Source organism: Streptomyces zagrosensis (assembly GCF_014203645.1).
In the GTDB taxonomy this organism is placed as follows: Bacteria; Actinomycetota; Actinomycetes; order Streptomycetales; family Streptomycetaceae; genus Streptomyces; species Streptomyces zagrosensis.
On sequence record NZ_JACHJL010000012.1, the window covers coordinates 1 to 57671 of the forward strand.

Consider the following 57671-nt stretch of genomic DNA (forward strand, 5'->3'; position numbering starts at 1 on the left):
GGTTACATTTCGAACCCGGAAGCTAAGCCTTTCAGCGCCGATGGTACTGCAGGGGGGACCCTGTGGGAGAGTAGGACGCCGCCGAACAATCTTTGTAAAGAGCCTTGTTGGGACTTCGGTCTCAGCAAGGCTCTTTTGCGTTGTGCCCCAGGTCACTCGGCGTTCACGTTCTCTGGGCACCATCTCAGTCATGGGGACACCAGCGGATGAGCTGCGATACGAGCTGGCACGGGCGGGCGTACGAGCCGGCGACGAGGTGATCGTGCCCTCGTACGACGTGTGCGAGACGGCCCACGTGGCGCTGTCGATGGGCGCTGAACCAGTGTTCACCGATATAGATCCGGCGACCTTTTGCGTCGCCCCGGCCGCTGTGGACGCCGCGGTGAGCGAGCGCACCGCCGCGATCGTGGCCGTGCACACCTTCGGTCATCCTGCGGACATGGCGATGCTGGCCGCACTGGGACAGCGGCATGACGTGCCAGTCGTCGGGCACGGGATGCACGCGGAGCCGACCGCCGCCATCGCGCGGCGGCAGGCGCACGCCCGCTACCTCAGCGCCCGACTCAAAGGCGTGTGTGCGCCTCCCGTGCGGCAGGGGGCGGTGCACGGATTTCAGCAGTACGTGGTGCGGGTGCCGGGTAACGGCCGGCCGGACCGGGACGCGTTCGCGCGGATGCTGCGGGCTCGCGGCGTGCATTGCAGGGTGCCCGTGCAGACGCCGGTGCACCGCAGCGCGGCGTTCCGTCGCGAGCTGTGGCTCGCCGAGACGGAGCGGGCCTCTGACGAGTGTCTGGCACTGCCCGTCGCAGCCGATATGACGCGGCGGGACTTGCAGCGCGTCGTAGCCGTGTGCAATGGCCTCGGCGGGCTCCTTCAACCTGCTGCGTGACGCGCATGCCGGGTAGAGCAGCGTGGCCATGCGCCGGGCGTGGTCGGAAACGCGCGTGAGTTCGGGTAAGATCCTTTCTATTGCTGCGCCCCAATAGCTCAGTCGGTAGAGCGTCTCCATGGTAAGGAGAAGGTCTACGGTTCGATTCCGTATTGGGGCTCCATATATGTGAGGCCCTCGCCGGAAGGCGGGGGCCTCACTGCGTTGCAGGGCGTGGTTATCGCCCTATCAACTGTTCTGCGGTTCGAGCTGTGGCTCGGGGACGCGCATGGCGAGAATGGCCATGTCGTCCGAGGCGGGCTCCGCGGCGAACCGTTCCACCGCGCGCAGGACACGGGAGGCCACCGCGCCCGCGGTCAGGCCCGTACACGTGGTGAGGACGTCGATCAGACCGTCATCGCCGAGCATGCGGGTTCCCTCGCGGCGTTCGGTCACCCCATCAGTGACGCACAGCAGCACATCGCCGGGGGCGAGCGTCACTGTTTGCTCGTACAGTTCCAGGTCGTCCATGACGCCCAGCAGCGGTTGGGGTTCGGCAGCGGCTTCCACGGTGCCGTCTTGGCGCAACCGCAGGGGGAGCGGATGCCCAGCGCAGACGACCTTGAGTACGGCGCTGCCATCGGGCTGGGGCCACAACTCGCCGTACAGGAGGGTCAGGAAGCGACTGCGGGCCCCCTCGTCGAGGATGGCGGCATTCAGACGCTCCAGGACGGCGGGGCCGCTGAAGCCCTCGCGGGCGAGCAGGCGGAGCGCGTGCCGGGCAAGGCCGGTGACGGCGGCAGCCTCCGGGCCCGTACCGCACACATCACCGATCGCGAAGCCGTAGGCGCCGTCGCGGATGGGGAACAGGTCGTAGAAGTCGCCGCCGACCTCGTTGCCCTCACCCGCGGCGCGGTAGATGACCTCGACCTCGACGCCGGGCACCTCGGGCAGCTCCGGTGGCAGCAGGCTGCGCTGAAGAGACTGGCTGATGGCGGTGCGCTCGGAGTAGAGACGGGCGTTGTCCAGGGCGAGGGCTGCCCGGCGGGAGAGGTCTTCGGCAAGTTCGAGGATCTCCTGGCGGAAGTGTTCGTCGGTGGGCTTGCCGAGGGTCAGCATGCCGATGACGCGATTGCGGGCCACCAGCGGGAGCACTACCGTTTCTCCACCTACGGCAGCGGCTGTTGCCAGCGACGTACCCGGTCCGGTGGCCGGCCGTACCGAGTCCCCGAGGCCCAGGCTGCGAAGTGAGGTGCGCAGCGCGGCGGCGTGGGCCGCCTCCGAAGGCGCCGTCCACACCTGAGCTCCCGGCGTGGTCACCGGCTCCGGTGGCTCTACCTTCGACAGCAGCGCCTTGAGGCCGTCGATGCGGTCCTCGTCCTCGTGGAGCACGTAGGAGAGTTCGGGCTCGGCGGCCTGGTCGGCGATGGTGTACACCGCGCACCAGGTGGCCAGCGTGGGCACCGTCATTTGGGCCATCAGCGCGAGCGTCTGGTCCCGGTCCAAGGTTCCGGCGAGCAGGTCGGACGCCTCGACCAGGAAGGAGAGCGAGCCGCGACGCAGCCGCTCCAACTCGGTCAGCCGGGCGGACTCGACGGCCAGCGCGATCCGGTCGGCGGCGAACTGGAGCCGTAGCGCCTCCTCGTTGCTGTACCGGCCGGGCCCCTCTGCCGCGACGCCGAGAGAGCCGGTCAGCCGGCCTTCGACCTTGAGCGGCACCGTCACCACCGAGCGCATACCGGTGTTGCTGAGCAGCGGAACGGCGCCAGGGACGGCGCTGAGGTCTTCATGGACGGCGGGCATGCGGGCCGAGCCGTACCGTCCAGAGCCCGCCTCGACGGGCACTCGGGCGAATCGTTGCCGGGCCGATGGCAGCCCCGTGGATGCGCGTACCTCAAGCTCGGTCTCGTCGTCGGTGGCCAGCAGTAGATAGGCGCTGTCGCCGTCGAGCATGTCGCGGGCTCGTTCCACGGTGCGCTGTAGCAGGCCGTCCAGGTCGTCGGGGGCGGGGGAGCCGATGAATACCTCGAAGGCGTCGGCCGATGTGCCGCGTTCGGAGCTGCCCTGGCGGTCGGATGAGGGGACGCGCATCGGACTTTGCAGCACGGCGCGTTCATTCTCGCGTACGACCAGACAGACGGTGGAGGGCTCGCCTTGGGCGTCGCGGACGCGCAGGTGCGAGGCGTAGACGGGGATGACGCGGCCAGCGGCGTCGCGGATGCCGTACGAACCCTCCCAGCGCGAGAGTTGGAGGGCATCGACGATGCCGGTGCTGGTGCCGGGGGTGTGCGGCCAGGCGGCGAAGTCGGTGAGCTGTTCACCGATGGCTTGCTCGGGGCTGAAGCCGAACAACTCCTGGGCGTCCTCGTTCCAGGAGCTGATGCTGCCGAGGCGGTCGATTTGGATCACCGCGACCCGCACCCGGGCATCGGCTACGGGGAGTGCTTCGATGGGTAGCGCGGGGCCGGCGGAGCGGGTGCCGGCGGGGCGGTCGGGCAGGTCGAGCTGGAACCAGACCTGTTTGTGGGTCGCGGTGTACTCCACGCCCCAGCGGGAGGCGAGGGCTGCGCACAGCAGCAGACCACGCCCGCCCTCTCGGTCCGGGCTGCCGAACTGGACGCCGGCGCTTTGGAGCGGGACCTCGCGCTCCGGATAGCGGTCGCCGACCTCGATGCGTACGCCCGTATCGGTACGCAGGCACACCACGTCGGCGGCTGTTCCGGCATGAACCACCGCATTGGTGACAAGCTCGCTGGTCAGGACGACGGCGTCATCGACGACCTCGGTCAGGCCCCACCCCTGGAGTGTGTCCCGAACAAAAGCCCGGGCTGAGGCGACCGAGCGGCCCACGGGGTCGAAGGTGGCGGCTGCCCGCGCGGTGATCACAGGTCTCCTCATACGTGTCTCGGCGATCTGCTCACCCATGTCGCAGCGCCCCTCCGATGCCCTAGCTGAATGCCAGGTTACTTACCTTCGCCGTGCGCGCGGATGCTGGTCGCCAGTGATTCCACCCTGAGTGCGTCCCCGACTGTGTGCGATGCTGCCGAACTGTTATGGCCAGGCTGGGCCATGGTGAAACACTGGGAAGGCTCAAAAGAGAGCCTGACGAGGTCGGCGACCCTGCGGGAGGCACACGGTGGAGTCTGGCGCAGCCGCGCGGGGCACGAGCACGCGCGCAAAAAGCGGACGTACCCGTACGAACGGGACGATCGAGGTAGATACGGTGGCGCTGAATCGGCTACTGACGGCGCTGACCGCTATGCGGGACGGCAATTTCCGTAAACGCCTTACGGTCTCGGGCGAGGGCGTCATGTCCGAGATCGCCGCCGTTTTCAACGAGGTCGCGGATCGTAATTTGCACCTCACCGGCGAATTGGCGCGGGTGCGCCGCGTCGCCGGGCGTGAGGGAAAACTCACCGAGCGCCTTGAGGTCGGCGCTTGTGAGGGGGCTTGGGCGGCGGCGATCGATGCGTCCAATGCCTTGGTGGACGATCTCGTACGCCCCGCCTCCGAGGTCGGGCGGGTGCTGTCCGCGGTCGCCGAGGGCGACCTGGAGCAGCGGATGGATCTGCGCTCGCGGGGGGCGGATGGTTCCGCGCACCCGCTGCGCGGCGAATTCCTGAAGGTCGGGCGAACCGTCAATGGGCTCGTGGACCAGCTCTCGGTGTTCACCGACGAGGTGACGCGGGTAGCGAGCGAGGTCGGCACGGAGGGCAAGCTCGGTGGTCAGGCGCGGGTGCGTGGCATGTCGGGGTCCTGGAAGGACCTGACCGACTCGGTCAACACCATGGCGTCCCGGCTGACGGCACAGGTGCGTGACATCGCCCTGGTGACCACGGCGGTTGCCAAGGGCGACCTGTCGCGCAAGGTCACGGTGCATGTGGCCGGGGAGATGTTGGAGCTGAAGAACACCGTCAACACGATGGTGGATCAGCTCTCCTCATTCGCGTCCGAGGTGACCCGGGTTGCCCGTGAGGTCGGAACCGAGGGCGAGCTGGGCGGCCAGGCGCAGGTGCCGGGTGTGGCCGGGGTGTGGAAGGACCTGACTGACTCGGTCAACTTGATGGCCGGCAATTTGACCGCGCAGGTGCGTGGCATCGCGCAGGTGACCACGGCGGTCGCCAACGGTGACCTGTCGCAGAAGGTCACGGTGAGTGCGCGCGGCGAGGTCGCGCAGCTGGCGGACACGATCAACACCATGACCGAGACGCTACGTACGTTCGCGGACGAGGTCACCCGGGTGGCGAGCGAGGTCGGCGCGGAGGGAGTGCTGGGCGGTCAGGCGCAGGTGCCGGGCGCGGCGGGGACGTGGAAGGACCTCACGGACTCGGTTAACACCGCCTTTCGGAACGTGACCACGCAGGTGCGGGACATCGCGCAGGTCACGACGGCGGTGGCCAATGGCGACCTGGGGCAGAAGGTCACCGTCGATGTGTCCGGCGAAATGCTGGAGCTGAAGAACACCGTGAACACGATGGTGGACCAGCTCTCTTCGTTCGGCGCCGAGGTGACCCGGGTCGCGCGGGAGATCGGGGTCGAGGGCGAGCTGGGTGGTCAGGCGCAGGTGCCGGGCGCGGCGGGGACGTGGAAGGACCTCACGGACTCGGTCAATACCGCCTTCCGTAACCTCACCGGCCAGGTGCGTAACATCGCTCAGGTGACCACGGCGGTGGCCAACGGCGATCTGTCGCAGAAGGTCACCGTGGACGTCTCCGGCGAGATGCTCCAGCTGAAGAACACCGTGAACACCATGGTGGATCAGCTCTCCTCGTTTGCCGACCAGCTCACGCGGATGGCCCGGGACGTGGGCACCGAGGGGCGGCTCGGCGGCCAGGCCCGGGTGGACGGCGTCAGCGGCACCTGGAAGGAGTTGACGGACTCCGTCAACTTCATGGCCGGGAATTTGACGTCGCAGGTGCGGCAGATCGCTCAGGTGACCACGGCGGTGGCGCGCGGTGATCTGTCGCAGAAGATCGACGTGGACGCGCGCGGGGAGATCCTGGAGCTGAAGAACACCATCAACACGATGGTTGATCAGCTTTCGGCCTTCGCTGAGCAGGTCACCAGGGTGGCCCGCGAGGTGGGTACCGATGGCAGGCTGGGCGGTCAGGCGCAGGTGCCCGGTGTGGCCGGAGTGTGGCGTGACCTGACCGACTCGGTGAACGGAATGGCGGGGAATCTGACCGCTCAGGTACGTAAAATCGCGCAGGTCGCCACTGCGGTGGCGCGCGGAGATCTGTCGCAAAAGATTGACGTGGACGCGCGCGGCGAGATCTTGGAGTTGAAGAACACCCTCAACACGATGGTGGACCAGCTCTCTTCCTTTGCCGAGCAGGTCACGCGGGTAGCGCGCGAGGTGGGTACCGAGGGCATGCTCGGGGGGCAGGCCGAGGTGCAAGGCGTCTCGGGCACCTGGAAGGACCTCACGCAGTCGGTGAACTTCATGGCGAACAACCTGACCTCTCAGGTGCGTAACATCGCCGAGGTCACCACCGCAGTCGCCGAGGGCGACCTGTCGAAGAAGATCACGGTGGATGCCAAGGGCGAGATTTTGGCGCTGGTCACCACGGTCAACACGATGGTGGACCAGCTTTCGTCCTTCGCTGAGCAGGTCACCCGCGTCGCCCGCGAGGTGGGCACCGAGGGACAGCTCGGCGGGCAGGCGCGGGTGCCGGGCGTGACGGGCATCTGGAAGGACCTGAGCGACAACGTCAACCTGATGGCCAACAACCTGACGATCCAGGTCCGCAATATCTCGCAGGTCTCGGGCGCGGTCGCCAACGGCGATCTGACCAAGAAGGTCACCGTCGAGGCGCGTGGTGAGGTTGCGCAGCTCGCCGACACGGTGAACACCATGGTCACGACGCTGTCCTCGTTTGCGGACGAGGTGACGCGGGTGGCCCGCGAGGTGGGTACCGAGGGGCGGCTTGGCGGCCAGGCCCGCGTGCCGGGGGTCAGCGGCACCTGGAAGGAGTTGACGGACTCCGTCAACTTCATGGCCGGGAATTTGACGTCGCAGGTGCGGCAGATCGCTCAGGTGACCACGGCGGTGGCGCGCGGTGATCTGTCGCAGAAGATCGACGTGGACGCGCGGGGCGAGATCCTGGAGCTGAAGACGACGATCAACACGATGGTTGATCAGCTTTCGTCGTTCGCTGAGCAGGTCACCAGGGTGGCCCGTGAGGTGGGTACGGAGGGGCAACTCGGTGGGCAGGCCATGGTGCGGGATGTGGCCGGCACCTGGCAGGACCTGACCGTGTCGGTGAACGAGATGGCCGGCAACCTCACCCGCCAGGTGCGGGCCATCGCCGAGGTGGCCACCGCGGTGACCCGCGGTGATCTGAACCTCAAGATCGAAGCGGATGCGGCGGGCGAGATCCTGGAGCTTCAGGACAACGTCAACACGATGATCGCCAACCTGCGCGAGACCACCTTGGCCAACAAGGAGCAGGACTGGCTCAAGGGCAACCTGGCCCGGATCTCCGGCCTGATGCAGGGGCGCCGCGATCTGGAGGACGTGGCCCGACTGATCATGAGCGAACTGACGCCGGTGGTCACTGCCCAACACGGTGCGTTCTTCCTGGCCACGCCGACCAGTGACGCGCTGGACGCGACCCAAGACACCGGCGACGGGTCCGCGGCCGGCGGGTATGAGCTGCGCATGATCGGTGGGTACGGCTACTCCAAGCGCGACATGCCCACCACCTTCACCCCCGGCGACGGGCTGATCGGAACGGCCGCCGAGGAGAAGCGCACGATCTTGATCGAGAACGTCCCGGCCGGCTACCTCAAGATCGGTTCCGGGCTGGGTGACGCGCCTCCGGCGCAGGTCATCGTGTTGCCGGTGCTCTTCGAGGGGCAGGTCCTCGGCGTGATCGAACTGGCCTCCTTCCAGCCGTTCACCCAGATCCAAAAGGACTTCCTCAACCAGATCGCCGAGATGATCGGCACCAGCGTCAACACCATCAGCGTCAACACCAAGACCGAGGTGCTGCTCAAACAGTCACAGGAGCTGACCGAGCAGTTGCGCGAGCGGTCGGCAGAGTTGGAGAACCGACAAAAGGCGCTCCAGGCCTCCAACGCGGAACTGGAGGAGAAGTCGAAGCGGCTGGCCCGGCAGAACCGCGACATCGAGGTCAAGAACACCGAGATCGAAGAGGCCAGGCAGGTGCTGGAGGAGCGCGCCGAGCAACTGGCCAACTCGATGCGCTACAAGTCGGAGTTCTTGGCCAACATGTCGCACGAGCTGCGCACGCCGCTCAACTCGCTGCTCATCTTGGCCAAGCTGCTGGCCGACAACGCGGAGGGCAACCTCTCTCCCAAGCAGGTGGAGTTCGCCGAGACCATCCACGGGGCCGGGTCCGACCTGCTCCAGCTCATCAACGACATCCTCGACCTGTCCAAGGTCGAGGCGGGCAAGATGGACGTCAGCCCGACCCGGATCGCGGTGGTCCAGCTCGTGGACTATGTGGAGGCCACATTCCGGCCGCTCACGACGGAGAAGGGCCTGGACTTCTCGGTACGGGTCTCGCCGGAACTGCCCGCAACACTGCACACCGACGAGCAGCGGCTGCTCCAGGTGCTGCGTAATCTGCTGTCCAACGCCGTGAAGTTCACCGACGCGGGTGCGGTGGAGTTGGTCATCAGGTCGGCCGGGGCGGATGTGCCGGACGCCATCAGGGAGCAACTCCTCGAACACGGCACGTTGCGCGACGCCGACTCCGACATGATCGCCTTCTCGGTCACCGATACCGGCATCGGCATCGCCGCCAGCAAGATGCGGGTCATTTTCGAGGCGTTCAAGCAGGCGGACGGCACGACCAGCCGTAAGTACGGCGGAACGGGCCTTGGCCTGTCCATCAGCCGGGAGATCGCCAGGTTGCTCGGTGGTGAGATCCACGCCGACAGCGAGCCGGGCCGTGGCTCCACGTTCACGCTCTACCTGCCGCTGCACCCGGGCGGTCTGCCCCCGCACGGCTACCCGGAGCTAGCCTCCGGCGGCCTCGCGGTGCTGGGCGTGCAGGCTGCGGCGCCGCTGGCCCTTGAGCCGCCGGCCAGCGAGGAGGCCGCAGACGAGGCGGCGGGCGACACGGCGCAGCGGCAGCAGACCGGCACGGAGCGGAGCGGCCAGGCAGGGGCAGCCCCGAGCGGCGCGAGCGCCCCACGAGCGGGCGGCCGGCGCCCGACCTTGCAGGAGCAGCGGCGGGCCCGTAGCGCGGTGGGCGCACAGCCGCCCGAGCCGTGGCTCCTGTCGGGGCAGGATCTCGTCGCCCAACCCAGCGGCAGCGCTGGATTCCAGGGCGAGAAGGTCCTCATTGTGGACGACGACATCCGCAATGTGTTCGCGCTGACGAGCGTGCTGGAGCAGCACGGGCTACAGGTGTTGTACGCGGAGAACGGGCGCGAGGGGATTGAAGTCCTGGAGCAGCATGACGATGTGGTGCTGGTGCTGATGGACATCATGATGCCCGAGATGGATGGTTACGCGACGACGGCGGCGATCCGCCGGATGCCGCAGTTCGCCGGGTTGCCCATCGTCGCGTTGACCGCGAAGGCGATGAAGGGGGACCGGGAAAAGACCATCGATGCGGGCGCATCCGACTACGTGACGAAGCCGGTGGACACTGATCACCTGCTGACGGTGATGAAGCACTGGATGCGCGGGGAGTGACGCACAGTACGCAGGACAAGCCGATGCCCCGTGGTCTGTTGACGGACTGTGGCCAAAGACGCGTGGAACGCGGCATTCGGGGAACCTTCTGGTCTCCCACCGCGTTTTCGCTACGTGCACAGTGACATCGTGGTGACAGGGTGTGGCGAGCCGCGGGGTACGGCTACCATGACCGGCACAAGGGCGGGCGGCGTAAGGGAGTCGCCCCCTGGGGCGGCGCCCGGTGCATCCCCCGGCACTTCGAGCTGGGGGGACCCCATGCCGGGGCGAGGAGGACGAGGCATGGTGCAGAAGGCCAAGATCCTCCTGGTCGATGACCGGCCGGAGAATCTGCTGGCGTTGGAGGCCATTCTCTCCGCGCTGGATCAGACACTGGTACGGGCATCGTCAGGGGAGGAAGCGCTCAAGGCGCTGTTGACGGATGACTTCGCGGTCATCCTGTTGGACGTTCAAATGCCCGGTATGGATGGCTTCGAGACGGCCGCGCACATCAAGCGCCGGGAGCGGACTCGGGACATTCCGATCATCTTCCTCACGGCGATCAACCATGGCCCGCACCACACGTTCCGTGGTTATGCGGCGGGCGCCGTGGATTACATCTCCAAGCCGTTCGATCCGTGGGTGCTCCGCGCGAAGGTGTCGGTCTTCGTCGAGCTATACATGAAGAACTGCCAACTGCGGGAGCAGGCGGGGCTGCTGCGGCTCCAACTGGAAAATGGCCAGCAGTCCGTCACGGAGAACAAAGAGCCGGCAGGTCTGCTCGCCGAACTGTCCGCCCGGCTCGCGGCCGTGGAAGAGCAGGCCGAGGCGCTGTCCAAGCAGCTCCATGAGTCGTCGGACGCGGCTGCCGTGGCCACCGCCGCACACCTGGAACGCAAGCTCACTGGGCTGCGCAGGGCCCTGGACGCGCTGGAACCTGGTACGGGCAATGGCGCCAGCGCGTTGCCATCGCCGAACTGACCGACCACGTACAGCCCGACCACGTACAGCCCAGCCGCACGCAGTGGAGCGGTACGCAGTCCGGCCTGTACGCAGCTACGCAGCTTCCTAGTGAGGGGCCGCGCTGACTGGCCCGAGGTTTTGACGGGCCCGCGTCGTGGTTGGGGGGTTTGGCCCGTCTCTACTGGCCCGCCAGATGTGTCTGAGGGGCAGCGGGGTCGTGCAGTCCCCCTGTGGGCGCGTACCGTTCGGCCGCCGAGACGTGCCGTCCGGATGCGGGTGACCGCCCCGGCCGTCAGCACGCCGCCTCGGCCGGCGGCCCAGCCTGCACTACGGGGCCCAACCAGCCGAGTTGCGGGTGCCGGCCGCTGTGCTGGCTCCTCGCTCGGTGTCTCGCCCTGGGGGTCGTTCGGCTGACCGCTGAGGCTTGGCGGCCTTGCGGCTGCGGGCCGCGGCCTCTGTTGCCGTGTCGGCGTTTCGCTGCGCGCCATGCCGGTGATCGGTGGCTGGCCGCTGATCAGTTCTCTTCTGCCGCACCGCTCCTGACGCCCGATCGCATTTGTCATGCCGGCGCGAAGCGCCCTCACGCGCCTTCGTGCCGTGTGTTCGCCCCCCCGCCCCCTGTCCCCCTTGCTCCCCTTGTTGCCTTCCCTTCCCTGCACATCCCTGGGCTTTCCTGCGCTCCCCTTCGTTACTCCCTGGATCTCCCTGGATCTCTCCCCTGTCTCCTCAGTTGCTTCTGCCGCAGCGGATACCGCGGCCGTGCGTGCCCCATACGGCTGACGCGGGTAATCTCGGCGCATGGCTTCTCGTACGTCCGGCAAGGGTTCCCAGAGCGCGGCGGGCACCTCGAAGCAGCCCGCCGGACGCGCCGGGGGAGCCGCTAAGAAGGCACCCGCAAAGCCCGTGAAGAAGGCGGCGGCCACGAAGGCGCCCGCCAAAAGGTCCGCCGCGCCCGCGAAGAAGGCCCCGGCGAAGAAGGCCGCGGTCAAACCGGCCGCATCGTCTCCCCATGGCGTGCTGCGTGTGCTGCGCGCGATCTGGCGGGGGCTCGCCTGCCCGGTCGGGGCGATGTTCCGGGGGGTGGGACGTGGTGCGCGCGGTCTCGACCCGGCGCACCGCAAGGACGGCCTGGCGCTGCTGCTGTTCGGGGTGGCGCTCGTGGTCGCCGCGGGCACCTGGTCAAACCTGGACGGCCCGGTCGGCGATCTCGTCGAGATGCTGGTGACCGGCACGTTCGGACGACTCGACTTGGTGGTGCCGATACTGTTCGCGGTCGTCGCCGCGCGGCTGTTTCGGCACCCGGAGAAGCCCGAAGCGAACGGGCGCATCGTCATCGGCCTGTCCGCGCTCGTCCTCGGCGTGCTGGGTCAGGTGCACATCGCCTGCGGCGCGCCGGGCCGGGACGAGGGCACCGAGGCCATGCAGGACGCTGGTGGGCTGATCGGCTGGGCCGCGTCGGAACCGCTGATCTTCACGGTGCGCGAGGCACTCGCCGTGGCACTGCTGGCTTTGGTGACGATCTTTGGCCTGCTCGTGGTCACCGCCACACCGGTCAACACCATTCCGCAGCGGCTACGTCAACTGCTGGTCAGGCTCGGGCTCATTGACGACACCGCGCGGCGCCAGCTGGACGCGGCCGACGCCCTTGCCGATGCCGATGCCGACGCCGATGGCTATGACGAGGACGATTACGCCGGGGAATGGCGGCAGAGCGCTGTCAGGCGCCCCCGGCGCGCGGCACTGGGGCGCGGCGGTGACGCCGGGGTGGGCCACGACCCGGGGCGTGCCGAAGAGGAGGCGCTCAACAAGCGACGTAAACCGCGCCGTGGCTCCGCCGCTTTGGACCCCGACGACGTGGCGCCGCCGCGGAGGGGGCCGATGGACGCGGTCGATGTGGCCGCCGCTGCCGCCGCCGCGCTGGACGGGGCGGTACTGCACGGTGTGCAGCCCTCGCCTCTGGTTGCCGGGCTCAGCAGCGGCATCTCCACGGAGCACGAGGCGGGCACACCCTCGGCGCGGGGCGCGGGGCGCGGGGCGGTGGCAGGTGGGGGCCGCTCGGCTGCCGCCGGGCAGCGGGTCGGCCAACTGGGCGACGCCGTGGAGCAGGTGCCCGATCTCACCCGGGCCACGCCCGAACCCCCGGCCCTGCCCGAGCACTCCGGGGGCCTTCAGCCGCGCGCCGAACAGTTGCAGCTCTCCGGTGACATCACCTACGCGCTGCCCTCGCTCGACCTACTGGAGCGCGGTGGCCCCGGTAAGACGCGCAGCGCGGCCAACGATGCCGTGGTGGCGTCGCTGACGACGGTGTTCACGGAGTTCAAGGTGGATGCCTCGGTCACCGGCTTTACCCGTGGCCCCACGGTCACGCGCTACGAAGTGGAGCTGGGCCCGGCCGTGAAGGTCGAGCGGATCACGGCGCTGGCCAAGAACATCGCGTACGCCGTCGCCAGCCCTGATGTCCGCATCATCAGCCCGATCCCCGGAAAGTCCGCGGTCGGCATTGAAATTCCCAACACGGACCGCGAGATGGTCAACGTCGGTGACGTGCTGCGGCTGGCCGATGCCGCCGGGGACGAGCATCCGATGCTGGTGGCGCTCGGCAAGGACGTCGAGGGTGGCTATGTGATGGCCAATCTGGCGAAGATGCCGCACGTGCTGGTCGCGGGGGCGACCGGGTCGGGTAAGTCCTCGTGCATCAACTGCCTGATCACCTCCGTCATGCTCCGGGCAACGCCAGAGGATGTGCGCATGGTGCTCGTGGACCCCAAGCGCGTCGAGCTCACCGCTTACGAGGGCATTCCGCACCTGATCACGCCCATCATCACCAACCCGAAGCGGGCCGCTGAGGCGTTGCAGTGGGTGGTACGCGAGATGGACCTGCGGTACGACGACCTGGCCGCGTACGGCTTCCGGCACATCGACGACTTCAACGCCGCGGTGCGCTCGGGCAAGGTCAGCCCGCCTGACGGGAGCGAGCGCGAGCTGTCCCCGTACCCGTATCTGCTGGTCATCGTGGACGAGCTGGCGGATCTGATGATGGTGGCGCCGCGCGATGTGGAGGACTCGATCGTGCGTATCACGCAGCTTGCGCGGGCCGCCGGCATCCATTTGGTGCTTGCCACGCAGCGGCCATCGGTCGATGTCGTCACCGGTTTGATCAAGGCGAATGTGCCGTCCCGGCTCGCGTTCGCGACCTCATCGCTCGCCGACAGCCGGGTCATTCTCGATCAGCCCGGAGCGGAAAAGCTCATTGGCAAGGGTGACGGTCTGTTCCTGCCGATGGGTGCGAACAAACCCGTCCGGATGCAGGGCGCCTTCGTCACCGAGGAGGAGGTGAGCGCCGTGGTCAAGCACTGCAAGGACCAGATGGCGCCGGTCTTCCGGGACGACGTGACGGTGGGGACGGCGAAGAAGAAGGAGATCGACGAGGACATCGGCGACGACCTCGACCTGCTGTGTCAGGCGGCCGAACTGGTGGTCTCCACCCAATTCGGTTCGACTTCGATGCTTCAGCGCAAGCTGCGTGTGGGCTTCGCGAAGGCGGGCAGGCTCATGGATCTGATGGAGTCGCGGAACATCGTCGGCCCCACCGAGGGGTCAAAGGCCCGCGACGTTCTCGTCAAACCGGACGAATTGGACGGGGTTATCGCCGTGATCCGCGGCGGAGAACAGTCGTAATCAACTTGCGGGCAACCGTTTCCTGCGCTGATACGTCAAGTTGAGGGAGAAACCGGATGCTGCCCACAGCCGTGTCCTACGTGGCCATTCCGATGGCGTACAAACTCCGGCCTCCCGCTTGCCCGACCCTTTCGTACCACCCCTAGACTGAACCTCCAGCAGGTGGCTACACGCTCGAAAGGCACCCTCGTGTCCATCGGCAACTCCCCCGCAGACGACGACCGTCCTTCCATTGGCCGGGTCCTTCAGCAGGCCCGTATCGGCGCACGGCTGACCGTAGACGAGGTCAGCACCGCCACCCGGGTGCGCATCCCCATCGTGCACGGCATCGAACAGGATGACTTCTCTCGCTGCGGCGGCGACGTCTACGCCAGGGGGCACATTCGTTCGCTCGCGCGCGCTGTCGGGGTGGACCCCGGGCCGCTCATCACCCAGTACGACGAGGAACACGGCGGCCGGCCCGAGCCCACCGCTGCCGCGCCGCTCTTCGAAGCCGAGCGCATCCGTTCCGAACCGCGCCGCCCGAACTGGACCGCCGCGATGGTTGCCGCGATCGTGGCCGTCGTCGGATTCGTCGGGTTCACACTGGTCAGCGGCGGTGGCGACGGTGAGGGCAGCACGGTGGCCGAGGGCACCGAGTCCGCCAAGCCGACCGCGTCGAACGGCAAGCCCACCCCGACCAAGCCCGCCGACCCCAAGCCTGATCCGTCCGACAGCGCCATCGCCGGAGTGCCCGCCAACAAGGTGATGGTCAAGCTGACCGCGGCCAACCGGCAGGCCTGGATCTCCGCGAAGGACCACAACGGGCGGCTGCTCCACGTCGGAGTGCTCCAGCAGGGCGTCTCCAAGACCTTCACCGACCCCAAGCGCATTGATCTGGTGCTCGGTGACGCCGGTGCCGTACAGCTCTTCGTCAACGGCAAGGAAGTCAAGAACGTCGGTGAAGACGGGCAGGTCCAGCGCCTGACCTACACCAAGGGAGACCCCGAGGCGGGCTGATCGAGCCGGGCTCGCGCGGGGCGCCGGGCGGTACCAGTAGTGCTGCCCCCAAGAACACCGGGTGGGTGCTCGGTGTGCCCTTGGAGATGGGACAGGTGCCGGAACAAAGTAGTCTGAGCGTATGCCCGAACGCCGTACCGTCGCCCTTGTCACTCTTGGCTGCGCCCGTAACGAGGTGGACTCGGAGGAGCTTGCAGGCCGCTTGGCAGCGGATGGCTGGGAGCTCGTCGAGGAAGCCGGCGAAGCTGATGTCGCCGTCGTCAACACCTGCGGATTCGTCGAGGCCGCAAAGAAAGACTCGGTCGATGCCCTGCTGGAAGCGAACGACCTGAAGGAACACGGCCGCACCCAGGCCGTCGTCGCGGTCGGCTGCATGGCCGAGAGATACGGCAAAGAGCTGGCCGAAGCGCTGCCGGAGGCCGATGGCGTGCTCGGATTCGACGACTACGCCGACATCTCCGACCGGCTGCGCACCATCCTTGCCGGGGGCGTGCACGCCGCGCACACCCCGCGTGATCGGCGCAAGCTACTGCCGATCAGCCCCGCGGAGCGCCAGGCTGCGGCGGTGGCGCTGCCTGGCCACGGCGACGTGGCGGCCGAGTCGAACGAGGGGCCGCGGGTCGATCTGGCCGACCTACCGGCGGGTGTCGCCCCCGCGTCCGGGCCGCGGGCACCGCTCCGTCGCCGGTTGGGCACCAGCCCCGTCGCCTCGGTGAAGCTCGCATCCGGCTGCGACCGGCGTTGCTCCTTTTGCGCCATCCCCTCCTTCCGCGGCTCCTTCATCTCGCGCCGCCCCGCCGATGTGCTCACCGAGACGCGCTGGCTCGCCGAGCAGGGCGTGAAGGAGATCATGCTGGTCTCCGAGAACAACACCTCCTACGGCAAGGACCTCGGCGACATCCGGCTGCTGGAGACGCTGCTGCCAGAGCTCGCGGCGGTGGATGGCATCGAGCGGGTGCGGGTGAGCTACCTCCAGCCCGCCGAGATGCGCCCCGGGCTGATCGACGTGCTCACCTCTACGGAGAACGTCGCGCCCTACTTCGACCTCTCCTTCCAGCACAGCGCCCCCACGGTGCTGCGCGCCATGCGCAGGTTCGGCGACACCGACCGCTTCTTGGACCTGCTCGGCCAGATTCGGGCCAAGGCTCCGCAGGCCGGAGCGCGCTCCAACTTCATCGTGGGCTTCCCCGGCGAGAGCGAGTCGGACCTCGCGGAGCTGGAGCGCTTCATCACCGAGGCCCGACTGGATGCCATCGGCGTCTTCGGGTACTCCGATGAGGACGGCACCGAGGCGGCCACTTACGGAGACAAACTCGACCCGGAACTGGTCGCCGAGCGCTTGGAGCGGATCTCCCGGCTCGCCGAGGAGCTCACGACGCAGCGAGCGGAGGAGCGCCTGGGCGAGACCGTACGGGTGCTCGTGGACCGCGTGGACGAGGCCGATGGCGTCATAGGGCGCGGAGCGCATCAGGCGCCGGAGACCGACGGGCACACGGTCCTGCTGACCGACCAAGCATTGCTGCCCGGCCGTATGGTCGAGGCCAAGGTGGTCGCGACGGAGGGCGTGGACCTCGTCGCGGAGCTGGTAGCCGACGAGCAGTATTCCGAGGGGGTGGGCAGATGACCGGAGTCCCGGCCTCCGCAGCGGGAGGCGCCCGTGCGGCGACGGTGTCCGCCCGGACGGTCGGGCTGTGGAACATCGCCAACATCCTCACCATGATGCGGCTCGTCCTGGTGCCCGGATTCGTGCTGTTGATGCTGCATGGCGACGGGTACGACCCGGCCTGGCGCTCCTTCGCCTGGGCGGCGTTCTCGGTGGCGATGATCACCGACCTCTTCGACGGCCAGCTCGCCCGGCGCTACAACCTGGTCACCGACTTCGGGAAGATCGCCGACCCGATAGCGGACAAGGCGATCATGGGTACGGCGCTGATCTGTCTGTCTGTGCTGTCCGACCTGCCTTGGTGGGTCACCGGCGTGATCCTCTTCCGGGAGGTCGGCATCACGCTGATGCGCTTTTGGGTGATCAAGCACGGCGTCATTCCGGCCAGCCGCGGCGGCAAGATGAAGACGTTGGCGCAGGGGACGGCGGTGGGGATGTATATCCTCGCGCTGACCGGGCCGCTTGCCACGCTCCGATTCTGGGTCATGGCGGTGGCCGTACTGCTCACGGTGGTGACCGGCCTGGATTACGTACGCCAGGCCATCGTGTTGCGCAGGGCGGGCATCGCGGCCGAGCGGGCGCGGCCGACGCCGGACGGGAAGACGGACGTCGAGCCGGACACGCGGCTGGGTTCTGGCTCGGGCACTGACTCGAACAGGGAAACAGTGCGGTGAGCTGACGTGTTGGGGGAACACGGGAGGCCGGGAGAGGCTCGGTAGCCGTGTCGGCGGGGCTTCGTCTGGCCTCGCGGGGGGCGGCGGAAGCACGCTCTTGCATGGTGCGCGGGAGATCGGTGGGGTGATGGTGGCGAACAATGCGCAGGGGGCAGGCGAGGTTCTCGGCACGGACGGCTCCACGGCGGTAGCCGGGCCCGCAGTGCCCGATGGTGCCTCGATGCCCGAAGACCGCTCGCTGTCCGATGCAGCGATCGCGGACCGTGCGCGACAGGGGACTCTCGCGGCGGATGTGCTATCGGCGCTCGGCAGCCGAGGCGAGAGCGTGGCGGTGGCTGAATCGCTCACGGGCGGACTGCTCGCCGCCGCGTTGACCGACGCCCCAGGAGCCTCGCGGTGCTTCCGCGGTTCGATCACGGCGTACGCCACCGACCTGAAGGCCGGCCTCCTGGGCGTGGCCGAGGCGCTGCTGGCCGAGCGGGGTGCGGTAGACGCCGAGGTCGCGGCGCAGATGGCACAGGGCGTACGACGGGTCATGGGCACCGACTGGGGAGCCGCCACGACGGGGGTCGCCGGACCAGAGCCGCAGGACGGCCAACCGGTGGGCACTGTCCACATCGCGGTCGCCGGGCCGGGCGGCGCGGCGGTAACGGCGGAGCTGAAGCTGGCCGGAAGTCGTACCGAGATCCGCGCCCGAAGCGTCACATCCACCCTCGAACTGCTGCAGAGCGAATTGATTGAGAATGCGAGGGCACAGGATACGGAACAGGGTGGGCAGATTTGATGTTTGCAGCCCTGAGTGAACACGCCATCGCCCCCCGCACGGGCGCAGCCCGAGGCGGTACGGTGGGGCGAGAAGGAACCGGATACGCGGTCCGAGGAGGGAGCCAGCGATGATTCTGCTCCGTCGCCTGCTGGGTGACGTGCTGCGCCGACAGCGTCAGCGCCAGGGCCGGACGCTGCGCGAGGTCTCCTCGTCCGCCCGGGTATCCCTGGGCTATCTCTCAGAGGTCGAGCGAGGACAGAAGGAAGCGTCCTCCGAACTGCTCTCCGCCATCTGCGATGCCTTGGACGTACGGATGTCCCAGGTGATGCGCGAGGTGAGCGACGAGTTGGCGCTGGCCGAGCTGGCGCGGTCCGCCGCGGCGAGCGAGCCCGTGCCTGCTCCGATGCGGCCACGCCTGAATTCCGTGTCGGTGACCTCGGTGACATCCGTCCCCGAGGAACGGGTGACCATCAAGGCGCCTGCCGAGGCCGTGGACGTGGTCGCGGCGTAGGCGCCCACTTGCCGGCTGTCCGATCAGCCGCACACATGCTCCACCAGTAAGCCCCGTCCGGGTCGCCGGACGGGGCTTACTGGTATCTCGGGGGTGGAGTGTGGGGTAGGGCGGCTGGGCCGGACGTGGGCCGCGATGTGGGGGCGCGTTGTGGGGGTGCGTGGGGGTGTGGGGTGGGGACGGCGCTGGGGCTCGGTGTGGGGGCGCGCAGCGTGGTGTGCGCCGATGTCGCGGGGCTTGGTGTGGGGCGTGGGGCTTGGTGTGCGGAGATGAGTGGAGGTGGGGGCTGGGGGTAGGTGATCGACCTGTTGGTGAGGTGCTTCATTTTGGCCATATGCCACGTATGACTGGGTACGCGGGAGTATGGGAAAATGAAGAAAGGGACTTATCCGTCAAACAGGAGGTATTCATGTCTGTCGTTAAGAGCCCGCTGCCCGAGGCAGACCGCAAGATCGTCGGTGACGCCCTCCAGGGTGCGTTGGTGGACTTGGTGGATCTGTCTCTGGTGGCCAAGCAGGTGCATTGGAACGTAGTCGGGCCCCGGTTCCGTTCCGTCCACTTGCAGCTTGACGATGTGGTGGACACAGCACGCACGCACACTGACACGGTGGCCGAGCGCGCCTCCGCGATCGGAGTGTCCCCCGATGGCCGGGCGGAGAGTGTCGCCAAGACGAGCGGCATCGACACCGTCAAGGGCGGCTGGATCAAGGACACGGACGCCGTACAGATCCTGGTTACGGCGTTGAACGCGGTCATTAGCCGGATGCGCGAGCGCATCGGGGCGACGGACGAGCCGGACCCGGTAACGCAGGACCTCCTGATCGGCCTGACCGCCGACCTGGAGAAGCATGCCTGGATGTTCCAGGCGGAGACGGTCTCTGCTGACTGAGCCGGCTACGTCGCCTTCTGAACTGCGCAGATAAGCGTTTCGAGCGTGCGTGCCGGGACGTGTGAGCAGAGCTACCCGTTGGCGCGATACGAGAGCGTACGACAGGGCATGGACGGCTTGGCCGGTCCTTGGCAAGGATTGCCACCGGGCGGTACCGAGCGGCGGGCCGCGTGATGGCGCGCACCGCAGCGAGTGCGGGAGCCCAGCGAGCGCGGCCAGGTGAACGGCGACTCTGTTGTTGGTCTGACGTTCGGTGGACGGCGACCTCGGACGGGTGAACGGCGGCCCCGGCCCCGCCGAGAAGCGGTGTCGGGGCCGCCGTGTGTGGTGGTGCGCGGGACTGCGGGCCGTGCGCAGGAAGAAGCCGCGGCGCACGGCGCAGAGACGGCGCGGTGAAGGTCTGGGGTTCGGCGAGGGGGCGGCGCGGCGGGGGGAGGCGATTCGGCGAGGGGGCGGCGCGGTTGCTTGTTTGGTGGCCGGGAGAAGCCAGCGACCTTCTTGCCCTTCATCAGCGGTGCCCCGTCGCAGAGTGGCGCAGAGGGGCCTTCAGTGGCGACGGACGGTGACGTGCTGGATACGTTGTGGATGCGGCCGGGGGGTCGCCGGGCGAAACTGAAACGGTGGGCCCCGCGGCCCCGTGGGTGACACGGGGCACGGTGGCTGGAGCGCGACAGCGGGAAGGTGCTCGGACATGTCAGTTGAGCCGATACGTGCCCTACGGCCCCACTTGCGGACACATGTCAAAGGACGGCGACGGATGAGCCGGGGGAGCGGCCGGGGGCGATGGGGGTGCTCTGTAAGTCCGGGGCGTCGTGTGGGTGAAGATCAACGTAAGTTCGGGGAGTGGGCGACGGCCGGCGGTGCCTGAGCCGGCCCGGCTGGCCGTCGTGCTGCTGCTGGGTGGCGCGTGGTGGTGGGCCGCGCTCCGGATGGTCTCCGAGTCCGCGCAGTCGGGGCCGCTGGAGGGCCTGCTGATCGCGGGTAGCTGGGGGCTCAGCCTGCTGCCTGTGCACTGTGCGCCGTACGCCCGCCGCGCCGGGACCAGGCGGAGGACGGGACGCAGCACACAGGCGGCGCACCTGGAGCCCCCGCCGCCACCGCCGCCGGCTCCTCCGGGGTGTGGCTGGCCGACCGATGAGCGGCCTCCGCCTTAGGGAAACGCCATATGTCGCGGTGCGTGCGCCGTGGAAGAGCTGTTGTCGGTGGGCCGGGCTCGGCCCTGCATTGTCTGCTGAGGGCTACTTCTGCGGCCCCGTTCCCTGCCCCGCACTTCTTGTCCACGAATCCCTGACGCCTTGCTTCGTCGTGGTCTCGCTGGTGCTGGTGCTTCGTTTGCTGGCGTTTTGTTGTTACGGCGCTGACGCGGGGTCGGGCACGGGCCCTGGCTGGCAGTGAGGACACCAGTAGGTCACGCGTGCCTGGGAGCCAGCGGGCTCGCGAATGCTGCCCTGTTCGGTGATGCGAATGGTGGTGCCGCAGCGTACGCAGGGCCTCCCGGCGCGACCGTAGACCCACAGCTGGTGATTGGGGTGGCGCTCGGCAGTGGTGACCCGGGTCGAGCGGGTCTTGTTGACCTCCAGCAGCTTCTTGGCCAGCGTCATCAGCCGCTCGCGCTGGGCGGCGCCAAGGTCTGACACCGGAAGCCAGGGGCTGACGCGAAGGAGGAAGCACAGTTCTGCCTTGTACACATTGCCGATCCCCGCGAGGTTGCGCTGGTCGAGTAGGGCCTCTCCGAGCGGGCGACGGGGTTCGGCCAGCAGCCGGCGTAGTGCTTCTTCCGGGTCCCAGTCCGGGCCCAGCAGATCGGGGCCGAGGTGACCGGTAACGGTGTGCTCGTCGGCGGTACGGAGCAGGGCGAGCACGGGCAGTCGGTAGCCTACGGCGGTGCGGTCGGCGACGCCCAGGATGGCCCGGATCTGGTGCCCTGGGCCGCCGCGCCAGCGTTCTCCGGTGCCGTAGACGTACCAGGCGCCGTCCATCCGCAGATGCGAATGGAGCGTCAGACCGCCCTCAATGCGGGTGAGCAGGTGCTTGCCGCGCGGGATGACCTCCCGTACCTGGCGACCGGTCAAATCGACTGCGGGCAGGCTGGGACGGCGTCGGCCGCGCGCATCTGGCCGCAGCGTGGCGCCCGTTGGGGCACGCAGCTCCCAGCGGGTCAGCGGCTTACCTGCCAAGGCGGCGTGCAGGCGCGCTGCGGTGCGCCAGACGGTGTCTCCCTCGGGCATGAGGCCATCATGCATGCCGCCGCCGCTCGGCCACGCCTTGTTGACCGGGCCGGCGCCCGGTGCCTGCGCCTGCTCTTGGTCTCGCGACGGTGAGGCAGGGCCCGGACGTCGGGAGACGGTGCCTTGGCGGCAGCCTCGTTGGTGCCTGGTGCCTGGTGCCTGGTGCCTGGTGCCTGGTGCCGCTGGCTAGCTGGCCCGGTGTTGGGTGGGCCGGGGCCGCGGTCTGCGGTGCCGGTGTGGCGTCATCGTGGTGAGCGCAGTCGCAGCCCCCGGGGTGTGGCGTGGAAGCCGGCGGCCTCCAGGGTCGCGCCGAACGGCGAGGACAGCGCGGGCACGCCGTTGATCCGCTCGACCGTGATGGTGCCAAGGGCGCCTGCGCGTGCCGCGGTGGTCAGCGCCTCGACCGCGTGGGTCAGCCGGAAGTCCTCGGCCTCGGGCGGGCCTGAGCCGGGCCCGTAAGCGGCAGAGGGCGGCGTGGTGCGCTCAGGGGAGGAGGGTTGCGCCTCGGGCGTGGTGGGCCAGATGAGGAGCGTTTTGCCGCCGCGCTCCATGTAGAGCACCAGAGCGCCGTCGGCCAGGACGACCAGCGAACCCGCCTTGCGGCCCGGCTTGTGCGTAGCGCCCGCCGGCGGGTCGGGCCAGCCGAGCGCGGCGCCGTACGCGTTGGCGGGGTCGGCCGCGGCCAGCACGATGGCCCGCGACGCGGCATCGGGGTGGCTGCCGGTGCTCATGGCGCTGCCGGGGCCTGGGGTGAAGGCCGCCGCGCCGAGAGCTACCGCCGAGGTGCGCTCGCGGGCCGTACCGACCGCGCGCAGCCGGTCCACCGCCCCGTCCATCGCGAACTGCGCGGCTCCCAGCCCCTCCACCACATAGCCACGCCGGGCCTGGCCGCTCTCCTCGAAGACGGACAGCACGCGGTACGCAGCGGCGAATCCGCCCACCACGCCCTCCGCCGCGACCGCGCCACGCGTCACCACACCATGCCGATCGAGCAGTGTGCTGGCCAGCGCGTGCGCCCGGTGCGTGGGGTCGGCAGCGCGCTCCGGCAACAGCGACCAGCGCCCTGCCACGGTGGGCGGCCCGCCCAGCGAAGCAGTGGGGCGCGCCGCGCGCCCGCCGTAGCCCGCGGGGCCCGACAGGGAGCCGTACCGACCGCGGGGGACCGCACGCTTGGCGCGGTGGGCCGTTGCGCCTGCCGTACGTCCCGAGCCGAGCAGGGAACGCAGCGGGGCGACGGTGTCGTTGGTGATCCGCCCCGACCAGGCCAGGTCCCAAAGGGCGTCGGCGATTTCGGCGTCGCTCCCGGGCGCCGCCTGGGCGAGCCCAGCGGCCCGCACCTGGTCGGCGATCTGACGGAAGAACAGTCCATAACCGCCAGTCAGGGTGCCCAGTACCGCCTCATGGAGCGGGGATAGTTCCAGCGGGCGTGGCTCGGGGAGTAGTAGTGGTGCGGCGTCCGCCAGATACAGCGCGACCCAGCCGTCCTTGCCGGGCAGTGCACCGGCGCCGGCCCACACCACCTCACCGGCCACGGTGAGCTCGTCGAGCAGCGCGGGGGAGAACTGCGCCACCCGGGACGGCAGAACCAGCTTCTCCAGCGCGGAGGCCGGCACGGCGGCGCCCTGCAATTGCTCGATGGCGCGCATCAGGCCGTCCACGCCGCGCAGTCCGGCGCCGCCCAGATGCTGCCACTGTGGCAGGAACGCGGCGAGCGTAGTGGGCGCGACCGGCTCCAGTTCGTGCCGCAGCGCGGCCAGGGATCGCCGCCGCAGCCTGCGCAGTACCGCAGCGTCGCACCACTCCTGGCCGATGCCGGCGGGGTGGAACTCGCCCTGGACCACGCGGTTGTCGGCAGCCAGCCGGTGGAGCGCGCCATCGGTGACGGCCGTGCCGAGGCCGAAGCGGGCGGCGGCGTCGGCGGAGGTGAACGGCCCGTGCGTACGTGCGTACCGGGCGAGGAGGTCACCCAAGGGGTCTCGCACCGGTTCGGTGAAGGCCTCAGGTACGCCCACGGGCAGCGCCGTGCCCAACGCATCCCTGAGCCGCCCCGCGTCCTCGATCGCTGCCCAATGGTGGCGGCCCGCGATCCTTACTCGGATGGCGCGGCGGGCCGACTCCAGCTCGTGTGCCCACTCGGCTGCCGCTCCGCGCTCCGTCAGTTCCTCTTCGGTGAGCGGGCCAAGGACGCGAAGGGCGTCGGCGACGGCCTCCGCATCTTTGATCCGGCGGTCGTCGCTGAGCCAGGCCAGTTCGCGCTCCAGCTCCGTCAGCACCTCCGCGTCCAGCAGTTCCCGCAGCTCCGCCTGGCCGAGCAACTCGGCAAGCAGCCGGGAGTCGAGCGACAGAGCGGCGGCCCTGCGCTCGGCAAGAGGTGAGTCACCCTCGTACAGGAACTGTGCGACGTAGCCGAAGAGCAGCGAGCGGGCGAATGGCGAGGGTTCGGGCGTGGTCACCTCGACCAGCCGCACCCGGCGCGCCTCGATGTCACCCATCAGCTCGGTCAGCCCCGGCACGTCAAACACGTCCTGGAGGCATTCGCGAACGGCCTCCAGGACGATCGGAAACGAGCCGAACTCGCTCGCCACCTGCAACAGTTGCGAGGCGCGCTGACGCTGCTGCCACAGCGGGGTGCGCTTGCCGGGGCTGCGCCGGGGCAGCAGCAGCGCACGGGCGGCGCACTCGCGAAAGCGCGCGGCGAAGAGCGCGGAGCCGCCCACCTCGTCGGTGACCACCTGCGCCACTTCCGCCTGGTCGAAGGCGATGTCCGCCGCGCCGACGGGGGACTGCTCGTTGTCGTAGACGGTGCCACGGTCGGGCGCCGGCGCAGTGCCGGGGGCCGCCGCGCCTGGTTCGGCGGCGCCCAGCTCCGCTGGCACCGGTACATCGAAGAGGTCGAGGCCCAGGAGGTCGGCGTCGGGCAGCCGCAGCACGATGCCGTCGTCGGCGTGCATGACCTGGGCGTCCATGCCGTACCGCTCGGACAGCCGGGCGCCCAGGGCCAGCGCCCACGGGGCGTGCACCTGCGCACCGAAGGGGGAGTGGATGACCACTCGCCAATCGCCCAACTCGTCACGGAACCGTTCGACCACGATCGTCCGGTCGTCCGGAACATGCCCGCATGCCGCGCGCTGCTCCTCCAGATAGGCCAGCACGTTGTCGGCAGCCCAGCGATCGAGGCCGGCGGCGGTCAGCCGGGCCCGGGCGGCGTCCGGGGTCAGGGCGCCGACCTCCCGTAGGAACCCGCCCAGGGCGCGGCCGAGCTCCAGTGGTCGCCCGAGCTGGTCGCCCTTCCAAAAGGGGAGCCGTCCTGGCACACCGGGCGCGGGTGTCACCAGCACCCGGTCCCGTGTGATGTCCTCGATCCGCCATGACGTGGTGCCCAGGGTGAACACATCGCCCACCCGGGACTCGTAGACCATCTCCTCGTCCAGCTCGCCCACTCGCCGCCCGCCGCCCTTGCCGCCGCCGGACGCACCGCTGGACGGTTCGGCCCCGGCCAGGAAGACTCCGAACAGGCCACGGTCGGGAATGGTGCCGCCGGAGGTGACGGCCAGCCGCTGCGCGCCGGGCCGGCCGGTGATGGTGCCGGCGACGCGGTCCCACACCACCCGCGGCCGCAGTTCGGCGAAGGCGTCCGATGGATAGCGGCCCGCGAGCATGTCGAGCACGGCCGTATACGCCGAATCGGGCAGGGTCGCGAACGGGGCCGCCCTGCGCACGACGGCCAGCAGCTCATCGACGTCCCAGGTGTCCATGGCTGTCATGGCCACCAGTTGCTGGGCGAGGACGTCGAGCGGGTTGGCCGGGACGCGCAGCGCCTCGATGGCGCCGCTGCGCATGCGCTCGGTGACGACCGCCGCCTGCACCAGGTCACCCCGGTACTTCGGGAAGACGACGCCGGTGGATACCGCGCCCACCTGGTGGCCGGCGCGGCCGACGCGCTGGAGCCCGGAGGCCACCGAGGGCGGCGACTCGACCTGAATGACCAGATCCACGGCGCCCATGTCGATGCCCAGCTCCAGGCTGGAGGTGGCGACCACGGCAGGCAGTCGGCCCGCCTTGAGGTCCTCCTCCACCAGGGCCCGCTGCTCCTTGGAGACCGAGCCGTGGTGCGCCCGGGCCAGCACCGGCGGCGCGCCCTTGGCCGCGCCCGACTCGGCCATCAGCTCGGCGGGCGCATGGTGCTCGGGCAGCGGCTCCCCGGTGGACCGTTCGTATGCGATCTCATTGAGCCGGTTGCAGAGTCGCTCGGCCAGCCGACGAGAGTTGGCAAAGACGATGGTCGAGCGGTGCGCCTGCACCAGATCGGCAATCCGCTCCTCCACATGTGGCCAGATCGACGGACGCTCGCTCTCCTGGCCTTGTCCCTCCCGCACCGGCGAGCCGCCCAGCTCGCCCAGATCCTCCACCGGAACGACCACCGAGAGGTCAAACTCCTTGCCGGACGGCGGTTGGACGATTTCCACCTTCCGGCCGGGGGAGAGATAGCGCGCCACCTCCTCCACCGGGCGCACCGTCGCGGACAGGCCGATCCGTCGCACCGGGCGGGCGTGCCCCGCTGCCCCGCCGGTGACCGCACCGCGCAGGGCGTCGAGCCGCTCAAGGGACAACGCCAGGTGCGCGCCGCGCTTGGTCCCCGCCACTGCGTGCACCTCGTCGAGGATCACCGTCTCGACGCCGGCCAGGGCCTCCCGTGCGGCGGAGGTCAGCATCAGGAACAGCGACTCGGGGGTGGTGATCAAGATGTCAGGCGGCCGGGTGGCCAGCGCGCGGCGCTCGGCGGCGGGGGTATCACCAGAGCGGATGCCCACCCGTACGTCGGGCTCGGGCAGCCCGAGCCGCACCGCTTCGTGCCGGATGCCAGTGAGCGGGCTGCGGAGATTACGTTCCACATCCACCGCGAGGGCCTTCAGCGGCGACACGTACAGCACCCGGCAGCGCTTCTTCGGCTCCGCCGGCGGTGGTGTGCTGGTGAGTTGGTCGAGCGCGGCCAGAAAGGCGGCGAGGGTCTTTCCCGAACCGGTCGGCGCCACCACCAGCACATCCGAACCCTCGCCGATCGCCCGCCAGGCCCCGGCCTGGGCGGGGGTGGGCGCCGTGAACGCTCCCGTGAACCAGCCACGGGTCGCCGCCGAGAAGGCGCCCAGCGCCTCGGCGCAGGCAAAATCGCCGCCCGGGTCATCGGCCCCCGTCGGTTCGCCGCGCTGCTCGCTCATCGCCATGCCACCCATCGTGCACCGCACCACTGACAATGGGCCGAAAGGCCAGGTCAGCGGTGGGTTGCGGGGCTAGAGGTCGGTCGGATCGCGGGCCTCGCGGGACCACACGCACAATGGGGGCATGGAGGAGCGGGAGCGGGCGCGGCACTGGAGCTATGCGGAGCTGCCGGACGTGGACCTCCTCAGTGCTCGGTACATCCAACACGCGTTCCCTCAGCACACTCACGACGGTTACGTCATAGGAGCGATCACCGGCGGGGTCGAGGAGGTGCGGCTGCCGAGTGGCGTGGAGCGGATTGGCCCCGGCGGCGTCGTCATGATCAACCCTGATGTGGCCCACACGGCGCGCGCCGGGGTACCCGAGGGGTGGGCGTATCACGTCCTCTACCCGGCCGCCGACATGGTTGCCGACATCGCGGCAGAGATATCCGCGGTCCGCGGGGCGGCGTGGTTTCGCGAAACGGTCACCGAGGACGCCGAGGCTGCGCAGCTCATCATGGCCGTGCACCGCGCGGCGGAGCGGGGCAACGCGCTGGCCGCCGACACGGTGCTACGCGAGGCCATCGCCCGGCTGCTGCGCAGGCACGGCGGTGCGTTTCCGCCGCGTACGGAGCATGCCACCGGTGCGCGGACTGCTGCTCGTGCCCGGGACATCCTGGAGGCCCGGATGTCCGCCCCGCCCACCCTCACCAGCCTCGCCACCGAACTCGGCACCAGTTCCTTCGCCTTGCTCCGCGCCTTCCGTGCGACCTACGGAATGCCCCCGCACGCCTGGCTGACCGACGCCAGGGTGCGCCGTGCCCGCCGGCTCCTTGAGGCAGGCACGGCCCCCGCAGAAGCGGCCACCCTGGTCGGCTTCACCGACCAGCCGCACCTCAACCGCCACTTCGCGCGCATCGTCGGCGTGCCCCCCGGCGCTTACCGGCGGGAGCGATCAAGGGCGCGAGAACGCACACGAGCGGGCACGCAAGGGGAACCGCAACGAGGGGAACCGCAAGAACGTACAAGACAGTCCCCGTAAGCGGCTCATACGTTGCTGCGGTGGTCGAACAAGCGGAACGCGAGGAATGGCAGCGCCCCACGGGGCGAGCGAAGCGTACGAGGGGCACAAAAGACGCAGGGGGTACGGGGCGCGCGAGGGGTGCGCGGGAGGACGCGAAGCGGACGGAGCACGGGGCGTGGGAGGCGGCGCACGGGGCGCGGGGCACGGAGCGTAGGGCTGGCCCTTCCGGTACGGGGCACGGGGCGCCGGAGGCGGAGCAAGGTGCCTGGGGCGCGGTGCACGGAGCACGGGGCGTGGCGCGTACGGAGGATGGCCGGCGCGGTGCGGACGGGGGCCCCACTGCGGGTGGCCGCTCGGGCGCGGGCGGTGGGCGCGGCGCCGGCGACGGCGAGATCAGTGACGGCAGCGACGGTGGGCCCGTCGCTGACAGTCGAGCGGTGGTGCGGGACGCGCTCGGCGTCGGCGTCGCGGTCGGGCTGTCAGGGTTTGCCTTCGGAGTGACGTCGGCCGGCTCCGGGCTCAGCTTGGCGCAGACCTGCGTGCTCAGCCTTCTGGTGTTCACCGGAGCCTCGCAGTTCGCACTCGTCGGGGCCCTGGCCGCGGGCGGGAACCCATTGACGGCCGCCGCCGGGGCGTTCTTCCTCGGCGTGCGCAACGCCTTCTACGGGCTGCGGCTGTCACAACTACTGCGACTGCCCCGCTCCGTCCGGCCGCTTGCCGCCCATTGGGTCATCGACGAGACCGCCGTCGTCGCGCTCGCCCAGGGAGACCGACGCAGCGCCCGCATCGGCTTCACCGTGACCGGAGCGACTCTGTACGTGCTGTGGAACCTCACCACACTGATCGGCGCACTTGGCGCCTCCGCGCTCGGCGACCCCAACGACTGGGGCCTGGACGCCGCAGGGCCCGCGGTCTTCCTCGCGCTGCTCGCCCCGATGCTCAGCAACACCATGGAGCGGGTGGTGGCGGGCCTGGGGGCCGTACTCGTCCTGGTCTGTGTGCCGCTGCTGCCCGCTGGAGTGCCGGTTCTGGTTGCGGCACTCGCCGCGCCGATCGTCTTGGCCGTACACGGCCGCCGCACCGCTGGTTCCGGTGAGTGCGCTGGGCCCTCCGGTTCCTCCACGGGGGCCGCTGCCGACGCCGTGGCCACCGACACCGCCGTGGACACTGCCGACGTCATCGAAGGAGAGCACCGTTGAGTACCTGGACAGCCATCGGGGTGACGGCTGCCGGCTGCTACCTGGTGAAGCTGCTCGGCCTGTCCGTTCCCTCCGGCGCGCTGGAGCGCCCGACCGTCAAGCGCTTGGCCGCCCTGTTGCCGGTCGCATTGTTGGCTGCCCTGATCGCCCAGCAGACGTTCAGCACAGCACACACGCTGGTCATCGACGCCCGCATGGCCGGGCTCGGCGCCGCGGCGCTCGCCCTGGTACTGCGGGCCCCGTTCCTGCTGGTGGTCGCGGTGGCGGTGGCGGTGACAGCGCTGGTACGAGCCATGGGCGGCTAGGGCCGATTAGCCCGCCCCGTGCCCCGTGCCCCGTGGCGCCCCCTGCTCCGTGGCCCCGTGCCCCGTGCCCCGTGCTCCGTGCTCCGTGGCTCCGTGCCCCGTGGCCCCGTGCTCCGTGGCTCCGTGCTCCGTGCCCAGTGGCTTTGCGCCTCGCGTGCCCCGTGGCCCCGTCGTCGGTGACGGGGCCACGGAGCAGAGCACCGCCCCATGCCCACGCGGTTGCGCGCCAGCGTGGCTCTGCCCGAGTCGTCAGCCGAGCTCCCGCCCGTACGCGCGCAGCGTGAGGAGTGCATCGACGGTCACCATGGGGCGGCACTCCAGCGCCGTGCCGGGTGCCCACTGTCGCCAGTTGATGGGCCAGCCGCCGTCCTCCTGTTGCGCCGACGCAAGGAAGCCCAACGAGTTCTCCAGCTCCGCATCGGAGAACCAGGAGCGGGCCACGGAGCGAGGAGTGCGCGCGAAATCGTGGGCGAAATGGTGCTCCCCCGGGGCGTACCCCTCGGGCACCGAATGACCGGCGGCCCTCCAGGGGTCGAGTACGACGAGGCCCCGTTCCCGTACGTGGGTGCCAAGCCGCTGCGCGACCGCGGTGGCACGCTCCCGGTCCGGCACGCAGTCCAAGAAGGTGACCGCGGCAATGACCTCGTACGGATGTGTAGGCGCACCGTCTGCCAGCGACTCCACGGCTGACCAGCAGAAGTCGGTGGCCCGGAACAGCCAGGCGTGCCACACGCCGCCCCGGTGCAGCAGCCCCGCCACCGGGCCGGTGGCGAGCAGGTCGCTCGGCGGATTGTCCACCACGGGAATCCATGGCGCCGCCGGATAGCCACGCAGCGAGGGATGGAGTGCGGGGAGCGCACCGGCGGATGTGGAGATCAGGGTCAGATAGCGGCACACCCGCTCCATGGGTTGCCCGCCGCAGCGACCGATCTCGTCGAGTACCCGCAGTGCGTGCGCGGTGTGCAGTGGTTGGCTGACGGGGCCGCGCAGGTCTGGCTCCAGGGCGTGCCCGTACCCGCCGTCGTCGTTGAGGTACGCGGCCAGTGCCGTCTCCACCGCATCGGCGGCGCTTTCCAGCCCATCGGGCTCGGACAGGAAGTGGTACACGAACCTGCGTTGTTCCAGCACGCGGGCGGTGAGCCAGATGAAGTGCTCGGCACGGGCGAGGGGCGAGGGGGTGGGTGCTGAGTCCATCCCCTGACCGTAGGACCGCAACGAGCGCCCGGCGCCGGATGTGGCGTGGCTGCACTCTCAGGGGCGCGATACTGGGCGTATGCGGTTGACGGTCTTCTGGCAACGAATGGCGGATCACTTCGGTGAGGCGTACGCCGACTCATTCGCGCGTGACCACGTGATGTCTGAGCTGGGCGGCCGGACGGTGCGCGAGGCACTGGATGCCGGCTGGAGTGTCAAGGACGTTTGGCGCGGGGTGTGTGCGGCCGTTGACGTCCCGTACGAGAAGCGTTGACCGGGCGGACACACTGGGCCCCAGGGCCGACTGTTGAACACGAACATGACATAGGCCCGTGCGAAGTCGTGCCGGCCGCATGCGCCACACTTACTCCGTGCCAGTGACAGAAGACACCACCCAGGAAGAGATCCGCCCGAGCCCGCGTGACGCGGCGAGCGGGCGCATGCCCCGCTGGCTGCCCCGTGCCATGGTGCTTGCCCTCTCGCTGGTGGCTTGTTTTCAGTTCGCCAGTTGGGCCTTCCACGAACTGACGTCACTGCTGCTCAACATCCTGATCGCCTTCTTCCTCGCGCTGGCCATCGAGCCCGCGGTGGACTGGATGGCGGCTCGTGGCGTGCGTCGGGGCCTGGCCACGGGGCTGGTCTTCCTCGGCGTTCTCATCGCTGTCGCGGGCTTCTTCGCCTTGCTGGGCTCGATGCTCGCCGGCCAGATGGTCACCATGGTCGAGGACTTCCCGAAGTATCTCGACAAAGTGATCAGTTGGGTGAACGACACCTTCCACACGGAGCTTTCCCGAGTCGAGGTGCAGGACAGCCTGCTGCACTCGGACTGGTTGCAAAAATACGTCCAGGACAGTGCCAACAATGTCCTGGACGTCTCGACGCAGGTGCTTGGTGGCCTGTTCAAGGTGCTGACGGTGACGCTCTTCGCGTTCTACTTCGCCGCCGATGGCCCGCGCCTGCGCCGTGCTCTGTGCTCCGTGTTGCCGCTGCACCGGCAGACCGAGGTGCTGCGGGCCTGGGAGATCGCGGTCGCCAAGACCGGCGGTTACCTGTACTCGCGCGGCCTGATGGCCCTGATTTCCGGCATCGCGCACTACGTACTACTGGAGATACTGGGCGTGCCCTACGCCCCTGCGCTGGCCGTGTGGGTGGGCCTGATCTCGCAGTTCATCCCCACCATCGGCACCTACTTGGCTGGCAGCCTGCCGATGCTGATCGCCTTCACCGTCAATCCCTGGTACGCGGTGTGGGTGCTCGGCTTCGTTGTCATCTACCAGCAGTTCGAGAACTACCTGCTTCAGCCGCGCATCACGGCCAAGACGGTGGACATCCACCCCGCCGTCGCGTTCGGCTCCGTGATCGCCGGTACCGCGCTCCTCGGTGCGGTTGGCGCGCTCATCGCGATTCCGGCGACCGCCACGTTGCAGGCGTTTCTCGGTGCGTACATCAAGCGGTACGAGGTCACCGACGACCCGCGCGTACAGGGTGGCAACCGCAAGCCGAAGGGGGAATCGAGGCTGGCGCGGGCACGGCGTGCGCTGCGAAGAGGGGGCAGTCAGCCGGCCCTGGGAGCGGATGCGGAAGACGGGGCGGGCGCAGCGCTCGCCGCGCCCGCCATCGTGGGCGCAGGGGATTCTGCGGCGGCGGGTGGTGCGGCGACTGTAGGTTCTGGGGCCGCGAGTTCTGTGGCAGTGGGTTCGCCCGGGGCGGTGGATGCCGCCGCGGTGCCGGAGGCGTCTGGAGATGCGCCCGCGGTGGGGCCGACTGCGAAAGAGCCGCTTGGAGGACCGGTCGGCGAGGGCTGATCGCGCGGGCCGCGTGTCGTGCGCGGCCCTGTCAGTGGCCACTGGGAGAACGCGCGGGCGCCGGGTGTGGCTTGACACAAAAATCGAACATACATTCTCATGGGGTTGTTGGCTGGCGGTTCCGCCTCGGGTTATCCACAGATGGGGAGGGTGTCCGGGCCGATTGTCAGTGGCAGGCGTTAGCGTCATGGACGTGAAGCGATCGACTCAAGCAAATCGGGTGGAACCCATGGCAGGAACTGACCGCGAGAAGGCGCTGGAAACCGCGCTCGCACAGATTGAACGGCAATTCGGCAAGGGTGCCGTGATGCGTATGGGGGACCGGCCGAACGAACCCATCGAGGTCATCCCCACTGGATCGACCGCCCTCGACGTCGCCCTGGGGGTCGGCGGCCTGCCGCGTGGACGTGTGGTCGAGGTGTACGGGCCGGAGTCCTCCGGCAAGACCACCCTCACCCTCCACGCCGTGGCCAACGCGCAGCGGGCGGGTGGCACCGTCGCGTTCGTGGACGCCGAGCACGCTCTGGACCCCGACTACGCGCAGAAGCTTGGCGTGGACACGGATTCCCTGATCCTGTCCCAGCCGGACAACGGCGAGCAGGCGCTGGAGATTGTGGACATGCTGATCCGCTCCGGCGCGCTCGACCTCATCGTCATCGACTCTGTGGCGGCGCTGGTCCCGCGCGCGGAGATCGAGGGCGAGATGGGCGATTCGCACGTCGGCCTCCAGGCGCGGCTGATGAGCCAGGCACTCCGCAAGATCACCAGTGCGTTGAACCAGTCCAAGACCACCGCGATCTTCATCAACCAGCTCCGCGAGAAGATCGGCGTGATGTTCGGCTCCCCGGAGACCACGACCGGCGGCCGGGCGCTGAAGTTCTACGCATCGATCCGGATCGACATCCGCCGGATCGAGACGCTCAAGGACGGCACGGAGGCAGTGGGCAACCGCACCCGCTGCAAGGTCGTGAAGAACAAGGTCGCGCCGCCCTTCAAGCAGGCCGAGTTCGACATCCTCTACGGTCACGGCATCAGCCGCGAGGGCGGCCTGATCGACATGGGCGTCGATAACGGCTTCGTCCGCAAGTCCGGCGCTTGGTACACCTACGAAGGCGACCAGCTCGGTCAGGGCAAGGAGAATGCCCGTAACTTCCTGAAGGATAATCCGGACCTCGCTGACGAGATCGAGAGGAAGATCAAGGAAAAGCTCGGCATCGGTGTGAAGCCTGTAGCGCCAGTCGTAGAGCCGGCGGCCGACAGCGCGGCGCCTGCCGTTGCCGATCCCGCCACCTCCGCGAAGACCGTTCCGGCACCGGCACCAGCACCGGCTGCCAAAGCGACCAAGACATCCAAGGTCGCCGCGGCCAAGAGCTAGCCGATGACCCGGCGAAGCGATTGGTCGGACAACGACGGCGCGGATGGACAGGACAGCGACGACCTCAGCCCGTCGAGGGCCGGGCGGAGGACGCCGCGTGGGGGGCAGAAGGAAGGCCCCAGCACCATGGAGCCCGGTGAGCAGGCGCGAGCAATATGCCTGCGTCTGCTCACCGGGAATCCACGCACTCGCAAGCAGCTCGCCGATGCCCTGCGAAAGCGGGACATCCCCGACGACGTTGCGGAGGAGGTGCTGTCCCGCTTTGAGGACGTTGGGTTGATCAACGACGCCGCCTTCGCCGATGCATGGGTGGAGTCCCGGCACCACAGCCGAGGGCTCGCTCGACGGGCCCTGGCGCGGGAGCTATGCACTAAAGGGGTGGACTCCGCAGTCATCGATGACGCCGTTGGCCAACTCGACGCAGAGCAGGAGGAGCAGACCGCCCGCGAACTAGTCGAGCGCAAGCTGCGTTCGACCCGTGGCCTCGACCGGGACAAGCGCATCCGGCGGCTAGCCGGAATGCTGGCCCGCAAGGGCTACCCCGAGGGCGTGGCTCTGCGCGCGGTGCGGCGCGCGCTGGAGGAGGAGGGCGAGGACTGCGAGCTCCTGGAGCACCAACTGCCCGAGAGCTGAGCCTACGACTGGGTCGAGCCCGCTGTCTGCCCCGCGTCCGTGTGGGGCTGCGCACGGCCTGCCTCGCGCCCGTACCGTCCCTAGCCTGCTGCGGCTAGGGCCCGACGGCAGGTTCGGATAGAGGGACCGCTGGACAGGAGCTGTCCTGGGCACAGTCACGGCGCTACCGGGCCGCGCCCGCGTACAGCGCGTGAACGCCGAGCCCGATCCCCAACCGAGAGGCCCGGCGAGCGCTGGAAGGCTGCCGGCTTCCTCGGGTGCGGCAAGGGTCTATTTCCCGATGGGCCGCGCTGGGACGGACGCACCTTCGTGGCGTATGGGGAGCCCGGCCGCGCGCCATGCCTGGAAGCCGCCAACAAGATCGGTGGCCTGGGCCAGGCCAAGCTGCTGGAGGGAGACGGCCGCGAGGCTGGAGGCGTATCCCTCGTTGCAGATGACCACGGCATGCAGATCGTGGCCGGTTGCCTCGGGCAGCCGGTGGTCGCCGTGCGGGTCGAGCCGCCACTCCAATTCGTTGCGCTCCACGATCAGGGCGCCGGGGATCAGCCCGTCACGGTCGCGGAGTGCGGCGTAGCGGATGTCGATGAGCGCGGCGCCTCGCTCTGCTGCCTCGGCGGCTTCGCGGGGGCCAAGCCGTTTGAGCTGGGCTCGGGCCCGGTCGAGGAGTGTGTCAATGGTGGTCGGTGGGCGCTCGCTCATGTCCACTCCCCAGGCTGTTCGACCTGCTCAAGGCGGAGTACCGGGCCCGTACGGCTGTAGCGGCGCATCAGCGGAAGCGGGGGGTAGTAGGCGTGCACCGAGATTGCGTGCGTACGCGGGGAGAGGTTGAGCACCTGGTGAACATGGTGCGGACCGAAGGAGCGGCCCTTGCCTTCGGTCAGGGCGCGTTCGCGGTCTACCCCCTCGGCGAGTTCCAGCGTCTTCCAGCCCTCGGTGGGCAACTGGGCGGCGAGTGACTGCTCGATCAACTTGCCGCGTGCGGTGGCGAAGGCGCCGTGCGAACCGCCGTGATCGTGCCAACCGGTGCCGGTTCCGGGCGGCCAGCCGATCAGCCACGCTTCGCTACCGCCCGGTCCCTCCAGCCTGATCCAGGTACGGCCCTCGGGGTCGAGCGGCAGTGCGGCGATCAAGTCGGTGTCGGTCGCGGTGCGACGCACGAAGTCGAGCAGCACGGGAAGGGAAACACCGCTGGAACGGGTCGGGTGGCCCGACGACGGACGGGAGGTGGGGCGGAAGAGGGTGGCGGGCGCCGGTGCGAACTGGCTCGGCAGGGAGGCGTTCGGTACGGAGTGGGGCGGCGCGGCGGTGTCTGGCGCGAAGGTGTCTGGTGCGGCGGGGAGCGGGGGGCTCGCCGTGGCCGTGAGGGCGTTAGCAGAGCCGGTGGCAGGGCTGGCGGAACTGGGTGACACAGTGACCGTCCTGAGAGATCGCGAGGGCGCGCGGCGAGGCATCGCGCGGAAGTAAGGGGCGAATCAGCAGGACGGCTGACACACGCAGCCCGCGTAGCGCAGGAGGTCCATATGAACCCTCCGCCACAGGTGCGAGCCGGTGTCAGACATGGTTCGGAGTAGACCACCTCTCCCGCCTATGGTCAACAGCGGACAGGGGCACGGCCGCACACCCCGATGCCCCCACGCCGTACGCTCCGGGGCGACCGATCCCGCGCAGGGGCGCGCTGGCAGCGCGCGAGAGCGAACCAGGCGCCCTGCCGGGTGGCGGCGTGATGGGGGGGGACTTGCTACGGGCGGTGGCCGAGGCGGCGGGGCTGCGGCCTGCATGGGGCGCGGGGCGGTGGAGCCGGCACGGGCCATGGAGCACGGGGCCGCGAGGTACCTGTGACGGAGCGCGGAGCGCGGGGCACGGGGCTACGGAGCCGCCGGACCGGCACGGTGCACGGGGCCGAGCCTGCAAGGGGCCGGGGCACGGACCCGCTGGGGCACGGGGCTCGGCGCACGGGGCTAGGGGGCCAACACGGGGCACGGGGCTGGGGGCCGGCACGGCGCATGGGGCTACGGAGCCGCCCGACCGGCACGGTGCACGGGGCGCCGAGTGATGAGGGGCCATGGGTGCGTGGCAGCGGTTCGATGGGCGGGGCCGGTAAGTGTGCGATGGCGCACTGGCGGGGCGGGCCGATATGGCGGCTTAGGGAGCAGCCCGCAGCCCGCTGGCGCGATCGTACGGTCCGTACAGTCGCCTTGGGCGAACGGCCGCGTACCGCTACCGGCCCGTAGCGAGGTCGGTCGGCAGCGGACGCGGGCCATGCCGGTAGCGGCCAGGCCAGGGCCGGTAGCGGCCAGGCCGGCTGGCCCTGTGCTGGCCTGGCCAGGGGGTGGACCCCGGCCAGCGCAGGGGCCGTCAGGTCGGGCTGGGTGCGGGGGCCTGTAGGAGGCCGCCGCGTGCCGCGTCCGCGCATGCGTACAGCTCCGCGGGGCGCACCCCGGCCAACGCCGCTACCAGATGGCCATCCGGCCGGACCAGCAGCACCGTGTGAGCGGCGGCCCCCGGATAGCTCTCCGTGACCAGGAGTTCGGCCCGTACCGGCAGCGCCGTGACCGCCGCGGCGAGGCGGGGCATCAGCCCGGCGCTCACCCAGTGCCGCCGCTCCCATACGCCGGTGCCGGGGGCGACCAGCAGCACGAGGAACTCGCCGCCGAGCCGGTCACGGAGCCGGGTGGTCAGACCGGTGGGTGTCATGACCGGCACATCGGCCACGGGGGCCCCGGGCACGGTGCCCACTGGTACCGCGCCCTCCGGCGGAGTGGCCGGCGCCAGCGGACCGCGCAGATAGGCGGGGGGCGCACCGAGGTGCCCGAGGCCCGCATAACCGTCGGTGAGAAGCGCATCGTGGTTGCGCACGGCGCCGGGCAGTACGGACCGGCGTACGGCGGACCAGCCGCCGGGCGCACGGACCTGGGGCAGCACCTGATCGGCCGCCCGCAATCGGCCGCCGACGGCGGCGCGCCGCTCCGCCTGGTAGCTGTCGAGCAGCGGGTCGGCGGCGCCGTGGTGCCAGGCCAGGGCCAGCTTCCAGGCGAGGTTGTCCACATCGCGGAGCCCCTCGTCGAGCCCTTGCGTGCCGAGCGCCCCGATCAGGTGTGCGGCGTCACCTGCCAGGAACGCCCGACCGACGCGCCAGCGGCGGGCGAGTCGATGGTGTGCGAGGTAGACGCCGGTGTCGAGCAGTTCGTACGGGGGGACGGAGCCGCACCAGCCGGTCAGGGTGTCCCGCACGCGGCTGAGGAGTGCCTCGGGCGTCACCAGGTCGCGGCCCGGGGGCAGCAACCAGTCGAGGCGCCAGGCGCCGCCTAGCAAGGGCCGTGCTGTCACTTCGGTGTCGGCGCCGCGCCAAGGCGGCGTACGGTGCAGCAGGCCCTCACCGGGGAAGGGGAGGTCCGCCCGTAGGGCGGCCACGGCGTGCCGTTCCACGGCCGTGCGGCCGGGGAAGCGCACCCGTAGCAGCTTGCGGACTGTAGAACGGGGCCCGTCGCAGCCGATCAGATAGCTGCCGCGCCACCAGATGCCCTTGCCGTCCGCACGGCCCAACGCGGCGGACGCATCCGCGTCGGACTCGTCTGCGGGGTCGGCGTCGCCTATCGGCGCCGTGTCGGGCACGTGCTTGGTATGTGCACTGACGCCGGTCTCGTCCTGTTCTATGACGTCCAGACGGCCCCCCGAGGCGATGTGCACCAGTCCGCTGCCGGTTTGTTCGCAGTACGGGGCCAGCGCGGCGCGGAGCGAACGGGTGAGCACGTGTTGGGGCAGATGCAGCGGTGACGCGACACCCGGCGTCTCGCCCGGGCCTGCCTCGCCATGTGGCGAAGGGCCCGTCAACGATGCGTCAGCGGTACCGTTCTCGGGCTTCCATGGGCTGTCGAAGACCACCTGACGGACCGTCTGGCGCCGCCGCATGGTGCGCCAACCGGTCCAGCGTGCCCCGGCGTCGCCCGCAGCCGCGCACCCCAGACGGCTGAGCATATGGGCAGTGTCTGGGCGAAGGATGGCGGTGCGGGCGGGGCGCTGCTCGTCGGCACGCGTGCGCCCTGGCCCAGGGCCTTCGTCGAGCAAGACGACGGGGATGTCACGTCGGGCGAGGGCCAATGCCAGCGTGAGCCCGACGGGCCCCGCACCGACGACGATCACCGGGTCCACAGCGCGGCTCCCTCATCCCTGCGGCAGGTATGGGAACTGGCGGCGATAGGAGCCCGGTACGCGATCACAGAACGTATGCAACCCATTGCGGGTGCCATCGTCAAGTGACGACAGGGGGCACGCGGGGGCACGTAAGCCCATGTCCGGGCCGACGATATACGCCCAGTACAGGGCCGGATACGCCAGCGTTGCGACGCGTCCGTCCGAGACCCGTGCAGAGTGCCGTACGGCCCGGTGTTCTGTGTTGGGCGTTGGACGCTGGCTTCGCGCCCCGTGCTCCGCCCCGCCCCGTGCCCCGTGCTCCGCTCCGTGCTCCGTGCCGGCCCGGCCGTGCTGGGTGTTGGCTCCGTGCCCCGTGCCCCGTGCCCCGTGCCCCGTGCCCCGTGCCCCGTGCGCGGATACTGGCCCCGTGCCCCGTGCCGGACGCTGGCCCAGTGCCCCGTGCCCGACATCGGCCCCCTGCCCGCACGCAACCGGGCCTGCTTGCCCCGTAACCCCTTCACCGCGTCCCGTACGTGCGGTTGAGCAGCCCCGTCCGGCGCCGTGCGGCGGGATGTTGTGCGGCGCGTCCCAGCGGGCCCGATCCGTTCCTGCCCGGCCTCGTGCGCTCTGCGGCGCGTTGCGCTATGCCGTGGGGGCGAAGGGGCGCGCCGCACCTCATGCCTTCGGCGCTTTGGGCGCCGCATCTCGGATGCGTAGGCACGTAAGCGCCCCGCCCCCTTGTGTGGTGGCACGGGGCGGGGCGCTGGAGGTGGTTCGCGACGGCAGGCGGGGAATGGAGTACGGAGTACGGTGCGCGCCGTCCGGTCGCGAGGTTGGGGTGCGCGGGTGAGGCGGGGCGTCAGTCGGTCTTCGGGCCCTTTTGAGGGCCGCCGTCATCGTCCGGGCGTGCCTTTGCGCTCTGCGATGGGTTGACCATCACGGTGGCACTGCCGGCTGCGAGAGCGGCCGGTGCGCCCTTGCGGCTGCGCTGGGTGCTTCGCTCGATCCAGGTGGCCAGGGAGGACAGGGCCAGGCACAGCAGGATGTAGATGGAGCCGAAGACGATCACCATCGGAATGAAGGCGTAGACACCGTTCTCCGGGGGAGTCCGCTCCGCGAAGGCCTTGCCGACGTAGAGCAACTCCTCGTAAAGGATGATGAACCCGAGCGAGGTGTCCTTGAGGGTGACCACCAGCTGGCTGATGATCGAGGGCAGCATGGAGCGCACTGCCTGCGGTACGAGGACGTTCGTCATCACCTGCGTCTTGCGCAGCCCAATGGCGTACGCGGCCTCGCTCTGCCCCCTGGGCACCGCGTTGATGCCCGCGCGGAAGATCTCCGACTGCACCGAGCCGTTGTACAGCGTCAGCCCGATGACCAGTGCCCACATGGGCTGGGTTTCGAAGTACGCGTAGTACAGCAGGAAGATCATGATGAGCAGCGGCATGGCGCGGAAGAACTCCACGACCACCGTCGTCGACCACCGTACCCACCGGTGGTCGGAGAGCCGCCCCGCCGCCAACGCTGCCCCCAGTGCGAGGGAGAAGACCGCCGCGAGGGCGAAGGTCTTCAGCGTGGTCAGCAGGCCCTCGATGATGCGGTCTTGGGTATTCGCGTACTGGTAGTCGTCCCACAGGCCGGCCTGGAACTGCCCGGTGTGGTCCAACCGGTAGATGATGAAGGCGATCAGACCGAGGACCGCGGCGATGGAGATGACGCCGTAGACGCGGTTGCGCCTGCGGGCCTTGGGGCCTGGGACGTCGTAGAGAACACTGGCACTCATCGGGCCACCGCCATCCGGTTCTCCAGCAGCCGGAACAGGCCGCTGAGGGTGAGCGTGATGATCAGGTAGCAGATCGCGATCCACAGGAAGATCACCAGGATGTTGTAGCCCGCATCCGCGTTGAGCTCCTTCTGCAAGGCGCCCAGTTCCATGACGTCAAAGCCGGAGGCGATGGCGGAGTTCTTGGTGAGCGCGATGATCAGGCTGCCGACCGGGGGTATCGCGGTACGGGCCGCCTGCGGGAGCACGATGTGGCCCAGGGTCTGGCTGAAGGTCATCCCGATGCTGCGCGCCGCCTCGGCCTGCCCGACCGACACCGTGTTGATGCCCGACCTGACGGCCTCGCAGATGAACGCCGACGTGTAGCAACCCAGGGCCATCACCGCGAGCCAGAAGCTGTCCCAGCCCTTGAGCCCGAGCGCGGGCAGACCCAGCGTGACGATGAGGAACAGAAGCACCAAAGGGGTGTTGCGCAGCAGCGTCACCCACACGGTGCCAAAGACCCGCAGTGCGGGCACCGGAGACACCCGGAAGGCCGCGATCAGGATGCCCAGCACCAGGGCCAGCAGCGTGCTGAGCGCCGTCAGTTCGACGGTTTTGAGGAAGCCGTCGCGGAATGCCGCGAAGTTGTCCGTCAGTACGTTCAAGTCAAGTCTCCGGAGGTGAGCATGGCGACCGGGGGTGTATGCGGCGGGTGGGCCGCACGGGGGCCCTCGCCGCGCCGCGGACCCCCGGCCGCTCAGGCGTCAGCCGTCGTGGGGGCGGCTCAGTAGCGATCGACCTTCGGCGGCGTGGGGGCCGCGACGCCGGACTTGCCGAGCGTGGCGTCGTACGCCTTCTTCCAGTTGCCGTTCTTCTGGTGCACCTCGATGGCCTTGTTGACCGCCTCGCGCAGCGCGTCGTCGCCCTTCTTGAGGCCGACGCCGTAGGGCTCCTGGGAGAACGGCTTGCCGACGACCTTCAGCCCGTCGTTCTGCCCGGCGTAGCCCTTGAGGATCGAGTCGTCGGTGGTGACCGCGTCCACCTGGCCGTTGTTGAGGTCCTGCACGCAGAGCTGGTAACCCTGCTGGGCCTTGGCCTTGGAGACGCCGTACTTCTTCTCCTTGATGCGCTTCAGCGGCGTGGAGCCGGTGACGGAGCAGACCTTCTTGCCCTTGAGGTCCTCCGGGCCCGCGATGTCGCTGTCCTTCTTGACCAGCAGGTCCTGGCCCGCGAGGTAGTACGGGCCGCCGAAGTCAACCTGCTTCTTGCGCTCATCGTTGATCGTGTACGTACCGAGGTAGAGCTGGACGCCACCACTGGAGATCTGGGTTTCGCGGGCCTCGGACGGGACCGTCCTCCACTCGATGTGCTTCTCGTCGAAGCCGAGTTCGGCGGCGATCATCCGGGCGACCTCGACGTCGAAGCCGGACCGCTCTTTGGTGCTCGGGTCCTCGTAACCGAGGTTGGGCTGGTCCGCCTTGGTGCCGATCGTGATGGTCTTGCCCTTGACCTTCGACCAGACCGGCGAGTCCTTCACATCAGCCGCGGAGTTGACCTTGTAGGAGAGCTTCGGAGCGTTTTTGTCCTTCTTGTCCTCGTCCGGGCTGCCCTCCTTGCCGCATGCCGTCGCCGTAGCGGTCAGGGCCAGTACGACGACCGCCGCCGCGGCAGTCTTGCGGAGCTTCATGGTGAACATCCTTTACGTCGTCGAGCGGTCGGGCGGTCAGTGGTGAAGGATCTTCGACAGGAAGTCCTTGGCCCGGTCGCTGCGGGGGTTGCTGAAGAACTGATCTGGTGTCGCCTGCTCGACGATGCGGCCGTCGGCCATGAAGACCACGCGGTTCGCGGCGGAGCGCGCGAAGCCCATCTCGTGGGTGACGACGATCATCGTCATGCCCTCCAGGGCGAGCTGCTGCATGACCTCAAGCACCTCGTTGATCATCTCCGGGTCGAGCGCCGAAGTGGGCTCGTCGAAGAGCATCACCTTCGGGTCCATCGCCAGCGCGCGGGCGATGGCTACGCGCTGCTGCTGGCCGCCGGAGAGTTGGGCGGGGTACTTGTCCGCCTGGGTGCCGACCCCGACCCGGTCGAGCAGGGCCCGCGCCTTGGTCTCGGCGGCCTTCCGCTCGATCTTGCGGACCTTGGTCTGGCCCAGTGTCACGTTCTCCAGCACCGTCTTATGGGCGAAGAGGTTGAAGGACTGGAAGACCATGCCGACGTCCGAGCGCAGCCGGGCCAGCTCCTTGCCCTCCTGTGGCAGTGGCTTTCCGTCGATGGTGATGGTGCCGGAGTCGATGGTCTCCAGCCGGTTGATGGCGCGGCACAGCGTGGACTTGCCGGACCCGGACGGCCCGATGACGACGACGACTTCGCCTCGGGCGATGGTCAGGTCGATGTCCTGGAGCACATGCAGCGCGCCGAAGTGCTTGTTGACTCCTGTCAGCGCGACCAGGTCGCCCGCCACTGGGGCGGCGTCCTTGGTCACCGATACTTCGCTCATCGGCGTCTCGCTCCGTCCTCCTCGGTTGGGAGGACCCTAATGAGCCGTCACGACCAGCGTCATTACATCTGAGCTGAAATTGAGCATAACGATCTGGCCGCAAAGCGACACTCTGCGTGAACGGGACGCCCAGCATGGTCGGCGTACGCCTTGGGAAACGGCGTGATACCTATACCGGCTACGTAACGGAAACAAATGGGTGGCCGCATTCCCTTGACGTGCCCACCCGGGATCGGCGTTTATGCCGTGTGGCCTCGGAACGGTGCCACGACGGATGCCCGCTGAGAGGCCCTGACGAACGCCGGAGGACGCCGAACGGTGCAGGGGGAGGGTGAGCGGCGCGAAGGGACGCAGAGGGAAGCCGAGAAGCACACAGACACCGAACGCCGCAGCGGGGCGGGCGCTACGGGGCACGGGGCACGGAGCCACGGGGTCATGGAGCGCGGGAGCCGCGGGGCACAGGGCACAGGCACGGGGCCACAGCGTGGCCCCCGGGGGCGGGGAATCTGGAGCCATTGCAGGGGCCGCGTACGGCGTGTACGAGCCCTGCCCACTGCGTACGCACCAGATGCGCGACGCACACGTACCCCGGGCCGGGGGGCGCGTGGGTGACCGGGAACCACCGAGGGAGGGCCGAGCCGATGAGGCTGTTGCTGGTCGAGGACGACAACCACGTGGCCGCCGCACTGTCTGCGGTGTTGGCCCGGCACGGCTTCAAGGTCAGCCACGCCCGCAACGGCGAGGAGGCCCTGCGCGCGCTGCTGCCTGGTGCGAGCGACCCGTTCGGCGTGGTGCTGCTCGACCTCGGCCTGCCGGACCAGGACGGCTTCGAGGTGTGCGGGCGCATCCGCAAGCTCACCAGCACCCCTGTGATCATGGTGACGGCGCGCGCCGACGTGCGCTCTCGCATCCACGGCCTCAACCTGGGCGCCGACGACTACGTCGTCAAGCCGTACGATCCGATGGAACTGCTCGCCCGTATTCACGCGGTCAGCCGCCGCACCGTCCCCGCCGACGGGGCGGTCGAAGAGCACCCGGAGGAGCCCGCGGGGCCGCTGCTGCTCGGCCCCGTCAGCATCGAACTGTCCACCCGACAGGTTCGGGTGAACGGCGCAACCGTCCCGCTCACCCGCAAGGAATTCGATCTGTTGGCTCTGCTCGCCAAGCGGCCCGGAGTGGTCTTCCGCCGGGAACAGATCATCAGCGATGTGTGGCGTACCAGTTGGGAGGGGACCGGCCGCACCCTTGAGGTGCACGTGGCCTCGCTTCGTTCCAAGCTACGGATGCCGGCGCTGATCGAGACGGTGCGCGGTGTCGGCTATCGCCTCGTCGCCCCCGCCGTCTGACCCGCGGCCCGCACCCCCCGGAGCATCGTGCGCACCCGACTTCTCCCGCTGCTAATCATCCTCATGGCGGGCGTGCTGCTCGCCCTCGGCTTTCCGCTCGGGGCGAGTTTGGCGGCGGCGGAGCAACAGCGCGTCGTGGTGGACCGGATCGATGACACGGCGCGGTTTGCGGCGCTGGCCCAGTACGTCACGGCTCGGCCAGGGACGCGGCCGACGAACTCCGCGGAAGGTGACGAACGACAGGCGACCCTGCGGGTCGAGTTGACGCGCTACCACGAGCTGTACGGCATCCAAGTCGGCGTCTTCTACCGCGACCGGCAGCCGATGGGCGCGGCGCCCGCCGACTGGTCGCCGCCCCGGCACGGCGAGCCGGGGCGGGCGTTCGCGGAGGCGCTCGCGGGCCGTCGCAGCCACGATCCGGGTCAGGTATGGCCCTGGCAGCAAGGGCGGCTCACGGTGGCCTCGCCGGTGGTGCGCGACGGTGACGTAGTGGCGGTGGTGGTCACCGACTCGCCCACCGTGCAGATGCGTTCGCGCATCCTGCACGGTTGGCTGCTGATCGCCGCTGGCGAGGCGGCGGCGATGCTGCTCGCGGTGGCCGCCGCGGTGCGACTCACCGGCTGGGTGCTGCGCCCCGTGCGCGTGCTCGACGCCGCCACACACGACATCGCCACGGGGCGAATGGCCTCCCGGGTCGCCGCCTCGGGCGGGCCGCCCGAGCTGCGTCGCCTGGCCCGTTCCTTCAACGAGATGGCCGACCATGTGGAGGACGTGCTCGAACAGCAGCGGGCGTTCGTCGCCGATGCCTCGCACCAGCTCCGCAACCCCCTCTCCGCGTTGTTGCTGCGGATTGAACTGCTGGCCCTGGAACTGCCCGAAGGAAACGAGGAGATCGCCTCTGTACGGGCCGAGGGCAAGCGGCTGGCCCAGGTTCTGGACGACCTGCTCGGTCTGGCGCTGGCCGAGCACGCCGCCGCCGATCTGCGTGTCACCGATATCGGGGAGGTGGCGGCCGAACGCGTGGGTGCCTGGCGCCCCGTAGCCGACCGCACGGGCGTCGCCCTCGACTACGTGGGGCCGAGCGGGGCCACCGCATGGGCCGATCCGGTGGCGCTCTCCAGCGCGCTGGACGCGGTGGTCGATAACGCCCTGAAGTTCACGCCAGGCGGGGAGCGGGTGGTCGTGGATGTGCAGACGAACGGCGACACGGTACGGATCACCGTCGCGGACGGCGGCCCTGGCCTGACGACCGAGGAGCTGGATCGTGTCGGTGACCGCTTCTGGCGCAGCAACCGCCACCAAAACGTCTCCGGCTCCGGCCTCGGCTTGTCCATCGCCCGAGCCCTGCTAGCGGCAGGTGGGGCCACGATCGAGTACGGGGCGAACGAACCGCGCGGGCTGCTCGTGACGGTCTTCGTGCCGCGCTCGACGCCTCAGGAATGACGACGGGGCACGGGGCACGGAGCCGCGGGGCACGGGGCAGGTCACGGTGCGCCGCAGGCCCTACGGGGCACGGAGCCATGGCCCCGTGCCCCGTCCTCCGCGCCTGACTCCCGTCGTGCCCCTTAGGCGCCCCGTCCACCGCCATCCGCCGCGCCCCCGTCGCGCTGTTGTCTTAGCCCCGTGGCCGCAGCCGGAGGGTGAGGATCTGGAACGGTCGCAGGGTGAGTTCCAGCGCGCCTTGAGGTGAGAACTCGCGGGACGGGGCGTCCTCCAGCGGGCGCTCAAGGAGGTCCGTCTCGCTCACCGAGGCCACCGGCAGAGAGGCGGTGAGCGTCGTGGACGCCCGGCCCCCGCCGCACTCGTACAGCCGCACCACGATGTCCCCGCTGCGGTCCTCCGCGAGCTTGACCGCTTCGATGATGACCTGGTCGCCGGATGCGGAGACCAGCGGTTCGACGGCCTGGCCGCCGATGACGGTGCGCTCGGGGAGGTTGATCCGATGGCCCTCGCGTACCGCGTCGGTGATGGTCGCGCCGGGCGCCAGCGCGTACCGCAGCCGGTGATTACCCTGGTCGGTCTCCGGGTCCGGATAGCGCGGGGCACGGAGCAGCGAGAGCCGCACCGTGGTGGTCTGGCCGCCGTCCGCGCGCACGTCGCGGGTGACGTCATGGCCGTACGTCGAGTCGTTGGCCACGGCAGCGCCCCAGCCTGGTTCCTCGACCTGAATCCAACGGTGCGCACAGATCTCGAACTTGGCGGCTTCCCAGGATGTGTTGGTGTGCGTGGCCCGGTAGACATGCCCGAACTGGGTCTCGGACGCGGACTGGTCCGCCTTCACATCCAGCGGGAAGGCGGCCTTGAGGAACTTCTCCGTCTCCCGCCAGTCCACTTCGGTGTCGATGTCGAGCACCTTTGCGCCGGAGCGCAGCTCAAGCCGCTGGGTGACGGTGGAGCCCGCGTCGCCGAAGGAGCGCGAGACCGCGATCACGGCGTAGTCATCGGTGGACTCGGCCACGGTCAGCTCATCGACATCGACCAGGTCGGTGACGTTGTGCCGGTAGAAGTGGTCGATGTCCCAGGCGTCCCACATGTTGGGGAAGTCCGGGTGGATCTGGAGCAGATTGCCGGCCAGGCCCGGGGCGATGGCCTCGCGCCCTGCCGTCAGGTCGTACGCGGAGACGACCAGGCCGCGTCCGTCCACCGCGACTCGTAGCAGCCCGTTGGCGAGCACGAAGCCGCCGTTCTCCCGCTCCGTCACCGTCACCGGGGCCCCGGTGCGGGGCGGCTGCGCGGTCGCGCCGCATGCGGGTACGCCGCGCCGGGCGTGCGGCGCGGCGTTGAAGACGATCGCTCGCTCGCCGGGGCCTGCCAACGCCGCCTGCGCAGCGACGACGATGGCCGTCAACTCCGCGCGCACGCGGGCATAGGTCTCCCGTGCCTCACGGTGCACCCAGGCGATGGAGGAGCCCGGCAGGATGTCGTGGAACTGGTGCAGCAGCACCGTCTTCCAGATCCGCTCCAGTTCCTCGTATGGGTAGCAAAAGCCGGGCACCGTGTTGGCGGCGGTGGCCGCCCACAGCTCGGCCTCGCGCAGGAGCGACTCGCTGTGCCGGTTGCCCTGCTTGGTCTTGGCCTGCGAGGTGTAGGTGCCGCGGTGCAGCTCCAGGTACAGCTCGCCCGCCCACACCGGCGCGTCCTCGTACTCCGCCTGCGCCGCGGCGAAGAACACCGATGGCCGCTCCACCGTCACCCGGGGCGAGCCCTCCAGGTCGCCGACCCGCTCCGCGCGCGCCAGCATCTCGCGGGTGGGGCCACCACCGCCGTCCCCCCAGCCGAACGGGGCCAGCGACCGGGTACCGCGCCCCTTCTCCTGGTAGTTGCGGGCCGCGTGCGCGAGCTGCTCACCGCCGAGGTCCGAGTTGTAGGTGTCGATGGGCGGGAAGTGAGTGAAGACCCGGGTGCCGTCGATGCCCTCCCACCAAAAGGAGTGGTGTGGGAACTTGTTGACCTGGCTCCAGGAGATCTTTTGGGTCAGGAACCAGTGGGAGCCGGACAGCTTGACCAACTGTGGCATCGCCGCCGTGTACCCGAAGGAGTCCGGCAACCAGACCTCCTTGGTCTCGATGCCGAACTCGTCCAGAAAGAACTTCTTGCCGTAAAGGAATTGGCGGGCCATCGCCTCGCCGCCGACCATGTTGGTGTCGGACTCCACCCACATTCCGCCGACCGGTACGAACTGGCCGTCTGCCACCTTCTGCTTCACCTTGGTGAAGACCTCGGGGCGGTGCTCCTTGATCCAGGCGAACTGCTGGGCCTGTGACATGGCGAAGAGGAACTCGGGGTGATCGTCCATGAGGTTGACCATGTTCGATGAGGTACGTGCCACTTTGCGCACCGTCTCGCGCAGTGGCCATAGCCACGCGGAGTCGATGTGTGCATGGCCAACCGCGCTGAGGCAGTGCGCGGAGGCGTTCGCGGGAGCGGCCAGCACGCCCGCCAGGGTGGCCCTGGCGCCGGCGGCGGTACCGGGGATGTCGGTCAGGTCCAGGGCGTCCAGACAACTCTCGATGGCGCGCAGCAACTCGAAGCGCCGTGCGTCCTCGGTGGAGAGCTGCGTCATCAAGCTGCCCAGCACCTCCAGGTCCTGGACCAACTCCCACACCTGCTGTTCGAAGACGGCGAGGTCCATGCGGGCGATGCGGTACAGCGGTTCATCGCTGGCGCTGAGGCGGTCGCCCTCGTAGGTCGGCGCGTGATCGACGAGGATGGGGTTGGAGGCGGCCTCCACATACAGCTCGACCTCCTCGCCGCCCGCTACCGGGGCGCCGATGCGCACCCAGTCGTTGCGCGGGTTGAGCCCTTTCACGGCCTCCCCGTTGGCGCGGTAGACGAGCCCCTCGCACTGGAAGCCCGGCATGTGGCGGTCGAAGCCGAGGTCGAGTACGGCCTCCACGGTGCGGCCCGCCCACGCCGCCGGGACACGCCCGGTGACCTTGAACCAGGTGGTGCCCCAGGCCGGGCCCCACCGGTCTTTGGCGGTGGCCGGTACATAGTCGGCGGCCAGCCCATCGGCGACCGGTACCGGCTCGCTCGGAGCCTCCCAGCGCGCGAGGGTCAAAGGGGTGGCGGTGCTGTAGACGGCGGGCTGGATGCGCTCGGTGAGAACGCGGCGCAGACGGTGTTCGACGATGCTGCGGTCGTCATGCATGACGGCGGCTCCGATGGTTAGCGGGGCGGTACGGCTGGTCGGTACGCACTGCATGAAGCGGAATGTGTGAGATTCGCGCAATGTGAGGGCTGCGTAGGCGTGTAGGGCGTGGCTCCGGGGCCGGGTGTGGTGAGCCGACTCCGGCCCCAGGGTGCCCAGATGGCATTACCACTGGTAGGAGAGGGAAACCGGTTCGGAGGCGGTGAACGTCTCGCCGATGGCGCGTACCTCTAGCGAGGTGGCGGCCTCGCTGCCGGTGCGGCGCAGCGCCGGTACGTAAGCGGCGATGCCGGGGCTGCCGGTCAGGAAGCGGTACGTGCTGTCCGGCAGGACCTGGCGCGCCCCGTAGTGGCGTATCGGCGCACCGCCCAGCGCGGCCTTCCACTCGATGCGCAGCGCCGTCTGGCCGGCGCCGTTCGCGCTGGAGCGGGTGACGGAGCACGGGGCACGGGGCACGGGGCACGGCGGGCGCTCCGTCGCGGACGGTCAGCGTGCCCAGCCGCCACCGGACCGGCAGCCCGCCGGGCGCAGTCAGGCCCACCCCCACGGCGTGCACGGTTGAGCCGCCCGGCAGGGCGCCAACGTGGGGGTCCAGCCCGCGGCCGTGCGGACCGTACGGACGGGCACACAGCGGAAGGCGGCCGGCTTACCGGGGCTGGCGGGCGGGGCAAGGGCGACGGCGGCCTCGAAGGTCACCGGGGTCGAACTGTCCTGGGTGCGGTAGGTGATGCGACCCGAGTGCTGGACGTGCGTGGCAGTCGAGTTGGAACAGTTCCCATGTCGCGCCGCCCGTGGCGAGCACACCCTCCAGCAGGCCGCTGCTGCCGCCCCGTCAGGCCACCGCGAAGTCAAAACCGACCCGGGACCGCGATGGGGCCGCGATGGGGCTGTGATCGGGTACACGGCCCAGCGTCGGCCCGGCAGTTGGTCCTGGAGCCCCAGGTGCTGCCATGACGTGATCGCGGTCGAACGGGGCGGAGGCGTCCCAGCTGACGGAGGGAGGTGTTCCAGCCGCTCGCCTCCACGTCCATGCCGGCCCACAGCTCATAGGCAGAGCGGCCGAGCCGGCTGGCGTACGCGGCGGATGAGGCCAACCGGGAGGTGTCCACGCGCCACCGGAAGACCAGGAACATCGTGTCGGCGAGCCGTTTGCCCTCGCGTTGGAAGAACATCGCGGTCTTGTCGTTGCGCGCGCCCTGCCAGCCCAATCAGCGTGGACGTGGACGGGGAGCCGTGCGCCTGCGGCTCACGTGGGTGCGTCGAGACCATCGCCTCAGGCACGGTCATCGCCCGCCGTGCCACCGGCCAGGGGTGGCGACCGAGGGGCTGGGACCGTACGGCTGTGGCGGTCGCTGCGGCGGCGCGAGCCGGTGACCCGATGGCCCTGGACGCCTTCGACCGTGCGGGACGCGCCCTGGCCGCGGCCATCGCTGGTACGGCGTCCCTGGTGGAGATCGAGACGGCTGTGATCGGCGGAGCTGTGGCCGCGTCGGGGGAGGTCCTGTTCGCGCCGCTGCGGCGGCACCTGGCGACGTATGCGGCACTCTCGTTCGTCCGGGGAGTTGAGGTGGTGCCGGCACTGCTCGGCGCCGGCGCCGGGCTCGTCGGCGCGGCTGCCGTCGCCGTCGAGTTGCTGCCCGACCGTGCTCTCGACATGGGCGAGCCCGCACCTGTCCCACCCCGAGGCTGCTGAGGCTGGCGGCGTCCCGCAGTCCCGACCCGGCACCCCAGCTCAGTCCCGTATCGCCCCGACGCGTCCCGCGACCTTGGCCGCCCCGTACCTGTGGTCACGCGGTTGAACTGGCTGGGCGCGGCCGAAGGCGCGGTGGAGCCAGAGCCGTACAGCGAGCGGGTGACCCGGCGCAGGGGGGCCCGCTGCCGCACATGGAAATCCGGCTTCCGGTGGCCGTACCGGACCCGTGGGGCGTGGGCGTCAGGGCTTGACCGACTGGTAGTAGCGTATGGCGCCCTCGTGGAGGAGCAACGGATCGGTGTAAATCGCGGTACGTAGATCGACGAGCTGAGCCGCGTGCACCTTACCGCCTATTTCGTCCCGGCTGCCGATGACCGTTCTGGTGACGCCTTCGGTCAGGTCGCGATCCGTCTCGTCCGTGGTCACCAGCAGGTTCGCCACGGCGATGGTCTTGACGGCCTTGCCCTTTTGCGCCGTGGGATAGGCGTCGGCGGGCATGACCGCCGCCCGGTAGTAGTTCTTGGCACCGCCTAGTTCGTGCACTCGGTCCACCAGATCACCGAGTTGGACGAGCCGCACCGGAAAGTGCTTGGCGAGCCCGGAGACGGCGGCTGTGGGCAGCCCGCCGGACCAGAAGAACGCGTCGATCTCCCCCTTGCGCAGCATGGTGGTCATCGTGCTGATGCCCACCGGCACCGGCGTCAGGTCGCGCATGGGGTCGAGCCCTGCGGCCGTTAGCAGCCGCTCCGCTATCAGGCGCACGCCGGAGCCGGGCTGACCGATCGCGACGCGCTTGCCCGCGAGGTCGGTGGCGCTGCGCACCGTCGATCCGGCGGGGACGACCAACTGTAGGTAGTCGTCGTACAGCCGGGCGCATGCACGCAAGCGGTGCGCATCGGCGCCTCCCTCGGCACGGTAGGTCGCTACGGCGTCGGCGGTGGCAATGGTGAAGGACGCTTCGCCATCGATGAGCCGCCGAATGTTCTGGACCGATCCCGCGCTCGGCTTCAGCTGCACCGTTACCCGCGGCAGGTCCTTGCGGAGACGCTTCTTGAGGAGTTCGCCGTACCGCGCGTACACCCCCGTCCGTACGCCCGTCGTGATGGTCACGCTCCCACTCGGGGAAGACTCGTCCCCGAACGGCAGCAACCACCACAGCAGCAGTCCGCACACCACGGCAGCGGCCACAGCGAGCCGCCACAGGCGTCGGGCACCTCGAAAAGCGGGGCTGCCTGTGATGCCGGCCGCACGGAAAGCCGGCCACGCTCCCGGCCGCTCCGTCAGTGTCTTGGGCATGGGCCGGATACTGCCAGTATCAGTGTCCAGAAGGGAGGGGCGGGGAACGGACCCGAACACGTACCCTGGTCAACTGAGATGAGTGCGAAGACATACGAGGTGCGCACCTACGGGTGCCAGATGAACGTCCACGACTCCGAGCGGCTGTCCGGGCTCCTGGAGGACGCCGGCTTTGTGCGGGCGCCCGACGGGCATGCCGAGGGCGATGCCGACGTTGTCGTCTTCAACACCTGCGCGGTGCGGGAGAACGCCGACAACCGGCTGTACGGCAACCTCGGCCGACTCGCGCCGATGAAGACGAAGCGGCCGGGAATGCAGATCGCGGTGGGTGGCTGCCTAGCCCAAAAGGACCGCGACACGATCGTCAAGAAGGCCCCGTGGGTGGACGTGGTCTTCGGCACGCACAACATCGGCAGCCTGCCGGTACTCCTGGAGCGGGCGCGGGTCCAGGAAGAGGCCCAGGTCGAGATCGCCGAGTCGCTGGAGGCGTTTCCCTCGACGCTGCCCACCCGCCGCGAGTCCGCCTATGCGGCGTGGGTGTCCATTTCGGTGGGCTGCAACAACACCTGCACCTTCTGTATCGTCCCCGCGCTCCGTGGCAAGGAGAAGGACCGCCGGCCCGGCGACATTCTCGCCGAGGTCGAGGCTCTGGTCGCCGAGGGCGTCACCGAGATCACCCTGCTCGGCCAGAACGTGAACGCGTACGGCTCGGATATCGGCGACCGGGAGGCGTTCAGCAAGCTGCTGCGCGCCTGCGGGGCGATCGAGGGGCTGGAACGCGTGCGGTTCACCTCGCCGCACCCGCGTGACTTCACGGACGACGTGATCGCTGCCATGGCGGAGACCCCGAATGTCATGCCGCAACTGCACATGCCGCTCCAGTCCGGCTCCGACGCGGTGTTGAAGGCCATGCGGCGCTCGTATCGGCAGGAGCGCTTTTTGGGCATCATCGAGAAGGTGCGGACGGTCATGCCGGACGCAGCCATCTCCACCGACATCATCGTCGGCTTCCCCGGCGAGACCGAGGCCGACTTCGAGCAGACGCTGCACGTGGTGCGGCAGGCGAGGTTCGCCCAGGCGTTCACCTTCCAGTATTCCAAGCGTCCGGGCACCCCTGCCGCCGAGATGGACGACCAGATCCCCAAGGCGGTCGTGCAGGAACGTTACGAGCGCCTGGCCGCCCTTCAGGAAGAGATCAGTTGGGCGGAGAACAAAAGCCAGATCGGCCGCACCGTGGAGGTACTGGTCGCCGAGGGCGAGGGGCGTAAAGACGACGCCACCCGCCGCCTTTCCGGCCGCGCCCCCGACAACCGCCTGGTGCACTTCGCCCGCCCCGACCAGCAGGTACGACCCGGCGACGTCGTCACGGTCGATATCACGTACGCGGCGCCGCACCACCTCCTCGCCGAAGGCCCCGCACGGGGCGTACGGCGCACACGCGCTGGCGATGCGTGGGAGAAGCGCAACGCCGCACCCGAGCAGAAGCCCGCGGGCGTCATGCTCGGTCTGCCCACGATCGGCGCGCCGGCGCCCCTGCCCGCGGAACCCGGCGGTTGCGCCGTCCGCTGACCGGGACCCGACGTCGCTGCCGACTGCCCCGCTCTTTGTTGTTGTTCGCGAGCGGTCGGCGGTGCCCGTCGTTCTGGTCCGTGGACCGTCGATGCGTGGCGGACGGTGCGCCGCCGACCATTGCGCGGCGGCCCCGTTCACGGCACCCGCCACGGGCGCCGTCGTGCCCCTGAGTCCGCACGGCGGGCGTCGCGTACAACCGCACGATCAAGGGGGCGCGGTTGTGGAAAACCATGGGGCAGACGGAACCGCACGGCGCGCGGGTTGCGTGTCGGCGGGCGATACGCCGCTGATCGCGCACGGCGGTTGCATCGGTCGGGCGGCGCGTAACGGAGCGCCTTTGTCCGAGTGCGTACGCGATGCCCGCTCGGCATCAGTGGGCGGCGGGGGCCGGATGCTGTGGCCAGCGGACGGCAGCCGGCTGACGGCAAAGAGCCGAGCACGTGCCGGCCGCGCACGGCGGATGCGAGCGGAGACGGGGGAGAGTGATGGCGCGTTGGGGACTGCTTGTCGAGCCACCGATGGGTCAAAACGACATCGACACGCTGGAGGTGCTGACCGAGATCGATGGGACGCGCGAGGACGCGCTCGCACTGCTGGGGGAGCAGGCGCGGACGTATCAGCCGAGGCATCCGATGAACCCGCACCGCAGGCGGTTGTACCGCACTGACGACGGCTGGTTGTTGGTCACTCAGAGCTCCTGGAGCAGCAAGCTGTATCCGTGCCGCTTCCGAGTGTGTGAGCTGGTTTGGGACTCGGGGGACGAGAGCTGACGGCGCTAGGCTGCTGATCATGCTTGTCGCTGCTGCCGTGTGCCCCTGCCCGCCCCTGCTCGTGCCCGAGGTCGCCGCCGGAGCCACACCCGAACTAGCTCAGTTGCGGAACGCATGCTCGGACGCGATCAGCGTGCTGGCCGCCGCGCGCCCCGACCGTCTCATCGTGCTCGGCCCGACCGCTGCCCACGCTGATGGCCGGTACCCCAGCGGCGCCGTTGGCTCGTTTCGCAACTTCGGCGTGGACCTGACGGTACGCCTCGCTACGGGGCTCGATACCGACCTGGTCACGGGGCACGGGGCACGGAGCACGGAGCGCGGGACACGGAGCCACGCGGGGGCCGACACGGAGCATGGCACTGGCTCCGCTACGGGGCACGGCGCCAGCCACGATCGCGCGGGGACGGGGCACGGGGCGGAGCCCGACACGGAACTCGGGGAGCGGGGCGCGGCGGAACCCGGCACGGGGCCCGGGGTAGCCCAAGCGGCCCGGCGCGAACTGCCGCTGTCCCTGGCCACCGGCAGTTGGTTGCTGGGGCGCGCCCGCTGGAGCGCTGCGCCTGCGGAAGGCGTCGGTGTCGCGGAGTCACTCACCACAGACCGCTGCACCCTGCTGGGGCGTGAGCTGGCGGCGTCTGCTGGACGTGTGGCTCTGCTGGTGTCCGGAGACGGCAGCGCGCGCCGGACGCTCAAGGCGCCTGGCTACTTCGACGAGCGGGCGGCCGGATTCGACGCGGAGGCGGCCCGTGCGCTCGGCGCGGCCGACACCGACGCGTTGACGGCCCTGCCCGCGAGCCTGGCACATGAGCTGCTGGCGTCGGGCCGCGCCCCATGGCAGGTGCTCGCCGGCGCGGGAAACGGGGCGGGCCTGCGCGGCGAGCTGCTGTACGACGAGGCGCCGTACGGCGTCGGCTATTTCGTCGCCACCTGGTCCTAGGGCCTGGGACCAGCAACACGGCCGCGGAGCGCTGCTCCGCGGCCGTGTTGCTGGTCAGGTGTTCTCAGAGGTTTTCAGGCTTTCACTGACCCTGCGGGCCCTTGCCGCCGTCGTCCTTGTGCGCGAGGCGATCAAGGGCGCCCTTGGCCTTGCCCGTACCGTTTTCGATCTTGCCGCTGTACTTGCCCTTGGTCTTCGTGTCGACCGTCTTTGCGGCCTTGTCCAGACCGCGCTCGATCTTGTCACCGTGCTGATTTGCGAGGTCACCAGCCTTGCCCTTGAGCTGACCGGCCTTCGCCTTGAGATTGTCCAGCAGGCCCATGGGGCCACCTTCCCTCGTCGGAGGACTACTGACGGGCGTCCTCCCCGGCCTCGCTGTCCGCCGCATGAGCAGCGCACTGTTGCTGCGGAATCGCGGCGCCATCCACCGCTTCGGCGCCGGGCTCGGCGTTCTCAGCGGCGGAGGCATCCGCCCACGGTTTCACCGGCGCCGTGTCGAGCTCTTGGCGCCCTACTGGAGCCGGGGCTTCCGTGGCTGATTCCGCCGCCAGGCTACCGTCCTCAGTTGCGCCCAACGTCTCGGCGACCGGGCCTCTCACCGCGCCCGACTCACGACGAAACTCTGACAAAACGCCCGTAAACACTCCATAGATTAACGTGCAGGGGCGAAATGCCGGTCGGGAGCGGAGGGGTCTCTTGCGCCATCCATCGAACCCGGCTCCGCGGGCCGGTCGCCGAAACCTCGCAACAGGCAACGACCGCCGCGAACCCTCGTCACGTCGCTCGTTCGAGGAGTGGCCCCAAGGTTTGCGAGACTGGCCCGGTGAACAGCGCAGTTCCCGCTCCGCGGGTCATCGCCGTCGTCGGTCCTACCGCGGCGGGCAAATCCGATCTGGGGGCCGCCCTGGCCCGGCACCTCGGCGGCGAGGTGATCAACGCCGACTCCATGCAGCTTTACCGCGGCATGGACATCGGCACCGCCAAGCTCCCCCCAGCCGAGCGTCAGGGCGTACCGCATCGGCTGCTGGACATCTGGGACGTCACCCAGGCAGCCAGCGTGGCCGAGTATCAGCGGCTGGCCCGTAAGGAGATCGACCGACTGCTCGCCGAAGGTCGCACGCCGGTGCTTGTCGGTGGCTCCGGACTGTACGTACGGGGCGCGATCGACGCCCTGGAATTCCCCGGCACCGACCCTGTCGTACGAGCCCGGTTGGAGCAGGAACTGGCCGAGCGCGGCAGCGGCCCGCTGCACGCCAGGCTCGCCGTTGCTGACCCCAGGGCCGCCACCGCGATTCTCCCCAGTAACGGCCGCCGCATCGTCCGCGCTCTGGAGGTCATTGAGATCACAGGGCGCCCTTTTACCGCCAACCTGCCCGAGGCCGACTCGGACGGTGGAGCCGTCTACGACACGGTGCAGATCGGTGTGGACGTCGCACGCCCCGAACTGGACGAGCGGATCGCCCGGCGGGTGGACCGGATGTGGGAAGCGGGGCTGGTGGACGAGGTACGGCGGCTTGAGGAAGCCGGCCTACGGGAGGGGCGCACGGCGTCGCGCGCCCTGGGATATCAGCAGGTGCTCGCGCTGCTGGCGGGAGAGTATGGCGAGGAGGCGGCGCGAGCGGAGACCGTACGCGCGACCAAACGCTTCGCGCGCCGGCAGGACTCCTGGTTTCGGCGCGACGCGCGCGTCCACTGGCTCAGCGGTGCTGCCGAGCGGTTGGGGGAACTTCAAGGGCACGCGCTGACGTTGGTCGAACGAGCGGTCACAGCCTGATCACGTGATGGCATCGGGACGCTCCGTGCGCCCTGGAGGCCGCTCCGATCGTGCCATCATCGAGCTTCGATCGTGCCGCGATGCTGAAAGTGGGGAGGGCGTACGGCGATGGAGGCCAGCCCTCGCGACACAGCGGAGACACCACCGCGAGATGAGCCGGAGTCACTCGTTCCGGAGGAGTCCGAGTCACTGACCCCGGACGGGCCGGACGCACAGGACAACAGCGACGCGCCGCGGGGCGAGCCCGCGGAATCCTTCCGCGATCTGCGCCCGCCACGGCGGCTGCGGATCTGGCAGATCGCGCCCATCGTCGGGCTTGCCACCCTTGGCTCGCTGATGTTCGCCTTCCCCCTCGCCTTCGAGTTCGGCGACGGAGGCGCGGTGGTCTCCATGCTCGGGCTGCTGCTGAGTTGCTGCGCGGCTGGCTGGGGCCTCATGGCCGCCCGACGCGTTGGCTATACCTGGCCCGGCCTGCCGCCCCGCGGCTCGGGCCGCAAGGCCGACTGGCGTTACGTGCTCGCCTACATCGCCATGGTCGGACTCCTCGCGGCGCTGGCCATCTGGCGCGTCGCCCGCCTCCGCTAGCCATTCTGCTGCTAGCCCCCTTGGCCCCG

General features: G+C 69.6%; 42 protein-coding genes, 1 tRNA gene, 1 rRNA gene and 1 pseudogene. 27 read left to right on the forward strand and 18 right to left on the reverse strand.

Annotation, left to right across the window (positions count from 1 at the left end; genetic code table 11):
• The 3 genes from rrf to FHS42_RS21860 all read left to right on the forward strand — a co-directional run.
• Positions 1-87: ribosomal RNA gene (gene rrf, locus FHS42_RS21850) — 5S ribosomal RNA — on the forward strand; the annotation flags it as partial.
• Positions 88-190: 103 nt separating this feature from the next.
• Positions 191-889, forward strand: a complete 699-nt coding sequence (locus FHS42_RS21855) for a DegT/DnrJ/EryC1/StrS family aminotransferase (RefSeq protein ID WP_184574518.1) — start codon at positions 191-193, stop codon at positions 887-889.
• Between the two features lie 87 nt (positions 890-976).
• A tRNA-Thr gene (locus FHS42_RS21860) sits at positions 977-1052 on the forward strand.
• 65 nt (positions 1053-1117) lie between these two features.
• Here the strand turns inward: FHS42_RS21860 and FHS42_RS21865 are convergent.
• Positions 1118-3754, reverse strand: coding sequence for a SpoIIE family protein phosphatase (locus FHS42_RS21865; RefSeq protein WP_184574849.1), 2637 nt, complete (start codon positions 3752-3754; stop codon positions 1118-1120).
• 250 nt (positions 3755-4004) lie between these two features.
• Here FHS42_RS21865 and FHS42_RS21870 point away from each other — a divergent pair, with 250 nt between their 5' ends.
• From FHS42_RS21870 to FHS42_RS21910, 9 genes are all read left to right on the forward strand, one after another.
• A complete protein-coding gene (locus FHS42_RS21870) occupies positions 4005-9539 on the forward strand; it encodes a HAMP domain-containing protein (RefSeq protein WP_184574520.1) in 5535 nt (1844 codons plus the stop codon).
• A gap of 282 nt (positions 9540-9821) precedes the next feature.
• Positions 9822-10499: a response regulator gene (locus FHS42_RS21875; RefSeq protein WP_184574522.1), complete on the forward strand. Its 678-nt coding sequence runs from the start codon at positions 9822-9824 to the stop codon at positions 10497-10499.
• A 780-nt stretch (positions 10500-11279) separates the two neighbouring features.
• Positions 11280-14159 carry a DNA translocase FtsK gene (locus FHS42_RS21880; RefSeq protein ID WP_184574524.1) on the forward strand — a complete coding sequence of 960 codons (2880 nt, stop codon included), beginning with the start codon at positions 11280-11282 and terminating at the stop codon, positions 14157-14159.
• A 189-nt stretch (positions 14160-14348) separates the two neighbouring features.
• A complete protein-coding gene (locus FHS42_RS21885; RefSeq protein WP_184574851.1) occupies positions 14349-15158 on the forward strand; it encodes a helix-turn-helix domain-containing protein in 810 nt (269 codons plus the stop codon).
• Between the two features lie 121 nt (positions 15159-15279).
• Positions 15280-16782, forward strand: coding sequence for a 30S ribosomal protein S12 methylthiotransferase RimO (gene rimO / locus FHS42_RS21890; RefSeq protein WP_184574526.1), 1503 nt, complete (start codon positions 15280-15282; stop codon positions 16780-16782).
• A complete protein-coding gene (gene pgsA / locus FHS42_RS21895; protein ID WP_184574528.1) occupies positions 16779-17495 on the forward strand; it encodes a CDP-diacylglycerol--glycerol-3-phosphate 3-phosphatidyltransferase in 717 nt (238 codons plus the stop codon). Before rimO ends, pgsA begins: the two co-directional genes overlap by 4 nt.
• A gap of 220 nt (positions 17496-17715) precedes the next feature.
• The gene (locus FHS42_RS21900) at positions 17716-18279 is read left to right on the forward strand and encodes a CinA family protein (protein ID WP_184574853.1); all 564 of its coding nucleotides are present in this window, start codon (positions 17716-17718) and stop codon (positions 18277-18279) included.
• 109 nt (positions 18280-18388) lie between these two features.
• A complete protein-coding gene (locus tag FHS42_RS21905; protein WP_184574530.1) occupies positions 18389-18772 on the forward strand; it encodes a helix-turn-helix domain-containing protein in 384 nt (127 codons plus the stop codon).
• Positions 18773-19181: 409 nt separating this feature from the next.
• Positions 19182-19661, forward strand: a complete 480-nt coding sequence (locus tag FHS42_RS21910; protein WP_184574532.1) for a Dps family protein — start codon at positions 19182-19184, stop codon at positions 19659-19661.
• Between the two features lie 1349 nt (positions 19662-21010).
• Here the strand turns inward: FHS42_RS21910 and FHS42_RS21915 are convergent.
• Both FHS42_RS21915 and FHS42_RS21920 read right to left on the reverse strand, forming a co-directional pair.
• The gene (locus FHS42_RS21915; protein ID WP_184574534.1) at positions 21011-21889 is read right to left on the reverse strand and encodes an Fpg/Nei family DNA glycosylase; all 879 of its coding nucleotides are present in this window, start codon (positions 21887-21889) and stop codon (positions 21011-21013) included.
• Positions 21890-22131: 242 nt separating this feature from the next.
• Complete coding sequence (locus tag FHS42_RS21920) at positions 22132-27105, reverse strand: Lhr family ATP-dependent helicase (RefSeq protein WP_184574855.1); 4974 nt, start codon at positions 27103-27105, stop codon at positions 22132-22134.
• A 124-nt stretch (positions 27106-27229) separates the two neighbouring features.
• On the opposite strand from FHS42_RS21920, the gene FHS42_RS21925 reads away from it, so the two are divergent.
• The 3 genes from FHS42_RS21925 to FHS42_RS21935 all read left to right on the forward strand — a co-directional run bounded on the left by FHS42_RS21925 (position 27230) and on the right by FHS42_RS21935 (position 29615).
• A complete protein-coding gene (locus tag FHS42_RS21925; protein ID WP_184574536.1) occupies positions 27230-28129 on the forward strand; it encodes an AraC family transcriptional regulator in 900 nt (299 codons plus the stop codon).
• 374 nt (positions 28130-28503) lie between these two features.
• Positions 28504-29310 (forward strand): AzlC family ABC transporter permease, encoded by an 807-nt coding sequence (locus tag FHS42_RS21930; protein ID WP_184574857.1) that lies wholly within the window; start codon positions 28504-28506, stop codon positions 29308-29310.
• Entirely contained in the window at positions 29307-29615 is a 309-nt protein-coding gene (locus FHS42_RS21935) for an AzlD domain-containing protein (RefSeq protein ID WP_184574538.1), read from the forward strand. Before FHS42_RS21930 ends, FHS42_RS21935 begins: the two co-directional genes overlap by 4 nt.
• Before the next feature lie 249 nt (positions 29616-29864).
• Here FHS42_RS21935 and FHS42_RS21940 read toward each other — a convergent pair whose 3' ends face one another.
• Positions 29865-30809, reverse strand: coding sequence for a hypothetical protein (locus tag FHS42_RS21940; protein ID WP_184574540.1), 945 nt, complete (start codon positions 30807-30809; stop codon positions 29865-29867).
• A 79-nt stretch (positions 30810-30888) separates the two neighbouring features.
• On the opposite strand from FHS42_RS21940, the gene FHS42_RS21945 reads away from it, so the two are divergent.
• The 4 genes from FHS42_RS21945 to recX all read left to right on the forward strand — a co-directional run bounded on the left by FHS42_RS21945 (position 30889) and on the right by recX (position 34622).
• On the forward strand, positions 30889-31083 hold the full coding sequence (locus FHS42_RS21945; protein ID WP_184574542.1) for a DUF3046 domain-containing protein: 195 nt from the start codon (positions 30889-30891) through the stop codon (positions 31081-31083).
• A gap of 166 nt (positions 31084-31249) precedes the next feature.
• Entirely contained in the window at positions 31250-32614 is a 1365-nt protein-coding gene (locus tag FHS42_RS21950) for an AI-2E family transporter (protein WP_312866995.1), read from the forward strand.
• Between the two features lie 229 nt (positions 32615-32843).
• Entirely contained in the window at positions 32844-33989 is a 1146-nt protein-coding gene (gene recA / locus FHS42_RS21955) for a recombinase RecA (RefSeq protein ID WP_184574546.1), read from the forward strand.
• A gap of 3 nt (positions 33990-33992) precedes the next feature.
• Entirely contained in the window at positions 33993-34622 is a 630-nt protein-coding gene (gene recX, locus FHS42_RS21960; protein ID WP_184574549.1) for a recombination regulator RecX, read from the forward strand.
• 270 nt (positions 34623-34892) lie between these two features.
• Here the strand turns inward: recX and FHS42_RS21965 are convergent, their stop codons facing one another.
• The 8 genes from FHS42_RS21965 to FHS42_RS21995 all read right to left on the reverse strand — a co-directional run bounded on the left by FHS42_RS21965 (position 34893) and on the right by FHS42_RS21995 (position 43018).
• Positions 34893-35321, reverse strand: a complete 429-nt coding sequence (locus FHS42_RS21965; protein WP_184574551.1) for a rhodanese-like domain-containing protein — start codon at positions 35319-35321, stop codon at positions 34893-34895.
• Positions 35318-35794, reverse strand: coding sequence for a cupin domain-containing protein (locus FHS42_RS21970; RefSeq protein WP_184574859.1), 477 nt, complete (start codon positions 35792-35794; stop codon positions 35318-35320). The genes FHS42_RS21965 and FHS42_RS21970 overlap by 4 nt, the downstream gene beginning before the upstream one ends.
• A gap of 300 nt (positions 35795-36094) precedes the next feature.
• On the reverse strand, positions 36095-36433 hold the full coding sequence (locus FHS42_RS39175; RefSeq protein ID WP_376772665.1) for a putative leader peptide: 339 nt from the start codon (positions 36431-36433) through the stop codon (positions 36095-36097).
• Positions 36434-36977: 544 nt separating this feature from the next.
• Entirely contained in the window at positions 36978-38771 is a 1794-nt protein-coding gene (locus FHS42_RS21975; protein WP_184574552.1) for an FAD-dependent monooxygenase, read from the reverse strand.
• An 841-nt stretch (positions 38772-39612) separates the two neighbouring features.
• Entirely contained in the window at positions 39613-40536 is a 924-nt protein-coding gene (locus FHS42_RS21980) for an amino acid ABC transporter permease (RefSeq protein WP_184574554.1), read from the reverse strand.
• Positions 40533-41183 (reverse strand): amino acid ABC transporter permease, encoded by a 651-nt coding sequence (locus tag FHS42_RS21985; protein WP_184574556.1) that lies wholly within the window; start codon positions 41181-41183, stop codon positions 40533-40535. The genes FHS42_RS21980 and FHS42_RS21985 overlap by 4 nt, the downstream gene beginning before the upstream one ends.
• A gap of 119 nt (positions 41184-41302) precedes the next feature.
• Complete coding sequence (locus tag FHS42_RS21990; RefSeq protein ID WP_184574558.1) at positions 41303-42205, reverse strand: glutamate ABC transporter substrate-binding protein; 903 nt, start codon at positions 42203-42205, stop codon at positions 41303-41305.
• Between the two features lie 36 nt (positions 42206-42241).
• On the reverse strand, positions 42242-43018 hold the full coding sequence (locus FHS42_RS21995) for an amino acid ABC transporter ATP-binding protein (protein ID WP_184574560.1): 777 nt from the start codon (positions 43016-43018) through the stop codon (positions 42242-42244).
• Positions 43019-43659: 641 nt separating this feature from the next.
• Here FHS42_RS21995 and FHS42_RS22000 point away from each other — a divergent pair.
• Together FHS42_RS22000 and FHS42_RS22005 are read left to right on the forward strand one after the other, a co-directional pair.
• Positions 43660-44364, forward strand: coding sequence for a response regulator transcription factor (locus FHS42_RS22000; protein ID WP_184574562.1), 705 nt, complete (start codon positions 43660-43662; stop codon positions 44362-44364).
• Positions 44365-44391: 27 nt separating this feature from the next.
• Positions 44392-45807 (forward strand): sensor histidine kinase, encoded by a 1416-nt coding sequence (locus tag FHS42_RS22005; RefSeq protein ID WP_184574564.1) that lies wholly within the window; start codon positions 44392-44394, stop codon positions 45805-45807.
• A gap of 172 nt (positions 45808-45979) precedes the next feature.
• Here the strand turns inward: FHS42_RS22005 and FHS42_RS22010 are convergent, their stop codons facing one another.
• The 3 genes from FHS42_RS22010 to FHS42_RS39180 all read right to left on the reverse strand — a co-directional run bounded on the left by FHS42_RS22010 (position 45980) and on the right by FHS42_RS39180 (position 50187).
• Complete coding sequence (locus FHS42_RS22010; RefSeq protein WP_184574861.1) at positions 45980-49015, reverse strand: alpha-mannosidase; 3036 nt, start codon at positions 49013-49015, stop codon at positions 45980-45982.
• A gap of 165 nt (positions 49016-49180) precedes the next feature.
• A complete protein-coding gene (locus tag FHS42_RS22015) occupies positions 49181-49471 on the reverse strand; it encodes a GH85 family endohexosaminidase C-terminal domain-containing protein (protein ID WP_184574566.1) in 291 nt (96 codons plus the stop codon).
• Positions 49472-49863: 392 nt separating this feature from the next.
• Positions 49864-50187, reverse strand: coding sequence for a hypothetical protein (locus tag FHS42_RS39180; protein ID WP_184574568.1), 324 nt, complete (start codon positions 50185-50187; stop codon positions 49864-49866).
• A gap of 35 nt (positions 50188-50222) precedes the next feature.
• Here FHS42_RS39180 and FHS42_RS22025 point away from each other — a divergent pair.
• Positions 50223-50708, forward strand: a pseudogene (locus FHS42_RS22025) (ROK family protein); the annotation flags it as partial.
• Between the two features lie 240 nt (positions 50709-50948).
• Here the strand turns inward: FHS42_RS22025 and FHS42_RS22030 are convergent.
• Complete coding sequence (locus FHS42_RS22030) at positions 50949-52004, reverse strand: TAXI family TRAP transporter solute-binding subunit (protein ID WP_184574572.1); 1056 nt, start codon at positions 52002-52004, stop codon at positions 50949-50951.
• Positions 52005-52082: 78 nt separating this feature from the next.
• Here FHS42_RS22030 and miaB point away from each other — a divergent pair, with 78 nt between their 5' ends.
• From miaB to FHS42_RS22045, 3 genes are all read left to right on the forward strand, one after another.
• Complete coding sequence (gene miaB / locus FHS42_RS22035) at positions 52083-53573, forward strand: tRNA (N6-isopentenyl adenosine(37)-C2)-methylthiotransferase MiaB (RefSeq protein ID WP_184574574.1); 1491 nt, start codon at positions 52083-52085, stop codon at positions 53571-53573.
• Between the two features lie 488 nt (positions 53574-54061).
• Positions 54062-54346 (forward strand): hypothetical protein, encoded by a 285-nt coding sequence (locus tag FHS42_RS22040; RefSeq protein ID WP_184574576.1) that lies wholly within the window; start codon positions 54062-54064, stop codon positions 54344-54346.
• A 19-nt stretch (positions 54347-54365) separates the two neighbouring features.
• Positions 54366-55283 (forward strand): class III extradiol dioxygenase subunit B-like domain-containing protein, encoded by a 918-nt coding sequence (locus tag FHS42_RS22045; RefSeq protein WP_184574578.1) that lies wholly within the window; start codon positions 54366-54368, stop codon positions 55281-55283.
• An 82-nt stretch (positions 55284-55365) separates the two neighbouring features.
• Here the strand turns inward: FHS42_RS22045 and FHS42_RS22050 are convergent, their stop codons facing one another.
• Entirely contained in the window at positions 55366-55605 is a 240-nt protein-coding gene (locus tag FHS42_RS22050) for an antitoxin (protein WP_184574580.1), read from the reverse strand.
• Positions 55606-55630: 25 nt separating this feature from the next.
• Entirely contained in the window at positions 55631-55768 is a 138-nt protein-coding gene (locus FHS42_RS22055; protein WP_184574582.1) for a hypothetical protein, read from the reverse strand.
• A gap of 338 nt (positions 55769-56106) precedes the next feature.
• On the opposite strand from FHS42_RS22055, the gene miaA reads away from it, so the two are divergent.
• Together miaA and FHS42_RS22065 are read left to right on the forward strand one after the other, a co-directional pair.
• Positions 56107-57057 (forward strand): tRNA (adenosine(37)-N6)-dimethylallyltransferase MiaA, encoded by a 951-nt coding sequence (gene miaA / locus FHS42_RS22060; RefSeq protein WP_184574584.1) that lies wholly within the window; start codon positions 56107-56109, stop codon positions 57055-57057.
• A gap of 108 nt (positions 57058-57165) precedes the next feature.
• Complete coding sequence (locus FHS42_RS22065; protein ID WP_184574586.1) at positions 57166-57642, forward strand: hypothetical protein; 477 nt, start codon at positions 57166-57168, stop codon at positions 57640-57642.
• Positions 57643-57671: the final 29 nt, after the last annotated feature.

Coding starts and splice junctions, on each gene's coding strand:
- FHS42_RS21855 (WP_184574518.1), top strand. CDS start 191: ATGGGGACACCAGCGGATGAGCTGCGATACGAGCTGGCACGGGCGGGC.
- FHS42_RS21875 (WP_184574522.1), top strand. CDS start 9,822: ATGGTGCAGAAGGCCAAGATCCTCCTGGTCGATGACCGGCCGGAGAAT.
- FHS42_RS21880 (WP_184574524.1), top strand. CDS start 11,280: ATGGCTTCTCGTACGTCCGGCAAGGGTTCCCAGAGCGCGGCGGGCACC.
- rimO (WP_184574526.1), top strand. CDS start 15,280: ATGCCCGAACGCCGTACCGTCGCCCTTGTCACTCTTGGCTGCGCCCGT.
- pgsA (WP_184574528.1), top strand. CDS start 16,779: ATGACCGGAGTCCCGGCCTCCGCAGCGGGAGGCGCCCGTGCGGCGACG.
- FHS42_RS21900 (WP_184574853.1), top strand. CDS start 17,716: ATGCCCGAAGACCGCTCGCTGTCCGATGCAGCGATCGCGGACCGTGCG.
- FHS42_RS21905 (WP_184574530.1), top strand. CDS start 18,389: ATGATTCTGCTCCGTCGCCTGCTGGGTGACGTGCTGCGCCGACAGCGT.
- FHS42_RS21910 (WP_184574532.1), top strand. CDS start 19,182: ATGTCTGTCGTTAAGAGCCCGCTGCCCGAGGCAGACCGCAAGATCGTC.
- FHS42_RS21915 (WP_184574534.1), bottom strand. CDS start 21,889: ATGCCCGAGGGAGACACCGTCTGGCGCACCGCAGCGCGCCTGCACGCC.
- FHS42_RS21920 (WP_184574855.1), bottom strand. CDS start 27,105: ATGAGCGAGCAGCGCGGCGAACCGACGGGGGCCGATGACCCGGGCGGC.
- FHS42_RS21925 (WP_184574536.1), top strand. CDS start 27,230: ATGGAGGAGCGGGAGCGGGCGCGGCACTGGAGCTATGCGGAGCTGCCG.
- FHS42_RS21940 (WP_184574540.1), bottom strand. CDS start 30,809: ATGGACTCAGCACCCACCCCCTCGCCCCTCGCCCGTGCCGAGCACTTC.
- FHS42_RS21945 (WP_184574542.1), top strand. CDS start 30,889: ATGCGGTTGACGGTCTTCTGGCAACGAATGGCGGATCACTTCGGTGAG.
- FHS42_RS21950 (WP_312866995.1), top strand. CDS start 31,250: ATGCCCCGCTGGCTGCCCCGTGCCATGGTGCTTGCCCTCTCGCTGGTG.
- recA (WP_184574546.1), top strand. CDS start 32,844: ATGGCAGGAACTGACCGCGAGAAGGCGCTGGAAACCGCGCTCGCACAG.
- recX (WP_184574549.1), top strand. CDS start 33,993: ATGACCCGGCGAAGCGATTGGTCGGACAACGACGGCGCGGATGGACAG.
- FHS42_RS21965 (WP_184574551.1), bottom strand. CDS start 35,321: ATGAGCGAGCGCCCACCGACCACCATTGACACACTCCTCGACCGGGCC.
- FHS42_RS39175 (WP_376772665.1), bottom strand. CDS start 36,433: ATGGCCCGTGCCGGCTCCACCGCCCCGCGCCCCATGCAGGCCGCAGCC.
- FHS42_RS21980 (WP_184574554.1), bottom strand. CDS start 40,536: ATGAGTGCCAGTGTTCTCTACGACGTCCCAGGCCCCAAGGCCCGCAGG.
- FHS42_RS21990 (WP_184574558.1), bottom strand. CDS start 42,205: ATGAAGCTCCGCAAGACTGCCGCGGCGGCGGTCGTCGTACTGGCCCTG.
- FHS42_RS21995 (WP_184574560.1), bottom strand. CDS start 43,018: ATGAGCGAAGTATCGGTGACCAAGGACGCCGCCCCAGTGGCGGGCGAC.
- FHS42_RS22000 (WP_184574562.1), top strand. CDS start 43,660: ATGAGGCTGTTGCTGGTCGAGGACGACAACCACGTGGCCGCCGCACTG.
- FHS42_RS22010 (WP_184574861.1), bottom strand. CDS start 49,015: ATGCATGACGACCGCAGCATCGTCGAACACCGTCTGCGCCGCGTTCTC.
- FHS42_RS39180 (WP_184574568.1), bottom strand. CDS start 50,187: ATGTTCTTCCAACGCGAGGGCAAACGGCTCGCCGACACGATGTTCCTG.
- FHS42_RS22030 (WP_184574572.1), bottom strand. CDS start 52,004: ATGCCCAAGACACTGACGGAGCGGCCGGGAGCGTGGCCGGCTTTCCGT.
- miaB (WP_184574574.1), top strand. CDS start 52,083: ATGAGTGCGAAGACATACGAGGTGCGCACCTACGGGTGCCAGATGAAC.
- FHS42_RS22040 (WP_184574576.1), top strand. CDS start 54,062: ATGGCGCGTTGGGGACTGCTTGTCGAGCCACCGATGGGTCAAAACGAC.
- FHS42_RS22045 (WP_184574578.1), top strand. CDS start 54,366: ATGCTTGTCGCTGCTGCCGTGTGCCCCTGCCCGCCCCTGCTCGTGCCC.
- FHS42_RS22050 (WP_184574580.1), bottom strand. CDS start 55,605: ATGGGCCTGCTGGACAATCTCAAGGCGAAGGCCGGTCAGCTCAAGGGC.
- FHS42_RS22065 (WP_184574586.1), top strand. CDS start 57,166: ATGGAGGCCAGCCCTCGCGACACAGCGGAGACACCACCGCGAGATGAG.